44 protein-coding genes and 2 tRNA genes (1 of these 46 running past the window's edge) are annotated in these 57,671 nt (G+C 42.4%); 21 read left to right on the top strand and 25 right to left on the bottom strand.

Annotated features, from left to right (window positions below; genetic code table 11):
* The 10 genes from D0T84_RS07090 to D0T84_RS07045 all read left to right on the top strand — a co-directional run.
* Nucleotides 1–664, top strand: the 3' portion of a protein-coding gene (locus D0T84_RS07090; protein ID WP_163307183.1) for an isocitrate dehydrogenase (NADP(+)). 563 nt of this gene lie to the left of the window's left edge; 664 of the gene's 1,227 nt are visible here — the last part of the coding sequence; the start codon falls outside the window, past its left edge; it ends in the stop codon at nucleotides 662–664.
* A gap of 916 nt (nucleotides 665–1,580) precedes the next feature.
* Nucleotides 1,581–2,705, top strand: coding sequence for a DNA polymerase III subunit beta (gene dnaN / locus D0T84_RS07085; RefSeq protein ID WP_163307182.1), 1,125 nt, complete (start codon nucleotides 1,581–1,583; stop codon nucleotides 2,703–2,705).
* 94 nt (nucleotides 2,706–2,799) lie between these two features.
* Nucleotides 2,800–3,570, top strand: a complete 771-nt coding sequence (locus tag D0T84_RS07080) for a 3'-5' exonuclease (RefSeq protein ID WP_163307181.1) — start codon at nucleotides 2,800–2,802, stop codon at nucleotides 3,568–3,570.
* 67 nt (nucleotides 3,571–3,637) lie between these two features.
* Nucleotides 3,638–5,260, top strand: coding sequence for a DUF6377 domain-containing protein (locus D0T84_RS07075; protein WP_163307180.1), 1,623 nt, complete (start codon nucleotides 3,638–3,640; stop codon nucleotides 5,258–5,260).
* A gap of 286 nt (nucleotides 5,261–5,546) precedes the next feature.
* Entirely contained in the window at nucleotides 5,547–6,083 is a 537-nt protein-coding gene (locus D0T84_RS07070) for a DUF5004 domain-containing protein (RefSeq protein WP_221413124.1), read from the top strand.
* 11 nt (nucleotides 6,084–6,094) lie between these two features.
* Nucleotides 6,095–7,243 (top strand): hypothetical protein, encoded by a 1,149-nt coding sequence (locus tag D0T84_RS07065; RefSeq protein WP_163307179.1) that lies wholly within the window; start codon nucleotides 6,095–6,097, stop codon nucleotides 7,241–7,243.
* A 22-nt stretch (nucleotides 7,244–7,265) separates the two neighbouring features.
* On the top strand, nucleotides 7,266–10,232 hold the full coding sequence (locus D0T84_RS07060; RefSeq protein WP_370525459.1) for a SusC/RagA family TonB-linked outer membrane protein: 2,967 nt from the start codon (nucleotides 7,266–7,268) through the stop codon (nucleotides 10,230–10,232).
* A 31-nt stretch (nucleotides 10,233–10,263) separates the two neighbouring features.
* Complete coding sequence (locus D0T84_RS07055; RefSeq protein ID WP_163307178.1) at nucleotides 10,264–11,787, top strand: RagB/SusD family nutrient uptake outer membrane protein; 1,524 nt, start codon at nucleotides 10,264–10,266, stop codon at nucleotides 11,785–11,787.
* Between the two features lie 70 nt (nucleotides 11,788–11,857).
* Complete coding sequence (locus D0T84_RS07050; RefSeq protein WP_163307177.1) at nucleotides 11,858–13,081, top strand: glycoside hydrolase family 71/99-like protein; 1,224 nt, start codon at nucleotides 11,858–11,860, stop codon at nucleotides 13,079–13,081.
* Nucleotides 13,082–13,091: 10 nt separating this feature from the next.
* Entirely contained in the window at nucleotides 13,092–15,089 is a 1,998-nt protein-coding gene (locus D0T84_RS07045) for a glycoside hydrolase family 97 protein (protein WP_163307176.1), read from the top strand.
* A 51-nt stretch (nucleotides 15,090–15,140) separates the two neighbouring features.
* Here D0T84_RS07045 and D0T84_RS07040 read toward each other — a convergent pair whose 3' ends face one another.
* The 17 genes from D0T84_RS07040 to D0T84_RS06965 form a co-directional block, all read right to left on the bottom strand.
* A complete protein-coding gene (locus tag D0T84_RS07040; RefSeq protein ID WP_163307175.1) occupies nucleotides 15,141–16,382 on the bottom strand; it encodes a nucleoside permease in 1,242 nt (413 codons plus the stop codon).
* Between the two features lie 196 nt (nucleotides 16,383–16,578).
* Entirely contained in the window at nucleotides 16,579–17,409 is an 831-nt protein-coding gene (locus D0T84_RS07035) for a bifunctional UDP-sugar hydrolase/5'-nucleotidase (protein WP_163307174.1), read from the bottom strand.
* A 22-nt stretch (nucleotides 17,410–17,431) separates the two neighbouring features.
* On the bottom strand, nucleotides 17,432–18,100 hold the full coding sequence (locus D0T84_RS07030; RefSeq protein ID WP_221413123.1) for a 5'-nucleotidase C-terminal domain-containing protein: 669 nt from the start codon (nucleotides 18,098–18,100) through the stop codon (nucleotides 17,432–17,434).
* Between the two features lie 205 nt (nucleotides 18,101–18,305).
* Entirely contained in the window at nucleotides 18,306–20,366 is a 2,061-nt protein-coding gene (locus D0T84_RS22865) for a hypothetical protein (protein WP_255495245.1), read from the bottom strand.
* Complete coding sequence (locus tag D0T84_RS22860; protein ID WP_255495244.1) at nucleotides 20,324–21,607, bottom strand: TonB-dependent receptor; 1,284 nt, start codon at nucleotides 21,605–21,607, stop codon at nucleotides 20,324–20,326. Before D0T84_RS22860 ends, D0T84_RS22865 begins: the two co-directional genes overlap by 43 nt.
* A gap of 872 nt (nucleotides 21,608–22,479) precedes the next feature.
* Nucleotides 22,480–22,986 (bottom strand): OmpH family outer membrane protein, encoded by a 507-nt coding sequence (locus tag D0T84_RS07020; RefSeq protein ID WP_163307172.1) that lies wholly within the window; start codon nucleotides 22,984–22,986, stop codon nucleotides 22,480–22,482.
* A 54-nt stretch (nucleotides 22,987–23,040) separates the two neighbouring features.
* Nucleotides 23,041–23,556, bottom strand: coding sequence for an OmpH family outer membrane protein (locus D0T84_RS07015; protein ID WP_163307171.1), 516 nt, complete (start codon nucleotides 23,554–23,556; stop codon nucleotides 23,041–23,043).
* A gap of 86 nt (nucleotides 23,557–23,642) precedes the next feature.
* Nucleotides 23,643–26,324, bottom strand: coding sequence for an outer membrane protein assembly factor (locus D0T84_RS07010; RefSeq protein ID WP_163307170.1), 2,682 nt, complete (start codon nucleotides 26,322–26,324; stop codon nucleotides 23,643–23,645).
* A gap of 72 nt (nucleotides 26,325–26,396) precedes the next feature.
* Nucleotides 26,397–27,146 (bottom strand): isoprenyl transferase, encoded by a 750-nt coding sequence (locus D0T84_RS07005; RefSeq protein ID WP_163307169.1) that lies wholly within the window; start codon nucleotides 27,144–27,146, stop codon nucleotides 26,397–26,399.
* Between the two features lie 18 nt (nucleotides 27,147–27,164).
* Nucleotides 27,165–27,872, bottom strand: coding sequence for a DUF6089 family protein (locus D0T84_RS07000; protein ID WP_163307168.1), 708 nt, complete (start codon nucleotides 27,870–27,872; stop codon nucleotides 27,165–27,167).
* 81 nt (nucleotides 27,873–27,953) lie between these two features.
* Nucleotides 27,954–29,330 carry a DUF6242 domain-containing protein gene (locus D0T84_RS06995; protein ID WP_163307167.1) on the bottom strand — a complete coding sequence of 459 codons (1,377 nt, stop codon included), beginning with the start codon at nucleotides 29,328–29,330 and terminating at the stop codon, nucleotides 27,954–27,956.
* Between the two features lie 93 nt (nucleotides 29,331–29,423).
* Nucleotides 29,424–30,470, bottom strand: a complete 1,047-nt coding sequence (gene ribD / locus D0T84_RS06990; RefSeq protein WP_163307192.1) for a bifunctional diaminohydroxyphosphoribosylaminopyrimidine deaminase/5-amino-6-(5-phosphoribosylamino)uracil reductase RibD — start codon at nucleotides 30,468–30,470, stop codon at nucleotides 29,424–29,426.
* 305 nt (nucleotides 30,471–30,775) lie between these two features.
* Nucleotides 30,776–31,612 carry a DUF3298 and DUF4163 domain-containing protein gene (locus D0T84_RS06985; RefSeq protein WP_163307166.1) on the bottom strand — a complete coding sequence of 279 codons (837 nt, stop codon included), beginning with the start codon at nucleotides 31,610–31,612 and terminating at the stop codon, nucleotides 30,776–30,778.
* 278 nt (nucleotides 31,613–31,890) lie between these two features.
* Nucleotides 31,891–32,268, bottom strand: coding sequence for a RidA family protein (locus D0T84_RS06980; RefSeq protein WP_163307165.1), 378 nt, complete (start codon nucleotides 32,266–32,268; stop codon nucleotides 31,891–31,893).
* Nucleotides 32,269–32,280: 12 nt separating this feature from the next.
* Nucleotides 32,281–32,724, bottom strand: a complete 444-nt coding sequence (locus D0T84_RS06975) for an energy transducer TonB (protein ID WP_163307164.1) — start codon at nucleotides 32,722–32,724, stop codon at nucleotides 32,281–32,283.
* Nucleotides 32,725–33,465 (bottom strand): 23S rRNA (guanosine(2251)-2'-O)-methyltransferase RlmB, encoded by a 741-nt coding sequence (gene rlmB, locus D0T84_RS06970; protein ID WP_163307163.1) that lies wholly within the window; start codon nucleotides 33,463–33,465, stop codon nucleotides 32,725–32,727. It abuts the gene before it with no gap.
* Nucleotides 33,466–33,471: 6 nt separating this feature from the next.
* Nucleotides 33,472–35,139, bottom strand: coding sequence for an amino acid permease (locus D0T84_RS06965; RefSeq protein ID WP_163307162.1), 1,668 nt, complete (start codon nucleotides 35,137–35,139; stop codon nucleotides 33,472–33,474).
* A gap of 72 nt (nucleotides 35,140–35,211) precedes the next feature.
* Between D0T84_RS06965 and D0T84_RS22855 the strand changes: the two genes are divergently transcribed.
* Entirely contained in the window at nucleotides 35,212–35,346 is a 135-nt protein-coding gene (locus D0T84_RS22855; RefSeq protein WP_255495242.1) for a hypothetical protein, read from the top strand.
* Between the two features lie 591 nt (nucleotides 35,347–35,937).
* On the opposite strand, the gene D0T84_RS06960 is transcribed toward D0T84_RS22855, so the two are convergent.
* The 7 genes from D0T84_RS06960 to dut are packed head-to-tail and all read right to left on the bottom strand — an operon-like array spanning nucleotide 35,938 to nucleotide 42,551.
* Nucleotides 35,938–36,528, bottom strand: coding sequence for a hypothetical protein (locus D0T84_RS06960; RefSeq protein ID WP_163307161.1), 591 nt, complete (start codon nucleotides 36,526–36,528; stop codon nucleotides 35,938–35,940).
* Nucleotides 36,525–37,466, bottom strand: a complete 942-nt coding sequence (locus tag D0T84_RS06955; protein ID WP_163307160.1) for a GNAT family N-acetyltransferase — start codon at nucleotides 37,464–37,466, stop codon at nucleotides 36,525–36,527. Before D0T84_RS06955 ends, D0T84_RS06960 begins: the two co-directional genes overlap by 4 nt.
* Nucleotides 37,456–38,196 carry a WxcM-like domain-containing protein gene (locus D0T84_RS06950; protein ID WP_163307159.1) on the bottom strand — a complete coding sequence of 247 codons (741 nt, stop codon included), beginning with the start codon at nucleotides 38,194–38,196 and terminating at the stop codon, nucleotides 37,456–37,458. The genes D0T84_RS06955 and D0T84_RS06950 overlap by 11 nt, the downstream gene beginning before the upstream one ends.
* 6 nt (nucleotides 38,197–38,202) lie before the next feature.
* A complete protein-coding gene (locus tag D0T84_RS06945; protein WP_163307158.1) occupies nucleotides 38,203–39,480 on the bottom strand; it encodes a murein hydrolase activator EnvC in 1,278 nt (425 codons plus the stop codon).
* Nucleotides 39,477–40,322, bottom strand: coding sequence for a DUF4292 domain-containing protein (locus tag D0T84_RS06940; protein WP_163307157.1), 846 nt, complete (start codon nucleotides 40,320–40,322; stop codon nucleotides 39,477–39,479). Before D0T84_RS06940 ends, D0T84_RS06945 begins: the two co-directional genes overlap by 4 nt.
* Nucleotides 40,322–42,100 carry a tetratricopeptide repeat protein gene (locus D0T84_RS06935; RefSeq protein WP_163307156.1) on the bottom strand — a complete coding sequence of 593 codons (1,779 nt, stop codon included), beginning with the start codon at nucleotides 42,098–42,100 and terminating at the stop codon, nucleotides 40,322–40,324. Before D0T84_RS06935 ends, D0T84_RS06940 begins: the two co-directional genes overlap by 1 nt.
* Before the next feature lie 16 nt (nucleotides 42,101–42,116).
* Nucleotides 42,117–42,551 (bottom strand): dUTP diphosphatase, encoded by a 435-nt coding sequence (gene dut / locus D0T84_RS06930; protein ID WP_163307155.1) that lies wholly within the window; start codon nucleotides 42,549–42,551, stop codon nucleotides 42,117–42,119.
* A gap of 201 nt (nucleotides 42,552–42,752) precedes the next feature.
* On the opposite strand from dut, the gene ribH reads away from it, so the two are divergent.
* The 9 genes from ribH (at nucleotide 42,753) to D0T84_RS06890 (ending at nucleotide 53,943) form a co-directional block, all read left to right on the top strand.
* Nucleotides 42,753–43,250, top strand: coding sequence for a 6,7-dimethyl-8-ribityllumazine synthase (gene ribH, locus D0T84_RS06925; RefSeq protein WP_163307154.1), 498 nt, complete (start codon nucleotides 42,753–42,755; stop codon nucleotides 43,248–43,250).
* 37 nt (nucleotides 43,251–43,287) lie between these two features.
* Nucleotides 43,288–43,370 (top strand) — tRNA-Tyr (locus D0T84_RS06920).
* A gap of 9 nt (nucleotides 43,371–43,379) precedes the next feature.
* A tRNA-Gly gene (locus tag D0T84_RS06915) sits at nucleotides 43,380–43,452 on the top strand.
* Between the two features lie 211 nt (nucleotides 43,453–43,663).
* Nucleotides 43,664–45,331 carry a DUF6377 domain-containing protein gene (locus tag D0T84_RS06910; RefSeq protein ID WP_163307153.1) on the top strand — a complete coding sequence of 556 codons (1,668 nt, stop codon included), beginning with the start codon at nucleotides 43,664–43,666 and terminating at the stop codon, nucleotides 45,329–45,331.
* Between the two features lie 219 nt (nucleotides 45,332–45,550).
* Nucleotides 45,551–48,577 carry a TonB-dependent receptor gene (locus tag D0T84_RS06905; RefSeq protein WP_163307152.1) on the top strand — a complete coding sequence of 1,009 codons (3,027 nt, stop codon included), beginning with the start codon at nucleotides 45,551–45,553 and terminating at the stop codon, nucleotides 48,575–48,577.
* Nucleotides 48,578–48,839: 262 nt separating this feature from the next.
* Nucleotides 48,840–50,327 carry a RagB/SusD family nutrient uptake outer membrane protein gene (locus D0T84_RS06900; RefSeq protein ID WP_163307151.1) on the top strand — a complete coding sequence of 496 codons (1,488 nt, stop codon included), beginning with the start codon at nucleotides 48,840–48,842 and terminating at the stop codon, nucleotides 50,325–50,327.
* Between the two features lie 44 nt (nucleotides 50,328–50,371).
* Nucleotides 50,372–50,506 (top strand): hypothetical protein, encoded by a 135-nt coding sequence (locus D0T84_RS22850; RefSeq protein ID WP_255495167.1) that lies wholly within the window; start codon nucleotides 50,372–50,374, stop codon nucleotides 50,504–50,506.
* A 34-nt stretch (nucleotides 50,507–50,540) separates the two neighbouring features.
* Entirely contained in the window at nucleotides 50,541–51,977 is a 1,437-nt protein-coding gene (locus D0T84_RS06895; RefSeq protein WP_163307150.1) for a SusF/SusE family outer membrane protein, read from the top strand.
* 205 nt (nucleotides 51,978–52,182) lie between these two features.
* Entirely contained in the window at nucleotides 52,183–53,943 is a 1,761-nt protein-coding gene (locus D0T84_RS06890; protein ID WP_255495241.1) for a glycoside hydrolase family 66 protein, read from the top strand.
* A gap of 424 nt (nucleotides 53,944–54,367) precedes the next feature.
* On the opposite strand, the gene D0T84_RS22845 is transcribed toward D0T84_RS06890, so the two are convergent.
* On the bottom strand, nucleotides 54,368–54,496 hold the full coding sequence (locus D0T84_RS22845) for a hypothetical protein (protein WP_255495239.1): 129 nt from the start codon (nucleotides 54,494–54,496) through the stop codon (nucleotides 54,368–54,370).
* Between the two features lie 211 nt (nucleotides 54,497–54,707).
* Between D0T84_RS22845 and D0T84_RS06885 the strand changes: the two genes are divergently transcribed.
* Nucleotides 54,708–57,191, top strand: coding sequence for a glycoside hydrolase family 31 protein (locus D0T84_RS06885; RefSeq protein WP_163307149.1), 2,484 nt, complete (start codon nucleotides 54,708–54,710; stop codon nucleotides 57,189–57,191).
* Nucleotides 57,192–57,671 lie beyond the last annotated feature (480 nt).

The raw sequence follows: 57,671 nt of genomic DNA, 5'->3' as shown, positions 1-57,671 counted from the left end.
TGGATTTGCGCATTCCTGTTTCAGGCTCGCATTACAAAAGAAATACCCGCTTTATCTTTCTACAAAGAATACGATACTCAAAGCTTACGACGGACGGTTTAAGGATATCTTCGAGGAAGTGTACGAGAAAGAGTATAAGGAGGCTTATGAGAAAGCCGGACTCACTTACGAGCACCGCCTGATAGACGATATGGTGGCGGCGGCGCTGAAGTGGAGTGGGGGCTTTGTATGGGCTTGTAAGAATTACGATGGCGATGTGCAGTCCGATACGGTCGCTCAGGGATTCGGCTCGCTGGGGCTTATGACATCCGTTCTGCTTACACCTGATGGCAAGATAATGGAAGCAGAGGCTGCCCACGGGACAGTGACGCGCCACTACCGCCAGCACCAGCAGGGTAAAGAGACATCTACAAATCCTATCGCTTCCATTTTTGCATGGACACGGGGTCTTGCCCACAGGGGGAAACTGGATGAAAACTGGGCTTTGGTAAATTTCTCCCGTACATTGGAAGAAGTCTGCATAGAAACCGTGGAGAAAGATAAGATGACAAAAGACCTTGCCTTGCTTATTCATGGAGGAACAACACACCGTGGCGACTACCTGAACACCGAGGACTTCCTGGATGAAATAGCGAAAGGACTGAAAGCGAAATTGGGTGTGTAACTGTTAATAAAAAATAGTGATATATTTAGGAGAGTGTAGCAGGGCAAAAGCCTGTCATTCCGTGCCTGATACGGAATCCCTCAAGAAATCAGTCTGGATTATGAGATGATTACGGGTCAAGCCTGCCCCCTACGGATGCCATATTTATGATTAATGCAGATCAAGGGTTAAAAAATGCAGCGGTTTATTGTCCCGAAGGGACTGGAGGTGGAAAACCACGGGTGAAACCCGTGGCAGAGGCTGACTAAAAAAATATGTCTCCGTAGGAGGCAAATGGCAAAGATCAATACCATTCGCCTCCTACGGAGACGGAATCTTCCTTTCTGCTTTTCCCACGGGTTTTACCCGTGGTTACTTGTATTAGCCCTCTTCGCGGACTTTGAAAACAGCCTAAAAATGAACAAATAAAAAGATATAATAAAAAATTCGTATAAACTTTAACAGTTTCTTAACCTTATAACTACAAACCGGGCTTCGCTCGCCTGCGGTTATGAAAGTCGGGCTTTTTAAGCCATTTCCCAACCCCTCGCTATTGCATGATTACATCGTATCGAATAACGTCATCATTTTTCTAAATATTTATCTATTACAGGGAAATAAGCTGTAAACAGTGAGTAAAAAGTAACACATAAAAACAATAAAAAAAGTGTCACCTTTGTCACTTTTGTCACTTTTTAGTTAAAAAGAGCAGCTTACACGTGATCTTTAATAATTCGTTTTTCTCATCATTATAGCAATGGAAAGATTATAGACCTAATGAAAAAATAACTATATTTGCTCTATTAAGTAACGGATGGAATTTAATGTCCCGTTCTTTAGTTATAACAAGCAGTAACTGTTATACTTGGGTGGATTATAAATAGGTCTGTAACCTTAATATTATTAGAAAAATAAAACTTAAAAACATACTGAAAATATGAGATTTGTTGTTTCCAGCACAGCACTGTTGAGCCACTTGCAAGCGATAAGCAAGGTAATCAATTCAAAGAATACATTACCTATCTTGGACTGTTTCTTATTAGAACTCGAAGGCTCTAAGCTTTCCCTTACTGCTGCCGATTCTGAGACCCGTCTGGTTACCTCACTTGAGGTGAACGAAGCAGATGGCAACGGCAAATTAGCCGTCAATGCCAAGAACCTGCTCGACCCGTTGAAAGAACTTCCCGAGCAGCCGCTTACATTTGAGATAAACAGTGATAATCTCGAAACATTTATCTATTTTCACAACGGTAAGTATAACTTTATCGGGCAGAGTGGCGACGACTATCCACAGCCAAAGGACTTGAAAGATACGGCCGTTAGCCTGACTATAGAGCCTCAGGTATTGTTTTCGGGTATCAACCGCACACTGTTTGCCAGTGCCGACGATGAGCTTCGCCCTGTGATGAATGGTGTTTACTTTGATATTACGGCAGACGACCTTACGTTTGTAGCGTCCGATGGGCACAAGCTGGTTCGCTGCAAGACATTGTCAGCAAAAGGAGCCGAACGCGCTTCATTTATTTTGCCAAAGAAACCGGCCAACCTTCTTCGTGCCATATTGCCGAAAGAATCGGAAACAGTGGAAATCAAATTCGATGAGAATAACGCATATATAAAGATGTCGAGTTATACGATGACATGCCGTTTTATTGAAGGCCGTTATCCGAATTATAATTCGGTAATCCCTCAAAACAATACCAATAAAGTGATATTGGACCGCTTGTCATTCCTTAACGCGTTGAAACGTGTATCGGTATTCTCCAATCAGGCAAGCAACCTGATTCGTCTGCAACTCTCCGATAAGGATATTGTAGTTTCGGCTCAGGATATAGATTTCTCTACTGCTGCCGAAGAAACGATCACTTGCGAATATACAGGCACGCCGATGAATATAGGTTTCAAATCAAGCTTCCTTATCGATATTCTGAATAATATACCATCTTCGGATATATCTTTGGAACTATCCGACCCTTCGCGTGCAGGGCTTATTATCCCTGTGGATAATGATGAGAACGAAGATCTGTTGATGTTGCTTATGCCAATGATGCTCAACGATTAAAAAACGAATATTATAGTAGTATACAAAAAATAGAAAACAGGCTTTATCACTCTTCCGGCCGGGAGGAGTGGTAAAGTTTTTTCGTAGAACGCTTATGGAATTAAACCTGAAAAACCCGCTTATATTCTTCGACCTGGAGACAACAGGTACGGATACGGTAAAAGACCGTATTGTTGAGTTATCTTACCTGAAAGTATACCCCAATGGAAAGGAAGAAGTAAAGACCAGGCGTATCAATCCCGAAATGCCCATTCCTGCGAGTTCCACGGCTATACACGGAATATCGGATGAGGATGTAAAGGACTGCCCTACATTTAAGCAGATAGCCAGATCGCTGGCAGACCAGATGGAAGGATGCGACCTTGCAGGATTCAATTCGAGCCGTTTCGATATACCTTTGCTGGCAGAAGAGTTCCTTCGCGCGGATGTCGATATAGATTTCAGTAAGCGTAAGATGATAGATGTACAGATCATTTTCCATAAAAAAGAACAGCGCACGCTGGAAGCGGCTTACAAATTCTATTGCGACAAGGATTTAGACAATGCCCACTCTGCCGAAGCCGATACGCTGGCTACGTATGAAGTGCTGAAAGCACAGCTGGATAAGTATCCTGACCTGGAAAATGACATGGAGAAACTCGCGTCCGAGTTTTCGTTCTTCAACAATAATGTAGACTTGGCAGGGCGTATCATCAAGGATGAGAACGGCATTGAGATATTCAACTTTGGCAAACACAAAGGCAAGCCGGTAGCCGAAGTCCTGAAAAAAGAACCGAGTTTCTACGCATGGATGATGGATGCAGACTTCCCTCTGAATACAAAGCAGGTGCTGACTAAGATCAAGCTGCGCGAAATGCAAAGATAATGATATAATATACAGGCTTACCCACTCTAAGTCTGTATACGGATTTGTTATTCCTTAATTATATAGCATGAGAAAACTCCTGTTCATACTCTTCTTTATCTGTTCTTATACCATGTATTCTCAGTCGGGTAACTCTGATAATATTGCCAAAGCCCTGAAAGAACTGGATGGATATATAGAACAGAAAGACCATTATGTACAGCTCAAGGAAGGCCGGATTGCGTCACTAAATCAGAGTTTACTGTCACAAACAGACAACCGGCATAAACTGGAGATATACAGTTCCCTGTTTGACGAATATAAGTCGTATAAGTATGATTCGGCTTATGTATATGCACACAAGTGCCTCGATGTGGCGACACTTATAGCCGACCCCGATAAGATAATGGACGCCAAAGGGCTTATTGCTTTCTGCTACCTTTCATCCGGCTTGTTCAAGGAGGCGTATGATATTATGAGCTCGATAGATGTGAAGAACGCGCCCGACAAAATAAAGAAGGATTACTATGCCCAGCTGGCCAGGCTGTACTACGATATGGCCGACTATACCAATGGCGAGCCGTTTAGCAGCCAGTATGTAAGGGAGGGTATACAGTATTGCGACTCGGCAATTACCTATCTGCCTATAGAGTCGCCCATGATGTGGAGCACGGTAGGATTGAAGCGGATGCAGCAGCGGAATTATCCGGCGGCTATAGAAGCCTTCCAGACCTTGCTGCACTCGCCTAATATAGATGACCATACCTCGGCTATCGCTACATCCAGTATGGGATTTATGTACGGGTCGATGGGAGACAGGCAGCGCGGGATGTTTTACCTGATACAGGCGTCAATTTACGACATAAAGTCGGCAACGAAGGAGGCTGTGGCTATGCAGAACCTTGCCAACCTGTTGTACGAAATGGGAGATGTGACCCGTGCCAACCGCTACGTACGCATCGCGATGGAAGACGCTAACTTCTACAACGCGCGCCACCGCAAAATACAAATCAGCGCCATTCTGCCGATTATAGAAAAAGAACACCTGCAAATGGTAGAGAATCAGCGAAATAGCCTTATCGTGTTCGCTTCGGTGGTTACGCTCATGTTTATTCTCGTACTTGTATCTACCATTATTATATATAAGCAGGTCAAAAAACTGCGGAGGGCGAAGAGGACGATCCAGTCGCAAAACAAGAATCTGCAATCGGCTAATTCCAAGCTGGTGGAAGCCAATGAGATTAAGGATGAATATGTCGTTCAGTCGTTGTATGGTAAGTCGGAATATATAGACCGGCTCGAAATCCTGTACAGGACAATAAACCGCAAACTGAAAGCCCGCCAGTTCGATGATATCAATTCTTATCTGAAAGAGTCTGACCTGAAAAAAGAGCGCGAGAATATGTATTCTTCCTTCGACCAGACCTTCCTGAGGCTTTTCCCTGATTTTATCGAAGAATATAACCATCTGTTCAGGCCCGAAGATGTGGTCGCTGTAGATTTGAACAAGGGTTTGACCCCGGAACTAAGGATATTCGCACTCATCCGCCTGGGTATTCACGAGAGCGAACGTATCGCTAAGTTTCTCGACTACTCGGTAAATACGATCAATACATATAAGACGAAGGTAAAGAATAAGTCGATAGTGCCGAATGAACAGTTCGAACAGAAAATAATGGAAATAAAAACGGTAAGGACAACACCACAATAATATCGCGTTTTAACATATTTATATATGAAAAGGGTCTGTAAAGGCCCTTTTTTCGTTTATATTCAGGTTATATTTTTTGTTGTTAACGTTTTTTATAAGTTGTTGTAATCTAAGGGATTCGATAAATAAAGAACAGAAAAATGCTTATATATTCCATAGGGAATTTCTTCTTGTTGTTTACCAAAACTACATTTGCATTGATACATCCGGGAAATCATTTTTGTTATCCTAATGTTTCTAATACAATAACTAAATTACTTCATATTATTAACCAAAATTTGAACCTATGAAAGTCTTTTTAAAGCATTTTGTTGCCTTATTCTTATTGACTGTCATGTTTTCGTTTGCTGCCTGCAACGATACTGACGATGGGAGCTATGTGGCGCCTATAACAACTTATGAGAAAATCAAAGGCGACTGGAAACTAACCTCCGTTAAGCAGATTGACGAAGTAGCAAAAGCCAACTCTCAAAGCCCTAGCGAAATGGTGTTGACTTCCCAGTTCGACTTCTCTACATTTACCATCAAACTGAATGTGGATGCCAATAATGAACCTACCGATTACGCTGTCGGAGGAAATGCTCCTGCCATCTTCGCAAAAGCAGGTTACTGGAAGCTGGCTTATCCATTCCCTAGTACAGACGGGGCAGCCAGCATCATATATCTTTATTCTGATGCCGCTAAGACCGCTAAGATAGGCGAATTGGCGATTACAGCTACGCCTGGGGCTACAGATGTGCTGGAACTGAAATTGACAAGAAAAACAAAAGGAGTAGCCTTTGTTTCGTATGTGTATAGACTATCCCCTAATGTAAACGAATAACTATGAAAAAGATGAAAAATATACTATCAGCCTTTTTGGCTTTAGTGGCTATTGCTTTACCTCTAAATAGCTATGCAACAGATGAAGTGGGCGATCCGGCCAGTACATGGACCTATCCCGTAATATATGCGCTGGACGAAGAAGTAACCTGGTACTTTGATATGACCGGAACAGGATTCGACGACGGACAGGATCTGTACCTTTGGGCGTGGTCTCCATCTGAGCCTGACGCAGGCAATTTTGACAACTCTTCCGATTTTGCCAAACTGGAATATGTAGGCAATATGGTATGGAAAAAGACATTGACCCCTACCAAATACTTCAGTATGTCGGTTGCGGATATTGCTGGCTCTGCCGGATTCTGGATGCGCCTCAAAGGTAAAGGCAATGAGAAACAGAGTGGTGTGATCAATGCAAAATGGTCTGTTGCCGAACTCAACGATTTCAAGACATCGGGTAACGAAGTACAGATATTCCCCGAAAAATTCTACTTAGACGAACCTCTTTCGCTCTTGGTAAATGCTAACCTGCTTTGGGCTGGCGGAGCACAGGGGGGAGCCGATGGGGAAGAACTTCACCTGCACGCCGGATTGAATAACTTTGATAAAAACGCTATTGCCGAATATCAGGCGTGGCTACCTGAAATATCGGAGAAGACCAAACTCAAAAACATCGGGGACGGTATCTATAAGATAGATTTTACACCGCGCACCTATTTTGGTCTGGACGGTGTGCCTCCGGTTGCCGATGATTATGTAATGGAGAATATTCAATTTCTGTTCCCGGCAAAAGACTGGGCAAAAGTATTTGCCGGAAAAGATGGCGATTATGTAATCAATGCACCGGGTGCTATTATCCCTCCCGATCCTGTATTTTACTTCTTCCCTCAGAAGTTTAGCCAATATGATATACTGACCCTTGTGAGAACGAATAATGAAAAAAACAGTCAGGGACTGGAATATAAGATTACTGCGGGTTCTAAGGTTATTACAGGCGATTTCTCCGGAAATATGGCAGAGACGAGAGCTTACGTAGACTTATTGACTCAACTGCAAGGTGCGGGAGCACTCAGCAAAATCAGCCTGGAAGTGAAAGATAAAAATGGAAAAGAAATCATCAAGACAGATATTCCATTAGTACCGGATTCGGAATTAGAATAATAATATGAAAAACTATCAACGTATGAAATTGAATAATATATTACACAAATATATCATGCGCTCATTCTTCTTTGCTCTGTTCTTTGCCGGAATGAGCATACAGGTGCTTGCGCAGAATGTAACTGCTACAGGGGTAGTTACTGACGAGAACAATGACCCGTTAGCAGGGGTTACCGTAAAGGTGGAAGGCAATGCCACTACAGGTACAATGACTGATATAGATGGAAACTTTGAACTAAGCTGTCCTTCGGGAAGTGTCCTCGAATTTTCATATATCGGTTTCAATCCACTGAAAGCTGCGGCTCAGAAGGATATGAAAATTATTCTTACCGAAAATGCAATAGCACTGAAAGAAACTGTTATTGTAGGTGTCGGTTACGGAACGATGCGAAAATCCGACCTCACGGGAGCTATTGCCTCTGTAGGACAGGAAGATCTAAGGAAAGGTGTCATTACCTCTGCCGAACAGGTTTTGCAAGGTAAGGTTTCCGGATTGTCTGTCGTTCAGAGTTCGGGCGACCCGTCTCAGGGTGCATCTATACGCCTGAGAGGAGGTACATCATTGTCGGCAAGCAATTCACCTCTTGTCGTTGTAGACGGTATTCCGGGAGTGGATATGAATACAGTGCAGCCATCAGAGATAGTGTCTATAGACGTGTTGAAAGATGCTTCTTCTGCGGCAATCTATGGTTCACGGGGAGCCAATGGTGTTATTATCATTACCACATCCCGTTCCAGCAGCGAAGAACGACGCAGTATCCAGTACAATGGCTATGCAGCCATAGGCTATGTGTCTAAGCATATGGATTTGCTTTCAGCTAACCAATGGAGAGCTTATGTGAGAGAAAATGATGTGAAAGGAGCTACCGATTATGGTGGCGATACCGACTGGCAAAAGGAACTGGAGCGTACAGCTTTTACACACTCCCACAATATCTATTTCAGTAATGTAGGCAAAGAAAGCGGATACAGTGCATCCATCACGTACCTCAACAGTGAAGGAGTTATCAAAAAGAACAGCCTGAACAGGCTTGCAGGAAGCATTTCGGCTCATCAGTACGGGTTAAACAAGCGTCTGAAGCTGGAAGCCGGGATTACAGGGACTACAGATAGCTGGCACCCGATCGATAGCCGTATATACGAAAGGATGACGAACCTGAATCCTACCGTTCCGGTAAAAGACCAGAATGGCAAGTTTACATCTATTGATGGTACAAATACCGAAAACCCTGTGGAACTGAATACCAACAGGACTGCAGACGACACACGTCATCGTTTCCTTGGATATGGAAAAATAGAACTGGATGTTATAGACGGGCTGAAAGCTTCTGCCAACCTCTCTTATGAATACAACTCTCATCAAACACGTTTCTATCTGCCTACTTATGCAGTGATGGAAGGGCAGGCTGAAAAAGGCCGCGGACAAAGAGCTTTGGCTGACTATAAAAACCTGCAACTGGAAACTTACCTGACTTACGATAAGGAGTTCAACAAAATACATAAGCTGAACCTGATGGGTGGTTACTCATACCTGAAAAATATGTATGAAGGTTTTGGCGCTTTCCGTCGTGGATTCGATTCTGATATGTTCCTCTACAACAATCTTGCGGCCGGCTCCGACTACAGGCAGGGTGACGTGTATTCATACAAGGGAGAAGCTACACTGATCTCTTTCTTTGGCCGTGTAAACTATAATCTGTTGAACAAATACATGGTTACAGCCACATTGCGTAACGATGGTTCGTCGCGCTTCGGGGCGAATAATAAATGGGGTCTGTTCCCGTCAGTATCCGCTGCATGGCGTATCTCCGACGAGGCATTTATGGAAGGTACATCTTCGTGGCTGGATAATCTGAAACTGCGTGTTGGGTATGGTGTAACCGGTAACCAGGATGGTTTGGGAGAATACAAATCACTTTCAATCCTGAGCGCAAGTGGGTCGGCATATTACGATGCGGCTACAGGTACCTGGAAAAACTCATACGCACCAAACCAGAACACGAATGCTGACCTGAAATGGGAATCTACCGAACAATTTAACCTCGGACTTGATTTTACATTGTTCAACCGTGTTACAGGATCATTGGAACTGTACAGCAAAAAGACAAAAGACCTCTTATGGACATATCTGGTTCCTACTCCTCCATACTTATACAATCAGATGTTGGCAAACGTAGGATCATTATCAAACAAAGGCGTGGAATTAAGCCTGTCGTCCAATATCATTAAGACAAAAGACTTCTCCTGGGGAGTAAATCTCACAGCATCATACAACAAGCAGGAGATAACCAAACTATCTAACGCAGAATATAGCACAACCGGCTTTCCGGCTGGGTCTTTGCACGGGCTGAGAGGTTTTTCAGGAGTTTATAGCCAGTATATTACCGAAGGTTATCCACTGGGTGCTTTCTTTGGGCCAAAATGTTTAGGCCTTGACGAAGAAGGTAAATATATATTCAAGACAGACGAGCAGGGGGAAGTAGTGAGTGAATATCTTGGTAGCGCACAACCAAAGGTAAACCTGGGTATTGCTATGGATTTCTCATACAAAGATTTTGACCTCAATATAGCAGGTTATGGAATGTTCGGACAAAAGGTATTGAATGCAACTACAATGAGTATGTACGATCCTACACGTTTGGGAGGCAATCAGAATGTACCCGACAGTTATATTACAAGCGGCATTACATCTTCTCCTGCCTATTCCGATTATTGGGTAGAGAACGGATCATTCTTCCGCCTGCAATCGGTAACATTGGGATATACATTACCGGTGAACCTCAAAAAAACCGGATTTGATAAAATCAGGTTCTACGTAACAGGGGAAAACCTGTTTGTAATTACCGGATACACAGGTATTGATCCTGAAGTGGGTATAAATCTTAACAGGGACTCTAACGGAAATATTACCACTTCACCGGGTATCGACATCTATGATTCTTATCCGCGTCCTCGGACATTCTCTTTTGGTGTAAATCTTTCTTTCTAATCGTTGAAAAATAAAAATTGTGTATATGAAAATGAAAAATAAAATATTATCAATATTGGTATTATCGGCTCTGGTCGCAATGTCTTCCTGTACCGACCTGGATGAGAAACTGTACGATAAAGTGCCGATGGATGATTATGGGAAAACGGATAGCGAGATACAGACTATCGTAGGAAGTGCTTATGCGTCTTTGCGGGGTTTTAGCGACTCGGATCAAGGCGGAACAAACTGTTATCCTACATGCGAATATGTGTTTTTCCTGGATGAATGTGCTTCCGACGAGGCTTGTATCCCTACACGCGGTACCGACTGGTACGATAGCGGCCGCTATCAGGAAATACAGCGGCATAGTTGGTCTGCCGGTAATATCATGATACTGAGCTCGTGGAAATATTGTTTCCAGGGAATAGCCAGTGTAAACACTGTGATCTATCAGGTGGACAAGTCTGAATTGACGGAAGACGCTAAAGCGGTGGTAAAAGCAGAACTGAGAGGCATCCGCGCCTATTATTATCTGTTGCTGGTAGACCAGTTTGGCAATGTACCGATCGTAACCGACTTTGGTGGCGAAGGCTTACCGGCTAATTCGTCCCGTGCAGATGTATTCAAGTTTATCGAGACTGAACTGACAGAGGCATTACCCCTCTTGCCTGCAACAAAAACGTATGGACGTTTTACGCAGGCTGTGGCAAACAGTCTGCTGGCACGCCTCTACCTGAATGCCGAAGTATGGACAGGGACAGCCCGTTGGCAGGATTGCCTGGATGCTTGTGATAAAGTAACGGGTTATACGCTCGAAGGGAACTACTTCAATAGTTTCAAGACTGCAAATGAGACTTCCGGCGAAATTATCTTCTCTATTCCTTACGATCATAAAGCGGGAACAGTAGGTAACTATCTGGCTTCGATGACATATCATTACAATCAGAAGTTTGCTTTCTCTCCCAATGGAACGTATCCGTGGTGCGGTAATGGTATCAGCGCGCAACCGGGACTATACTCTTCTTTCGAAGAAGGCGACATACGCCGTGGCTCATTGCTTATCGGAGAACAGATCAACATGTCTACAGGTTCTGTAATAATGATGGATAACGGTAATCCGCTTATCTATACAGAAGAAATTACGAATTATGAGAACGCGTTACAAAACGAAGGTGCCCGCTTGCACAAATATGAAGTTCAGGCCGAAGACCAGTGGGAACGCGACAACGACTGGGTACTGATCCGTTATGCAGAAATAATAATGATGAAAGCCGAAGCGAATTATCGTTTAGGATTTACCGCCAATGCGTTATCGTTCGTAAACGAACTTCGCACCAGAGCGGGATTATCAGAATTGAAACCCGAAGCTCTTGATTTACAGGCTTTGGATAATGAATGGAAGCATGAATTTGTATTCGAAGGCTTGCGCCGTACTACAAATATACGTTTTGGTACATTCTTCGAAAAATGGTGGGAAAAACCAACGGATACACCTAAAACAAGAGGTATCTATCCAATCCCTGCCTCTATTTTGGAATTGAACAGCAAACTTTCACAAAACCCAGGTTATTAGTTTTAAGGTCTGAGTACGGTCATAGAATATCAGCTATGACTGTACTCTTTTACGCTAAAAAATAAGAGATATGAAAAAACTATTATTTATCATATTGTTTTGTTGCGGTATCGTTTTGCTATCAGGTTGTAGCAAGGACGATTTACCTATTATAAAAGAAAACCCGGTGGAAGAGTTTGACCCGGTGGCAGTTACCAAAACAAACCCGATGAAACTCTATGTGCACTATATGCCGTGGTTCGAAACTCCGGCAACAAATAACGGTGCTTGGGGACAACACTGGACAATGGCCAACAAGAATCCTGACAGCGGCGAAATAGCATCATACTATAATCCCCTGATAGGCCCTTATGCTTCCAGCGATGAGGCTGTGATAGAGTATCACCTCTTGTTGATGAAATATTCGGGGATAGATGGCATTCTTATCGATTGGTACGGAACACGCGACTTGTGGGATTATCCTGCAAACAAGAAGAATACAGAAGCTATTGTAAAAGTATTGGAGAAAGTAGGACTTAATTTCGCTATCGTTTATGAAGATCAAACGGTAAAGGAAGAGCTTGAAGGTGAAGCACAAATCACGCAGGCAAAGGCCGACATGAAATACCTTGAAGACAACTTCTTCGGCAAGAGCAATTATATCAAGATAGGGAATAAACCTCTACTGATGGTTTTCGGGCCGCAGGAAATAAAGACCCCTACCGATTGGACAAATGTATTCAGCGCAATGAAAACAAAACCATCCTTCGTTACATTATACGGACACTCCAATCTGGCAAACAATGCGGATAACAAAAATGCTTCCGGAGAATTTATCTGGGTAGATGCCACATCTATGGAAACCAAATATGCCATTAAAGATAACTTTGAGGTATTCTTTGGCGGAGCATATCCGGGCTATAAGGACTTCTACAAAGAAGGAGGATGGGGCGAATCGGCTTTGGCTGCCATCGACCACAAAGACGGCGCATTGCTGAAAGAACTGCTCCAGATGGCAAAAAGCAAGAACGTTAGCAATCTACAGCTAATCACATGGAACGACTTTGGCGAAGGTACGATGATAGAGCCTACCAAAGAGTTCGGCTATAAGTTCCTGAACGAAATACAATCTTTCTCAGGCGTTTCGTACAGTACTTCCACACTGGAAAATGTATATGATTACTATAATTTGAGAGCGGCCAACAAAGGAAAGGTAAAGGCTGAGAAAAAACTGACTCAGGCATTCTACTATTTTGTTTCATTACAGAATGAAAAGGCGAAGGCTTTATTAGATGAAGTAAAGAACGGAAATTAATACAAAAAATATGAAACAGGCTTTAAATTTATTCCTTCTCGCTCTCATTTGCTTTACGGCATGTACTCCCGGCAGTAAAGATCCGTCGGCTGTATCTCCGGATGGAAGTATCAGGATATGTGTAGGAGCAGAAGAAGGCAAGATATATTATACGGTAAATAAAGACGACAAGGTAGTCTTAAATAAATCTTTTCTGGGTTTTGTACTGAAGGACTCCGAATTCAATAAGGATCTAGAGATTACCAATGTTGAGGGTTCGTCTTTCAGTGAGACATGGACACAGCCGTGGGGAGAAGAGGCTACGGTTGATAATAAATATAACCAGTTGAAGGTAGATGTGGAAGAAGCTGCCGGGCTTAAACGTAAGTTTTCGGTCGTATTCCGTGTGTTTGACGATGGCGTCGGTTTCAGGTACGAGTTTCCTGAGCAGGAAAACCTGAAGGATTTCATCATTATGGATGAACTTACCGAGTTTGCTTTGGCGGACAACCATAAAACATGGTCGATACCGTACGATTCCAAATATTATGAAAGCCTGTATACAACGGCTCCTGTAAACGAACTGGATACGGTATGCACCCCGCTGACAATGGAAACTAAAGACGGATTATACCTGACTATACATGAAGCAAATCTGACGGATTATGCGGCAATGAATTTGACCCCTGAAAATAAGACATCTGTGCTAAGGACTTATTTAAGCCCGTGGTCTACCGGCGAAAAAGTGTTTATGAAAGCTCCGGGTGTTAGCCCTTGGAGAACAATGATCATCGCCAATAAACCTGGCGACCTGATACTTTCGCGCCTGATGCTCAACCTGAACGAGCCATGCAAAATAGAGGATACTTCATGGATCAGACCGGGTCGCTATATCGGTATCTGGTGGGGTATGCATATGGAAAAATACACATGGTGCCAGGGACCTAAACACGGGGCTACGACAGAAAATACGATGAAATATATCGACTTTGCAGCTAAACATGGATTTTCCGGTGTATTGGTAGAAGGCTGGAACGATGGCTGGCAAAACGACTGGACAAAAGAAGGCGATAAGTTCAGCTTTACCAAAGCTTATCCCGACTTCGACCTGGCAAAGATTACCAAATATGCCGCCATGAAGAATGTGAGGCTTGTTGGTCATCACGAAACAGGAGGTGCGACCCGCAATTACGAAAACCAACTGGACAGCGCTTTTGCCCTATATCAGAGATATGGTGTAAATGCCGTGAAGACGGGTTATGTAAGCCCGTTGCTCGATGGCAAGGAAATGCACAGCAGCCAGTATGGCGTCCGTCATTTCCGCAAGGTAATAGAGACTGCTGCAAAGTATCATGTAATGATAGACAATCACGAGCCTGTGATGCCTACCGGGCTACAACGCACATGGCCTAACCTGATGACGCAGGAGGGCGTGCGGGGACAAGAATACGACGCATGGTCACAGGATGGAGGTAACCCGCCCGAACATACGACTATTATCCCATTCACCCGTGGTTTGGCCGGGCCTATCGATTTCACGCCGGGTACGTTTAACTTCTCAAATCCCGTGTTTCCTAACACCCGTGTGCAGACTACTATTGCGAAACAACTGGCACTGTCGGTAGTGATATACAGCCCGTTGCAGATGGCTTCCGATATGATTGAAAATTATGAAAACAGACCTGAATTTGAATTCATCACATCATGTCCTGCCAACTGGTCGAAGACCGTTATCCCCGATGCCAAAATTGGTGAGTATATAACCATTGCCCGTAAAGACAGGGACAGCGAAAACTGGTATGTGGGAAGCATCACAAATGCCGACAGCCGCAATATGTCGCTGCCTCTTACATTCCTCGACAAAGGGGCAACATATAAAGCGAAGATATTTAAAGACGGAAAAGGCGCGGAATATAAAACCAACCCTTATCCGGTAGAAATACAAGAGTTGGATGTGACATCCGATACAGTTCTTAATCTGGAACTTGCTACAAGCGGGGGAACCGCAGTTATGTTCCTCAAACAATGATTTTTTAGGGTTAACATGAAGAAGGCTGTCCAACGGACAGCCTCTTCTCTTTTATGCCGGAACCTCTTCTTTTACATATTTGTACCTGAACAGTATGGCAAACAGTATGGCTACAACCAGAGCGTATGCCGCAAAGCATAACCAGATAGAGTACCAGTCTTTCATCCCATCTGCATCTGTGAAGAACTTACCGATCAATAATCCGCTGGTCCAGCTGCCGAGTACGGCGCCAAAGCCGTTGGTCATCATCATAAACAGCCCCTGAGCCGAAGAGCGTACTTTCGCGTTTGTAGAATTATTGACAAATAATGAGCCGGATATATTGAAGAAGTCAAATGCCATGCCATAGACAATACACGAAAGGATAATCATCCACAACCCGCCTTCGGGATTGGCGAAGGCAAACAGCCCGAAGCGCAGAACCCACGCGAACATGCTTATCAGCATAACCGTTTTTATACCGAACCGTCTCAAAAAGAAAGGTATAGCCAGAATAAACAGCGTTTCGGATATCTGCGATATGGATAATATGATGGTAGAATATCTTACAACGAAAGAGTCGGGATACTGATATTTAAAATCGTCGAGAAAAGTATCCCCATAAGCGTTTGTAAGCTGTAGCGCGGCACCCAGCAGCATACTGAATATAAAGAACAGCGCCATCTTATAGTCTTTGAACAGCTTGAAAGCATCCAGCCCCAGCAATTCTGCCAGAGTCTTGTTCTTATCGGATGTATTCTGCGGGGGCGACTGCGGCAGGGTAAAGGCATATATTCCCAGCAGGATAGCCGTGATGCCGGCGATATAGAACTGGTTTTCGGATGCTTTATTGCCTGTGAGGTTGGTGAGCCACATGGCGGCGATAAAGCCGATAGTACCCCAAACCCTGATAGGGGGGAAGTATTTGACTGTGTCCAGATTATTCTTGGTAAGCACGCTGTAGGCTGTAGAGTTGGATAAGGCGAGGGTAGGCATGTAGAATATCATCGCAAGCAGTATTACCCAAAAGAATGTAGACGGATTGTCTACCATAGGGAGCGAGATAAAGGTAAGCCCGCATAATATATGTAAAATACCGTATAACCTTTCCGAATTTACCCAACGGTCGGCGATGATACCGCATAGTGTAGGCATAAAGATGGACGCAATGCCCATTGTGGAAAAGATAATGCCGAAATCTTCACTTTGCCAGTGTTTTGTCCCGAACCAGTAGTTTGCTATTGTGATCATCCATGCACCCCAGATGAAGAACTGGAGGAAATTCATAATAATCAGACGGATTTTGATACTCATAATATTTTATTATTTCAAGATTTAAGGTTTCAAGATTATAAGTAATGAAAATCATTTAATGCAACATGCTTTTTATCATCGTGAGACACGACGTATCTCGTTCCTCAAAGACAGGGTTGATAAGAGATGCTTCCTATTGTCAGCATGACAAGAACGAAAATAATGTTGCAATAATTTCTTTTCATTACATAACTCATTACTTATTTTTTATCTTACTCAATTCCACTTCTATTTTTCCCAGATTCACTCCGTTCTTTCCGGTTTGGTATACCATAACATCTTTACCTGTAAGGTTTTTCTTAATGTCGGGCTGCTTCATAAACGTATGCGAATGTCCCCCGATTATTATATCCAGATTTGTAGATTTCTCTGCCAATACCTGATCTTGGTTATAGCCAATGTGCGACAGGCAGATGATTATGTCGCATTTTTCTTTCTTCTTCAATAATGCGGCATAGTGATTTACCGTTTCAATAGCCGGCTTGAAAACCATTCCTTCATATTTGTCTTTCTGTATAAGCCCTTCGGGATTTACTCCCACGCCTATAATCCCGATCTTTATCCCGTCTTTTTTTATAATAGTGTAAGGTTTCACCACATCTCTGAGTACTGTGTCCGAAAAGTCGTAGTTACAGCATATTACAGGGAAGTTCATCTTCCTGTATATCATCCTCAGGGTATCCAGCCCATAGTCAAATTCATGGTTGCCTATTGTGGCTGCATCATAATGCATCATATTCATCGCTTCTGCTTCAACCCGCCCTTTGAACAGGTTGTAATACGGTGTACCCTGAAAATAGTCGCCCGCGTCTATCAGCAGTACATTCTTGTGCGCCTTGCGGATGCTGTCTATTATCGCTTTCCTGTTGATGACACCTCCCTGTCCGGGATAATACTTATCGGTGAGCCGAAAAGGTTCGATGTGGCTATGCGTATCATTTGTGTGCAGTATAACTAGTTTCTTTTGAGAAAATACACAGCATGATACGAGCAGCAGTGCAAAAATGAGGATGTATTTTGGTTTCATTCCTATATTATTTTTCTTGTGGTCACCGAATGGTTATCCGCCCATCTAGTTTTGATGAGATATCCCTGCCTTCCCGCGTTTCTTTCCTGATATAGTTCAAGATATAATCGCGGAGAGTGAGGCCTATGGGAGTTGACGATTCTGCGTTCTTCAAAGCGTCCATGGCGTCATTCCCCTCGGCGAGGTAGTCCAGTGTGACAATCGTATATATCTTATTGTTATCTATCGGCTTGCCATCTATTTTGGCGTCTGCCAGCTTCTTATCCTTTATGGTGAGTTTTACGTTGCCGGATATTCCCGCTCCGCCTCTTCGCGCATAGGCATTGAATATATCCGTGAGGTAGTTCCCCCTGAGGTATACCAGTACCAATTCATTTTCGAAAGAGTAGGTGCTGAATATATCTCCCAGCGTGATATCTCCTTCGGGCAGGGGAGCCCTGTGCCCATGCACGTTCATTATGGAGAAATCGATGTGTTTACCGTTTGTATATGAGCCATCCAGCTGATACATTACATCAGATGTGAAATTTGTGAGCAGGCTTTCGGGTATGCCTATGTCCATCAGTTGGGTTGAATGTCCGATGACTTCCCCCATGCGTTCGTCGAGCAGCTTTTTGTAGCTGTTGACCATTTCAGCCATATCTTTGTCGGGGTGGGAGGTTTCCTTTACGGGGATATATTCTCCCTTCATAGATGTGACTATATACTGGTGTTTTGAGCAGGAGGCGAATATTATAATTGAAATCAGACAGATGTAATATCTTTTCATGAACATGTATTTTATCTCTTTCAAATATAAGACATTTATAACTGAAAAAGTCATAAAGGCTTTTATTAAATAATCCCCTTTATGACTTTTTTAACTGTTGAGGGTTACCTCATATTTTCATTTTCCTTTAGAAAATATAGCGTACTCCGATTTGCATCTGCCATGTGCTTGACAATGATTTATTCTTCTGGAATGTTGTTTCCGGTAGAATAGGCTCGCCATCTTTTGTAATGTGGTTCATCGTATATTTAGGGGTATTATTTTCGTCAACGCCCTTATATTCAAGAATCCTGCTCAATCCGCTGGTAGTGGTTAGCTGAGTCGTTTTCAGTGCGCCCCACTTGCTGTTGATAAGGTTTGGTAGATTTAGTATGTCGAAGCTCAATTGCACTGTGTTTTTGCGTCCTCTTACATAGAAATTGTAGCTTTCAACTATTTTCAGGTCGATACGGTGATACCAAGGATTCAGTGCGCCATAGCTTTCTGCATATTTCCCTTTGTGTTTTTTGAGGTAGCCATCCTGATTGATAAATGCCCAGAAGGCTTCTCTTTGTTGGTCTGCTGTGAACTTATACTCGTTGGTACCTACTTTCACGGTTTTGTCAACGAAGGTCAGTTCGTCTTTGGTCTTTGGTATGTAGATCAGGTCATTTGAAATACCATCCTGATTCATATCGCCAGAGTAGCCATACGAGAATGAGCCTGAGTTATAACCTGAATAGTACACCCCGAAAGTAGTCCCGTGATGTTTGTTATAATCTACATTATAGCTTACCGAAGCAACAACCTTATTTGGAGTACGGTATTGGGAATTATATAACTTCAAATCGTTAGGGCCGTTTACCGAAGGAGTATTTCCCCATGCAGATGCGGCCTGGTCGCCGGGGTTGCCCGACAGGTCTTTAGACATGGTATGCGTATATGCGGCCATTATTCTCAGGTTGTTTATTGGCTCCAGATTTGCCATAAGGCTTAATGAATAGTTATATCCTTTACTTGTATTGCTAAGCAGCATAGCTTCAGATATATCGCCGTTGATTCTTGAGGCGTTTCTTCCGGGATAGAAATAGCGGTTGTCCGGCCCATTGAATTTTTTCATACTTGCATCATCTAACGAAATAACATTCACATTCTTTTGGATGATTTGGTTTATGTCTTTTGAATATATCGCTTCGAATGTAAATGATAACGGGAATGATGTTGGAACCTGATAGTCAACAGCGATATTGCTTTTCCATGTCTGGGGCAATTTGAAGTCTTTATCAATTGCGGCGATAGAGCCCGGAGCCTTTTCGGCGGCTTGCTGAGGGAATTTATCAGGAAGAGCCTTCATCACATCCTGAGGATTGTTTGTCAACTTTATTTTGGCAAGGCTTTCGGCATCTGTTATTTCTACCATATTCTGCAACATACCGCTGTTGGTAGGCATATTGGTAAAGAATACGAATGGAAGGCGGCCGGTAAAGATACCCGTACCTCCGCGAACCACTACCGACTTGTCGCCTTTTACGTCCCACAGGAAGCCGAGGCGTGGCGATAATAATACTTTAGTCGAAGGCCATATCCCTGTATCCAGTTTTGTGCCGTTGACAAAAGTAAGCTCTGTAATGGCTTTGTTCTCTTCCAAATCGTTGACATACATCGGTAAGTCCATACGCAATCCTGCTGTGATAGTCAATCCCTGTATTGGGGTAAACTGGTCTTGCAAGTAGGCTGAGAACTGGGCGAAATCTAGTTTCGACGCAGGATCTTTCTTGCCTCCGTACCCGTATGATAATGCGTAAACCGACGGGCTGTCGTTATAGAAGTCTTCCAGGCTGTTGTATCTGTAATATCCTGTACCGTAGCGCATAAACGAGTTTGTGAATTTCTGATATTCGTAACTCAATCCGGCTGTTATACTATGTTTCCCGAGGTATAGGCTAAAGTTGTCGGTAATGGTGTATACATCGTTTTTCACCCCATTGTTATATGAGAACAATTCATAACCGGCAGCCATGTATATATTGCCATCCTGCCATATATCTATCATCGGGAAATAATCGGAATTGGAATTGCGTAAATCTCTGATTTTAGTATATGTGCCAAGTAACTGGTTCGACATGGTAGAACTAAAATTGGATTTCAACTCGGCTGTCCATGATGTTACACGGTTGTCGAACATATAGTTAGTATTCTTAAAAGCCATAGAACTAAGACCGTTAGAGCATTGTTGAGCGTTCCCATACGGTTCGACGATGCTCTTGGATTTGGCGCGCTGGAAGCGTTTACTATCTGGTCGTTCGTACTTTTCACATAGTTATAGCGGACAGTCAGTTTATGTATATCATTGATATTCCAGTCTAAACGAGCCATTAGTTTATGGTTTTTGCTGGCTCCCGGGTAGCTGTTGTATCCTCCTGTGTTATAATTGTATTTATCCATCAGGTATTTAGACACATCTTCCATATCGGATATTTTCGTTCTGGAAAGATATTTTGCAGAGCTTGCTATGCCATCTTCAGAGGCTCTCCAGTTGGTGATTTCCTGAGGAGTGTTTTCATATTCGCCGTTAACGAAGAAGAACAGTTTGTTTTTGATAATGGCGCCACCTAAGCTGGCTCCATATAGTTCTGTCGAACTTTTCATTGTGGCTATCTGTTCGCCGTCAACCCATGTACCTCTCATATTTTCGTTACGCTGATAAGTATAAGCTGTCCCTTTAAAGGTATTGGTACCACTCTTTGTAATGGCATTGATACCGGCTCCTGTAAAGTTTGCCTGGCGCACATCGTAAGGAGCGATTGTGACCTGTACTTCTTCTATGGCGTCCAGAGAAATCGGCTGTGCATCTCCACCCGGAAGGTTGTTTGAACCTAACCCGAAGTTGTTGTTAAAATTAGCACCGTCTATAGTCACATTATTCATACGTCCGTCACGGCCTCCAAATGAAAATCCTGCTCCGGAATAAGGTGATAAGCGGGTAAAATCAGTAATACTCCTCGAAATAGTGGGTAACATAGTAAGCTGGCTGTTGGAGATGTTTGTTGTAGCACCTTTCTTTTCGCCTGCAAACTTGCTGCTATTACCATATACTACTACCTCGTCGAGGTCTGTGGATACGGATTCTTTCAGGTCGGCATTGATGACAGTGGTTTCCCCCAGCTGCAATGTAACATCTTTCACTACATATTTATTAAAGCCGATGAAACTAACCTCAACGGTGTAGGGTCCTCCTGTCCTCATACCTTGTATTGTATAACGACCGTCAGCATTTGTCATGATTCCGTATCTGGTCCCCGAAGGTTCGTGAATCGCAGTTACGGTTGCACCAATCAAAGACTCACTATTAGCTTCTACACGTCCACTTAGTGTAGATGTAGTAACCTGTGCTAATAAAGAGTGAGTGAAACATAAACAGAAAAACAGGAAAAGTAACTTTTTTGCCATAGGAAAGCAATTTTAAACAGTGAATAATAAATGCGCTTTTTATATAAACCTTTTTTATAACGAATGAAAGGTTATATTTTTTAACACCATACAAATATAACACCAATTTTATTCACTTATGTTAAGAACTTGTTGAAAAGTAGTTAAAGTTTTTATAAAAAAAGAATACATGCGATAAAAGAATGCAGTGGAGATTGTAATTCTCTTTAATACAGATTTTTATGTATATGCTATTTATTGTGCCGCTATGTAGTAAAGGTAACTTTTCTTGCTTTTTAAACAAAAAACAGCCAGAATATGCCAGATTGTATCTAAATGATTTTTTAACAATTGCTATTAGGGAAAATGTGCTTTATATGTCTTTTTATTTAGCCTTTTTGATATTACTCGGTGGATACGATGGAGGTTATTTGACTAGGTTCAGGCCATTTTGAACTATTAAAAAGTGACAAAAGTGACAAAAGTGACAGTAATTTTATTGTTCTATCTGTTACTTTTTTCTCATAGCTTTTCCTGCTTTATAACGATTAATGCGGATAATACCGATATCCTGTCAGAGACAGCATATTGGTAAAAAAAGAATATGGGTTGCTGATAGCCGTCCTGTAACGGACGGAATGTGAATCTATTCAATATTGCGTGTCTGACGGCACACCGTTGGATCTCGTTATACGGATTTTCTTCCAATATTTTATAGAATTACCAATTTGGAAGTATAAAGTATAAAGACTCGATAGTATGTCAAAGAGCTTTATATAAGATAAATCTTTCTGTACCATGTTACATATTTCGAAGAAATAGTAGCCGGTTTATAACAAAAAAAATCCGGATAAGAATCCGGATTTTTCAAATATATATAGATTTATAAACTATCAATTAGTGATGCCTAATTTAGCTTTAACTTTAGGGCCAGCATCTACCGCTGATGAAGGGTTTACATAAAGTAATGCTCCGGCATTCAGAATATAAGTATAGCTGTTTTCGCTGCCTACATCATTGATTGCTTTTCTTAGTTTTTCCTGCAAAGGGGTGATCAGAGTCTGTTGCTCTTTTTCATATTCTTGCTGGCTTGTTTGCAAGAAAGTCTGGTATCTTGTCTGCAAATCTTCCAGTTGCTTTTGTCTGTCCACTACGATTGCTTCGGTCAAACTGTCGGTAGGAGTATTTTGGAAAGCTTTCACTTTGTTATTATACTCTTCCTCTATTGCTGCTGCATTTTTTCTTATAGATTCACTTTTTGTAGCTAGTTTGGATTCTACATCCTTTAGTTCCGGCATCTTAGAGAAAACCTCTTCTGCATTCACGTATGCAAACTTATCCTGTGCAAACATAGCAAGAGGCGCAACGACAAGTAGCAATAAAAATAGTTTTTTCAACATAGTTATAAGTTAATTTAATTAGTTATTCGTTATTTAGGAGACAAATATAAATAATTATTTTGAATATCCGAGTTTTGATAAAACTTCATTACTTATATCGATCCTCGGAGAAGCAAAAATAACACTTTCGGCAGATGCCCTGTCCAGTACAAGCTGATATCCTTTGGCTTCGGAGATTTCTTTTATTGCCGTATAGATGTCGTCCTGAATAGGCTTTATCAAGGCTTCTCTTTTTTTGAACAGTTCGCCTTCGGGCCCAAAATATTTACGGTTTAGTTCTTGCAGGCTTTTTTCTTTTTCTACAATCTCATTTTCCCTTTTGGTCTTTTGGTCGGCAGATAAGAAAACTAAATCCGACTGATAGGATTTGTACATGTTCTTTACTTCCTGTTGCACTTTATCTACTTCGCCCTGCCATTTTTTCGACATCACATTCAGCTGTTCCTGGGCTGTTTCGTAGGTACTGATATTCTTTAATATATAATCCATATCTATCAATGCAAACTTTTGAGCATAGCTGCCGGCCGCGATACTGATAAATAGAGCAAATAGTAAAAATATTCTTTTCATAACTGTAAATTTAAATGTGTTATAAGTATTAGACACACAGTTAACATTTTAGTTTATTAGCCTGTTCGTAAATAATGTTAAATACATTAGAACTCTTGTCCGATAATGAAGTGGAACTGGCTTCCGCTACTGTCGCGCGAACCGTTGATAGGGTCGAATCCGTAAGCCCAGTCTATACCCATAAGTCCGATCATCGGTAACATGATACGTGCTCCAAATCCGGCAGAACGTTTCAGGTCGAACGGATTGAATTTATTTATATCATTCCATGCATTACCTGCTTCTACAAATCCTAATAAATATATTGTAGACGATGGTTCGAGTATCAGCGGGTATCTTAACTCAAGGGCAAGCCGTGTATACGCGCTGGCCTGAGTACCCAACGATCCGTTTTCATATCCGCGCAGTCCGATGGTTTCGGTAGCGTAGGTGCTTGAATATCCCGACATACCGTCGCCCCCCATATAGAATGTTTCGAACGGAGACTTTTTGTTTTTGTTGAAATACCCTACAAAACCGTATTCGGCACGGGTCATCAAAACCGGGGTTTTGGTAACGGAAGCTAAAGATGTATAAGTCTTCGCTTTGAATTTCCATTTATGATATTCTATCCATTTAAACTTCTCGCTGGATTCGTAGTAATTATCAACCTTCGGCATGTTTGCATAGTCTTTGCCGTCCCACAGCGAGAATGGAGGTGTTATCTGCAAGCTCAGGGACATATCCGTACCGCGGCGGGTATATATCGGATTATCTATCGAGCGTCTGTTCAACGACAGGTTAAGGCTCAGGTTGTTTGCTACCCCGTCTTTTACGATGAAGTATGCCCAGTCTTTCATGCTATACCGTTGGTAAGACAGTTCGGCCTGTGCGAAGAAATAGTCGTCGGGCCATGACAAGCGCTTACCATACCCCACAGATACCCCAATCATCGTTATAGATTTATTCGGGTCGGAGGCAATACTGTAATCTCCGTATCCGCTGCCGTAACCGCCGTAACCACCATATCCATAGCCATATCCGTACCCGTACCCGTATCCGTAAGAGTTATTGATATAATTGCTGTTGATGTCTGTCTGGCGTGAATAGTATGCTCCTACCGATAGTGAATTAGGACGCTTACCTCCAAACCAAGGGTCTACGAATGATACGGAATATGATTGGTAATATTTTGCGTTCGTCTGGGCGCTTAAAGTCAGCGTTTGTCCTTCTCCCTGTGGTATGATACCCTTGTAAGAACCCGGATTAAACAGGTTTTTCAATGAGAAGTTCGTGAATTTTAAACTCAACTTACCGATGATACCCGTTTGTCCCCAACCGGCAGAAAATTCAACCTGGTCGTTAGCTTTAGATACCAGAGGCAAGCCTATGTCTACTGTTCCTGATTCCGGATCGGGATCAATCTTCGGATTACTCAATTGTTCGGCATCGAAGTGTCCCATCTGGGCTACTTCGCGGATCGAACGGATAATGTCGTCGCGGCTATATAGCGCACCCGGCCTTATCCTGAGTTCGCGGCGTACCACATCTTCGTATACACGGTCATTCCCCGATATGGATACCCGCCGGATTGTGGCTACAGGCCCTTCGGTAATACGTATCTCGAGATCGATAGAGTCATTTTCTATGTTTACTTCTACCGGGTCGGCATTAGAGAACAGATAACCGTGATTCTGATAGAATGTATTCATTACGGCACCATCGTCCACCAGCAAGCGCTCTGTCAGCTTCTTCTGGTTGTATACATCGCCGGGCTTCATGTTTAGCTGTGTTTGCAGCTGCCATGTCTGGTATATGGTATTACCTACCCATTTTATGTCTTTGATGTAGTATTTCTGCCCTTCATCTACTTTGATCTCTATATTTACTTTGTCAGGCTTGTTTTCGGCTTCCGCTGTATAAACGGTATCCCATACTATGGTAGCGTCACGGTATCCTAACTCATTGTATTTCGATATCAGGTTTTCTTTATCCTCTTCGTAGCTTTCCGGAACATATTTAGTCGAACGTAAGAAGTTGGCTAACCAAGACTTAAAGTTGCTTTTGTGCCTGGTCTTTTTCATTGCTTTTTCCAGAGCTCTGGCAGTAACTTCTTCGTTGCCTTCTATTGTAATCCTGTTTACTTTCGTTTTGTTTTTCTTTACAACGTCTATATTGAGTATTACATGATTTTCTTTCGATAAATCGGGGGTTTCGGATAGACTTATTTCGGCTTTGTTGAACCCTTTTTCGTCAAAATATTTTTTGATAATAGTCTTTGCCCGATCCATCTGGTAAGGGGTTATCTGTAGGTTTTTGACCATGCCTACCTTTGCCGCGATGTCTTGCTTTTCCGATTTTTTCATTCCCGTATATACAATATCGGATATACGAGGCCTTTCCTTCAGGTATATATCCAGCCATATTTTATCATCCTCTATCTTTGTGGCAGCAATCTTAATGTCGGAAAATAGTCCTTGTTTCCAGAACCGGCGTACAGCATTGGTAATCTCAGGGCCCGGTATTTCGATCACATCGCCTACCTGTAGCTGTGCGAAGCCAAACAATGTATAATCCTCATACATAGGATTCACCAGCCCGCTGATTTTCAGGTCTGCTATTTCATACCGTTTGCTGGAGTTGTATGATATTACAGGCAAATCCTGCACATTGGCTTCAAGAGCCTTGTTTACATTTTTTATTTCGGTGCTGTCTGTTTCCTGAGCCTGTACTCCGATGAAAATAGAGCAAAGGAAGATGGTAAGAAAGAATAAACCTTTATTGAACATATTTTGGTCTGGAATTATTATCGAAAAATATTTATATTAGTGTTAAAAAGGCGTTTGGGTAGTGATCGTGTCCTATGAATTGTTGGACACCTGCTCACTGGTCTTTCCAAAACGGCGTTCCCTGTTCTGAAAATCCAGAACGGCCTTGTATAATGAGTCTTCATTAAATTCAGGCCAGAGTTCGTCAGTAAAATAAAGTTCCGAATAGGCAATTTGCCAAAGCAGGAAATTACTTATCCGCAGCTCTCCTCCGGTTCTTATCAGTATATCAGGGTCTGGAATTCCCTTTGTTGATAAATATTGAGGTATTAATGACTCTTCAATATCGTCAATGTTTATCTTTCCTGATTTCACATCTGCTGCTATTTCTCTCATGGCTTCGGTTATCTCCCACTTCGAGGAGTAGCTCAGAGCCAGAATAACGGTGGTGCCGGTACAGATGGATGTTTGTTCCAGGCAAAGGTCAAGCGCCTTCTTCGTGTCATCCGGCAGACGGTCTATTTCTCCGATTACTTTGACCCGTATATTATTTTTTATAAGATCGGGGGTCTCACTAGCTACAGCTTGTATCATCAGAGCCATGAGGGCTTTTACCTCTTCTTCCGGTCTTTTCCAGTTTTCGGTAGAAAATGTGTAAAGCGTAATGTAGGATATTTGAGCCTTGGCCGCGGCCTCGATAGCCCTGCGTACCGCTACTATCCCTTCCTTGTGTCCAAAAGAACGGTCCAGATTTTGACGCTTTGCCCAACGTCCGTTACCGTCCATGATAACAGCTATATGCTGGGGTATTCTACTTTTGTCTATTTGGTCAAAATATGACATCTATTATTTGTTTTTAAATTAATCAGAATTTAAACAAGGGCATATCCTTGCCCCAAAGTCCCATGTTATGGTAAACATAGTGAGGGAGTACCAGTCATTATTTTTGAATATACTGCCTTTTATATTGTAAGGGCTATCCAGGTCGAACTGTCCGTTTTTTTCAGTTACATCAAACGAGTCACTGAACAGTTTACGGAACGAGAATTCAAATCCTATATTCAGCCGGTCTTTCATCTTATATTTCAGGCCGATACCTATAGGGATATTGGCATCTAAAAATGTTTTTTTCCCCGAACCGAATGTTAGTCCTACGCCAGTGAAAACATACGGAGTCATACGCTTTGCCCCTAAATAGCCAAACTTATCACTGTAATTGAAAAAATTAAACTCAATCTGGCTTCCCAGCTCATAAAACATCCTGCTGAAGGAGGCTTGTTGGTCGAACGGGAATTTATTCCCCGAATTTTTAGTATCTCCTGAAACATGCCCGATCACAAAATTACTTTTCACAGACCATCGCAAATCCTTGTTGTATCTGAAAACAACGCCGGCCGATAAGCCCGGATCCTGATACAGTTTTGTTTTGTTGGCATCTCCCATATAAAAAGATGTTCCTGCCATTCCGCCTATTTCGTACTTGTAGTCATCCTGTGCCCTGACAGCTATAGACGAGAAGAGAGAGATAGCAGTAAGTATAAAAGCTAATATTTGTTTCTCTTTTCTCATTATAAATCTGTTATTCAATATCTATCTAACGCAAAAGTAAGACAATAAGTATGCAAACTGTTGATTTTAAACATTCAGCAGTTAAGGGATAAGATGGTTGAGCCGGCCTCTCCAGATTTGACGCACAGGGATTGAGCCCGAACTGGACATTCCTCCGAATATCCATATATAATTTTCTTCGTCTACGATGATCGATTGCCCGTATGCTTTCGGAACATTGGAGTCCAACGCTTCTTTTGACGGGGCAACAACCCATTTCGCTCCGGCGCTGGTTGTTTTGTATAATACATTTTTTGTCAGCGCAAACAGGTAGCCATCGTAAAGGAAAGTGCTGATTCCCATATTTGCTGAAAATAGCTTGTTATTCTGATTGGATATGACTTCCAGTTTGTTTTCTCCTGCGCGTAACGACCATGTAAGGTTTGTCGAATTACCATTAAAGTCATTTCCACCTGTAATCGTCAGCATATTAGCGTTCACGTTCGTTCTGTTGTAGATAGTCACTGATGAGAACCCTGAGGCAGGGAAATCGCCTACTATTTCATTTGACAACGGATCACTGCTTATATTTTCTACTACGTTTAAGTCTTTCATATCCACCGTCGTTGCAAAGTAATACTTGCCATCTACCTTTGTCGCAACCAGAAGGGAGTCGTCGCTTGCATTTGCAGCAGGCAAGATTCCGAATATGGCATGTACGTTATCATTCAGGGCAGCCCAGCTAATTCCGTCGGTAGAGCTGTATGCTTGTTTAGTATTGCTTATAGCATAGAATGTATTGTCGAAAAGGGTTATACTTCCCAGATCGATAGATGAAGCGGTAAGCCCTGTTGCTACAGCTTGTTTTGCCCAGGTAAGGGTGTTTGATTTTGCAGCCTTATACAGATATAATTTTCCGTCGGCATCGATAGAGAATGTATGGAAGGTAGCATCTTTCAGCAGTGTTTTTTGCTTGCCCACGGTAGTTGGCTGCGATCCGATATTATTCCATATCAGGGTGTCCGGGTCTACCTTGTGTACCCTTATATTTATTGTATATTCCCGGGTGTTAATCCCATTCGCGGCGGTTACCCTGATTTTTGGATTTGTTGAAAAATCGATAGAGTCGGTACCGTTCCAGTCGGCTATAGAATCGGGATAAACTAATTGAAGCTTGTATGTGCCTGATGAGGAATATGTAATGGATGCGGCAAATTTCTTTAGTTTTGTTTTATATGGCAATGAATCAGGGTTGTAGATGAGTGTCCTGAACTGATCTATCGAGAATTTGGTCTTTGCCATTATCGGATAATTCACAGAGTCTATTGCGTTTACGGCTGTTGCCGATAACTTAAAAGCATAAATCTGGGCATCAGCGGAAGCCCCTACCGTAGTCGTTGTAGAATCATCATTACACGAGCCGAGTGTAACTATCGAGAATATTGCGAATAATAGTTGAGAAATTTGCTTCAATTTCATTAGTTTAAACAGTTTTATTCAATATCAATGTGCAAAAATAGAAAGAATTTCGGCTTACACGTCAATAAATCTAATATTTATATAATTTTATAGTTATGCTAAACGTATATGAACGTGTCTGGATGCTTCCCATTTCCACTCATTCAATATATGTCCGGCTATAATGGGCGCCCTTACTCCGTCACCGAATGTAATGTCTGAAATTTCGATGAATGCCTCGTCCCATAATCGTTTGTCGATAATGCTTTGGAGCAATTCACGGCCTCCTTCTACAAGTATGGAAATAATTTTCCGTTTCTTTAATGTTGCAAATACGTTGTACAGCAAATCCTCATCGAAGGGAACCTGTATGCAGGTCACGTTTTTAATGTCGGATAATGGTTCTTTTTCAGTGAATATGATCGTTTCAACGTTACCGTCGAAGATGGTATAGTCCTGAGGTATACGTCCCTGCCTGTCGAGGATTACCCGTACCGGGTTTTTGCCATACCAATACCGTGTTGTAAGTGACGGATTGTCTTTCACTGCGGTGTTGGTCCCTATCATAATGGCGGGAACTCTCGCCCTCTTTTTATGTACAAGCATCCGGAAGAAATCGTTGGATATAGGAGTCGGCTGGGGAGTTTCTCCTTCGGGGCGGGCTTTATCTATAAAGCCGTCTTTGGTTTGCGCCCATTTCAGGTATATATATGGCCTGTCCTTTTTTTGTGCTGTAAAGAACTCTTTATTCAGAGCCAGCGCTTCCTGTTCCAGTACGCCGATAGCTACTTCTATCCCGGCATCTTGCAGCATTTTCGCACCACGTCCCGATACGGAGGGAAAAGGATCGAGACAGGCGATGACTACACGGGGGATTTGATTGTCGATGATCAATTGTGCGCAAGGCGGGGTTTTTCCATGATGAGCACAAGGCTCCAGCGAAACATATATTGTAGATTCTTTCAGCAGGGATTTGTCTTTCACACTGGCAATGGCGTTCACTTCGGCGTGTGCTTTGCCATATTCGTGGTGGAATCCTTCGCCTATGATCTTTCCGTCATAGACTACCACTGCCCCTACCATTGGGTTAGGACTAACAAATCCTTTTCCGTTGGTGGCCAGTCGCAGGCAGCGATACATATATTTTTCGTCAACAATCATTCTTTTGGGTTTCTTCAAAAGAGAAACGCAAATTTATCAAGGTTATTTTAGAGCCTGTTTAAATTTTAGCGAAAATTTTTATTACAGGTTCAGGTCAATAGTTCTTAGCAATTTTTTTATGTTCTTTTTAGCGTATTTTCCCCTTTTTACTCTTGGTTTAGCCCGCTAATTAGCTCCGCTGACCGTTGGTTCGGCTAGCAAAAATGATAAAATCCATCTAAAAATAACTATAAAAAAGATTTGCTATAAAATTTAAACAGACTCTTAGAGCCTGTTTAAATTTCTCCAAAATATTTTATCATATTTTATTTTAGTTCCTGTCTCAGATTACGGATGACGGACAAATACGGTTTGTTGACCAGCGGGGTCACTTGATCGTATGGTATTGTGATCTCTACTATTCCCTGTGCATATGGGGTAATTTCGTAAATGTTATATACATAAACTATGCCTTCGTTGCCAAAGTAGAAGTTATCATTCGGTCCTACGTCTTGCAAATCGACCAGAAGCCCGATTTCTTCTTCGTCGTCATGCAGATTATTTCTCCTGCTTATCTCATTTTGTATTAATACCGCGAGTTTATCCTTATAACCCGGCACGAACAGCTGTTCTTCTTTTATCAGGGTTCCTGTTTTCTTGTCTATATTGTAGTAACTTACTCCATATAAACCATGTGCTCCGCCTGTATAGGTATAGTCGTATATGGAAGCGGTAACCAAAGATTCTGTTTCCATACTTATTTTGCTGGACCTGTTGTATTCATAATTGGAGAAGTGAGGGAAATCGGAGTCTTCGGTGGCGTGAATGCCGGCAAGTTCCTCGGCATCGGCAGTATAATCCGCCTGTACTTTGTTCATGGCTTCGTGTGGTGTTCCCCGAAAATCAGGTTTTCCCACAATAATACAGGCAAAGATATTTTGAATCTCTTTCAGGTTCAGGTTACCCGATACTGATACAGGGTATACAAAATTGAGGTCGATCAGCATCCCGTCTTTTGTTTCATCATTGTCGACGTACACTCTTTTCGACACGGTCAGGGAATCGAATTTCCAGGCATTGTCAGGGGTGTTTCCCATACTCTTGCCATTACTGGATATGGCAATGAAAGTTGTAGCGAGGAGTAGTATAAATAGATTTCTCATATCCGGTATGTTTTAAAGGGTTTATATTTATTAAGTACTTATTAGAGTTTATATTCAATAAGATTATATATTGTTTATTCTCTGTGATTTAATTGCCTCCTGCTTTAGCTGGAGGATAATAGTCTAATCAGATAATGGCTTTAGCCAAAATGTTTTGACTAAAGTCGTTTTCTATCTGTATTATTATCCACGACTTGAAAGTCGTGGCAACTAAAACTCCTAAAAATATGCATCTTACTCTTTTATTGAATATAAACTCTATTGTATAGTATTTTTTATTATCTGGCAGCGATGACTTCAATTTCTACAAGCGCGCCTTTCGGTAAATCCTTTACTGCAAAAGCCGAACGTGCAGGGAATGTACCTGCAAACTGTGTTGCATACACTTCATTCATTGGTGCAAAGTGCGCTATGTCGTTCAGCAGGACTGTTGTTTTCACTATATGGTCGGTTGTCAGTCCCGCTTCGGCCAATATGGCTTTTATGTTTTTGAAGCATTGCTCGGTCTGTTCTTTGGCGCCACCAGCAGGGAAATCTCCCGTAGCCGGGTCGATTGGCAATTGCCCCGAAAGGAATATCATTCCATTTACTTCCACAGCCTGGCTGTATGGTCCTATTGCCGCAGGAGCGTTGTCGGTTGAAATAATTTTTTTCATAATTTTCATGTATTAATCATTATCGTTTATTTTAACCCGTATGTTTATAGGCAATGTATAGTAAACAGCTACATTCTTTCCATTTTGTTTTCCGGGTATCCATCTAGGCATACTTTTTATCATATCAATAAAAGCTTTATGTGCCTTATCATAACAAGTTCTTAGTATTTGTATATTGGATATAGAGCCATCTGCCTCTACTACAAAACGCGCGGTTACACGGGTACATATCCCCTCTTCTCTCTGTACATCAACAGGTATTCTGAAATTTTCAGCTATATATTTATAAAGTTCAATATTGCCTCCGGGAAAAGAAGGCATCTGCTCTACAACGGCAAATGGTTTTTCTTTTTGTGTTCCCTGAGCCAGAGAATCTGCACCTATTGTATTTTGTCCCCATATAAAATGAGGAAGAAATATAACAGCAAATACAAATATCAAAACTTTATTTATCATTTATTTGATGTTTTTTTGCCGTATCACTTCATAAATCAAAACTCCGGCGGCAACTGATACATTCAGTGAGCCGATTGTCCCAAACTGAGGGATTTTTACCAGATTATCAGCTATACGGAGGTTTTCATTCGATACACCGATGTCTTCCGCACCCATCACAAAGGCTACAGGCCCCGAATAATCGACATCGGTATAGAAGTCTGCTCCCCGCTCTGTGGCTGCAACTACTTTGATACCGCTGTTTTTCAGGAACTGAATAGCATCAGTCAGGTTCTGCTCTTTACATACGGGAATTTTGAGCAATGCCCCGGCTGAAGTCTTCACGGCATCGGCATTCACGGTTACGCTACCTTTTACAGGAATAACAATGGCATCAACCCCCGCCACTTCGCAGGTACGCGCAATAGCCCCGAAGTTACGCACATCTGTAATGCCGTCCAGTACAAGGATAAAAGGGTCTTTCCCGTTTTCGTACAAGAATGGCACAATATCTTCTATCCGTTCGTATGTAATAGCCGAAAGAAAAGCGATAACTCCCTGATGGTTCTTGCGTGTAAACCTGTCGAGGCGCTCATTGGGAACGCGTTGCACAGGTATCTCATTTGCTTTGAGGGCAACAAACAGCTCTTTAGACAAGTCTCCCTGCAATTCGCGCCTTACTATTACTTTATCTATTTCTTTTCCGGCTTCTATCGCCTCCAGTACTGCACGTATGCCGAAAATCATTTCTTTTTCTTTCATCCTGTTTTATTTTATTAGCCCTGTCTGCCGGGCCAGTTTACTTTTTCTGTATCCGTAAGCAAGGTATATGATTAATCCTATCGCCAGCCATATAAGGAACATTATCCAGTTTGACCAGCCCAGCTCCGTCATCAAATACAAGTTGGTCAGTATTCCCATGATAGGGAGCAACGAGAATCTATATTTGAACGCAGCTATGGCTAATCCCAGCCATACCGCCCAGAATATGAGCAGCAGGGGTTTTCTGGTAATAACCTCAACAGCATCTGTTTTACTAATGAACAAATATACGGCAACTACGAGTAAAATAAAAATGATATACTGGCCATTTATATACGGAACCTTGAATTTCGCCTTTTTGCTCTCTCCCTTGTGGTCGAGGAACAGCACGCCCGCGCATACCAGGATGAAGGCGAAGAATGTGCCTACGCTGGTAAGGTCTACCACAAACTGCATATCGAGAAACAGGGATGGGATGCAGACCAGCACACCCGTGATGATTGTAGAAAACGAAGGGGTCTTATACTTGGGATGTATCTTTGCGAACTTAGGCCAGAGCAGTCCGTCGCGGCTCATTGTCATCCATATACGGGGCTGCCCTATCTGGAAGACGAGTATAGCGCTTGTAATGGCAATAATGGCGGTAAATGATATGACCCCTGCCACAAAGTTCATGTCTACCAGTTGGAATACATAAGCCAACGGGTCGTCTACTCCCAGTTCCTTGTAGCTGACCATACCTGTAAGTACAAGGGCTATCGCTACATAGAGGACGGTACAGATGCCCAGACAGTAGAGCATGGCGCGTGGCATGTCCCTTTGTGGATTTTTACTTTCCTCGGCTGTGGTGGATATGGAGTCGAACCCGATAAAGGCAAAGAAAACCGCGGCAACACCACCCAGTACGCCTTGTACGCCATTAGGCGCGAACGGCGACCAGTTTTCGGGTTTGACGAAAAACGCGCCGATAAGGATAACGGCAAGGATTATCCCGATCTTGAGGAAAACAAGCAGGTTGTTTACCATCTTCGATTCTTTAATTCCTAAGAAAACAAGGAACGTGAGGGCTGTAACGACCAGACCAGCCGGAAGGTTTATCAATATCTTCGTGCCGAACAGTTCGGGCGCATTACGGTATGTCTCTGCTGCCTGCAAAGTATGGGCGGGCAGGTCTGCGCCACCTTGCAGGACCGTATTATATGCCTTGTGGGCGGTAGAGTAGCCGATGGCAAGCCAGTCGGGCCAATCGACACCGAAGCCTTGTAGCAGGGTGGTGAAATATTCCGACCACGAAATGGCAATTACCATATTAGAAACCGCATATTCGAGTATCAACGCCCAACCGATAACCCACGCGAATATCTCTCCCAGAGATACATAGGTGTATGTATAGGCACTCCCGCTAACCGAAATCATAGAAGCAAACTGGGCATAACACAGTGCGGTGAACACGCAGGCTATAGCCACAAAAACAAAAAGGAGAGACACTGCCGGCCCTCCATGAAATGCTGCGCGCCCTATGGTGCTAAAGATACCTGCACCCACAATGGCCGCAATACCAAAGAGGGTAAGGTCTCTGACACCCAAAACCCGTTTCATTCCCGAACCGATAGAATCGCCTTCTCTGGAGATGCTATCGATACTTTTCTTTCGTATAAAGGAGTTTAAATTCATTCTAAAACTTATTCTGTTTTTCTAATTCACAACATGTAATTTCTGTGGATAAATAAGACGTTTCCACAGTACATGACAAAAATTATTCAAACACAATTTAGAGACGATGTAGGGGCAGTGGCTTGTCCCTGCCCGCTTGTCATCGTTTACGGGCACCCACAAGGGGATGCCCCTACAGCAGGATGTAAAATTTTGTCATGTACTTAGAGACGTTTCTTAATTTTAACAGGGTAACCCAAAATTGAGCGTCATGTTTTTGGAGGCCTGTAGGATATTCATAATGTATACCGCATAGCGGTTTCCTGTTTGTAGCCCTGTGCGCAAGCGCGGGGAAATAGATAGTTAATCAAGAAAACGCCGCATAGCGGTGTTCTGTTAGTCCTCTTGGGAATCCTTCTTTTTCATTCCTGAGCCTTTCATATAGCACCGCTATGCGGCGCCGATTTTTATTACTTCACTTTACACCCTGTGCTTCCACACAGGGCTACAAACAGACGGCCGCTATGCGGCAAAATTTTAATGACGGGTGAAAGATGTTTGGCTCGGCCGATTTTCAATTCGCCCTACAACGTCCCTACAAAGGATATACATTTTGATGCGGTTGCCCTATAATTTTATGCATAAAAGCTATTTTAGTTTAAATCATTTAGCATTAGCTCATCCTGCCGCGCTCTCCCGGGCTTGCCCTTCCTTTTGGGGCTTTGGCCAAAAGGAACACAAGCAATCTGTGATTGCGCGTAGAATAATTTTAAAGAACACTTTATTTATACATTCAGTTCGTTATAGAAGCTAATACTTTTATTCTCGTCTTTGTTCTTCCTTTGTATAAAGAAACTTATATCCATCGATATCTTTTAACTCCGTTTCTTTTTCAGCCTGCGGCATCACATATTGAGAGCCAATTTTGAGGGATGAAGCTTTTTTTATAAAGTTCGACAATTTTCGCGAGGCTTTGCTCACTTCTTTCCAGTTCCACAAATCCGGATTGCCCATATCAGGGCACGTCGGATACCAGTTGCGAGCACGTGTCTCGCTGTTGTGCATTATAGTAGAATATTCCAGCCGTGCATTCCATACCTTGCCAAAATATAGCTGTATAAGCCCCCAGCCCTCGGATGAATAGCGGAATGTATGTCCGTTACAGGCATTTGGGTTTAAATTTATTTTTTTTAAAATAACCTCTCCTCCGAAGTCGGGAGAATAGATATTGAAATGAGCCGAGCGTTTCTCCGTTTCTATTTTCTTTTCTACTTCTTCCGTTGTGGTATATTTTTCGATTTTTTCCCCATATTGGGAATACAAATCATATATCTCCCAGTTGGTTTCATTGAAAATGAAATCGAGGATGACTTTCCTATCTTCTTTTTCTGCGTAAAAGTTGAAATTCATCTTTGCAAATTAATGGTGTAAGTATTGTAAACGATGCCTCTGGCGCCAAAGCCTTCTTTTTGATGAATAAGGCTTTCATTGAGGTATTCCCCTCCGTTTTCGGTGGATACGCCGTAGTCGAAGTATTTTTTGCCGGGATAGGCAGTATTGACGATATGATCGACAAGCAGGTCGGTTGCGCCCTGTGCTTTACCTGCATCCGATGCTGCTATATACTGTATATGTGCAACCTGATGTGTTTCGAATATGAGGCAACCCGCAATTACTTTGTTTTGTGTATCCTGAACTGTAAACAGGTGAATATTATCAGGGAATTTACTGTTCAGATATGTGATCTCGTCTAATGTGTGTACCGGCTGTTTATCATATCTTTCGAGCAGGTTAGCACTCAATATCGGCCAGAATGCTTCGTAATCTTCCGACCGGCTTACAGTTAATCCATTTTTCGCGGCTTTCTTTACACCGCGTCTGCGAAGTTCCGAATATTTAATCCTTTCAGGCAGGTATATAGCAGACGAAATATTGGAGGCTGTTATCGAAGCTTTGTAGCGGAATAGCGCATACAGGTCTTCTTCTGCCGGCTGCGAATGATATATATGTGGGATTGCTTTGTATACGATTTTTTTTATCCCCTGATGGCGGAAGGTTACTGTCAGGTATTCGAAAGCGGACAGAATATCCTTCGCCTTGGTTTCAGCGTTCATAATAAGCCCTCCGTAAGTCAGCCCCCGATGGGAATAAAATACTTTATCCTCTATATGTCCGGGCATCAGCGCTACGAGCTTCCCTTTCTCATAAAACAGGAGCGAATAATCGTTGAAACGGTTTCCGTGATACTCTATAAAGTCCCTGTAGAAAAGGAAAGTGCCGTTTTTTGATTCACGGACGAAATTATCCCATTCGGTTTTGACTCCAGATGTGTATATCTTAATTTCCATCCTGACGGTATTTAATGAATTCCGGATACGAATTTATATAATTTTTCGCATCGTACTTATCCGAAGCGAATACGAGACAAACCGCATCCTGAGAATAACCTTTTTCTACAGCCCATATTCCGGGAGGCACATGAAGCCCGTACGCGGGGTTGTCCAATGTGACGGTTTTCTTGTCTGTGCCATCGTCTAATTCTACGTCAAAGCTGCCACTGACGGCTATCAGTATTTCGTGGCATATCTTATGAGCATGCATTCCCCTCTTCTCGCCGGAAGGGATGCCGTATATATAGAAGATACGTTTTATATCGAAAGGGATATTGTCAATTACAGAATGGTTTCCCCCGCCGGAGAGTTTTGCCGGTGTGCAATCTCGGATGGTGTATTTTTGTATCGGGGTGCTCCGTTTTACTGAATTTCTATTATTCCCGTCAGGGGATATGAGCAGGTAGATGGCGTCTGCCGACAGGTTTTCGATTGTCCTGTGTGCCGACGGGGGTATGTAGAGTATTTTATCTGGCTGATTTAGAAGAAAATGATTTCCGTTAACCAATATGTTCAGTTGGCCGGAAAGAGCGATGATTATTTCTTCCCTTTGCTCCAAATCTATTTTTTCGGTATTCAGGGAAACCAGCGAAACAGGGAAAGGAATGTGTCGTTCTATTTCGGCGAATGACAGACTCCCCCTGTGGTCTGTGATTTTCGGTATTTCAATCATCCGTTCTCTTTCCATACGCGTCTATCTTAGCCAGGGCTCGGGATTCGTCTTGTTCGTTCCTTGCCATAGTTGGAAATGTATCTGAGAATATCCGGTATCGGGGTCGGTATATACTTTTCCCAGAGATTGCCCTGTTTTTACCTTATCGCCTTGCTTTACATATAGAGACTGTATGTTTCCGTAGAATGTATAGTAATTGCCGTGACGCACTATTATACATGTATTGTACCCGGGTATAGCGGCTACATAAGTTACTTCGCCGTTGAATACCGCCCTGGCGTCAGCCCCGGCCTGCGACCTGATGTCGATACCACTGCTCGATGTGGTTACATTCCATTTGCTATGCTGGTGTGTACCGAAACGGGTGGTTATGGTATAGTTGCCGGAGATAGGATAGGGCAGTTTCCCCTTGTTGGCGGCAAAGCTGTTTGATAGCGTGACATTTTCAGGGGTAACGGTGGCAACGGTTTCTGAACGTGTTGTCGTTTTATTGTCGCTGGACCTTACCCTTGTTTTGTTATCCGCTGCTTCGGCTCGGGCTTTTTCTTCGGCTTTGCGCCTGGCCTCCCTTTCCTGGCGTGCTACTTCTTCGGCTATGAGTTTGGCTATCTGCCTGTCGAGGGCTTCGGCTTGCTTCTTCTTTTGGGTTAATATTTTCTGGAGGTCTTTTTGCTTATTCTGAGCCTCATTTACTTCCTGCTGATAGTTTATTTCTTCTTTTTTGAGGTTCTCTTGTTCGGTAGAGCGAAGTCCGATTAATGTTATTTTCTCTGATTTTACTTTGTTCAACGCGTCTTTCCTTTCTTTGAGTTTCGCGCTCTGTTCTTTTATTTCGGCAGCCTGATTGCTGCGCCATTCCGAGTATTCGCGCAGGTAACGCATCCTGCGGTACGATTCGGTCAGCGATTTTCCGGACAGAACGAACAAAAGCTTGTTTTCACCTTGCCTGTTGCGCTGCATAGCGTCTATGGCTTTTGCATAACTGGCTTGTTTGTCTTTCAGTTCGGTTTCCAACGCCGCTACTTCATTTTCTATTCTTATTTGTTCGGCGGAGATACCGTTTACTTCCTGTTCCAGAAGCCCCAGTACTTTTTGGCGGGAAAATATCTGGTTGGAGATCAGCTTAACCCTGTCTAAAAGGGTCGAAGTTGTTTTTTTAGTGTCACGCAATAACTGATCGGTATTTGATATTTCGCGTAGCGCGTCTTTCCTCTGCTGCTCCAGTTCTTTGATTTTAGCTGTTTGGGCAAAAGAGGGAATGCTGATCATCAGCGCGAATAAAAAAACTAGTCTCCTCATTTTAATTTGATGTAAGCTCCAATAATATCGGTAAATCCAACCTTAGTGTATCTTGAAGGAATGGAGTTGTCTACATTGAAGTCCTTGTCTATATCCAGTTTGTCGTATGATATATTTATATTAACCTGCTTTTTGGTAAAAGCTACCTTTGCTTCCATATTTGTCGGATATACATGGTTGTTATCCTTGATAAAATTAGTATATATCCACTGTATGGATATATTCTTCTTTTCGTTGCCTATCGAAGTAGATACTACTCTGTCCGACGCATCGACTGCAAAGTTATACAACAAATCACTTTTGCCTTTTGTTTGCATCAGGTATGTATCATTGAGCGTTGTCACTGTAAATTTGTCAAAGTCCTTATTCTCTACAGTCTTATTTCCGGGTACGAACATCTTATTGGTAAACAGTGCTTGCAGATTGTAATAGTTGAAGTCGAATCCGGCGACTAGTTTCGAGTCTTTATACCGTTCGGCCATATATTGCTTTTTCAGGCGGTCTATTATAATTACGCTGTCGGGCGTGAAATTGATACGCATGGCTTCTCCTCCTATAATGGGTATCCGCACCGAAGCCTGCAGGATGCTGTCCCTTACTATTTTGAATACTGCCGGAACTTTTTGTGATGAATTTCCGGCTTTAAATTCGATGCTGCCTTTTGTGGTTATCGTACGGAAGTCAAGTTCTGATTTTAGTGCGTCTGTTATAACTTCATTCTTGTTTGCTTTTTCAGTTAGTGTGCCTCCTGTAAGCAGTGTCTTTTTTGATTTACAACTGCTGATAATAAGGGGGGTAATCAAGATAAAAAGCAGTGATATATATTTATAGTATCGTTTCATTATTCAGATATATAAGTTTTTTCTTCAATTTTCTTATCCAGCGTTTTCGATTTGCTGTCGCCTTTTTCTTTTGCTTTTATCCAGTATTCGAGCGCTTTCTCTTGTTCTCCGGTTTTATATAAGACATCGCCGTAATGCTCAAGCACCTCGCCGCTTAACTCTTCTTTTTTCTCCTCACTGTACTTTATGGCATTCTCTATGTAGATCTTCGCCATAGTGTAGGCTCCCTGTTCGAACAGTACCCAGCCGTATGTATCAAGATAGGTGGGATTGGATGGCTCGGCCTTAACGGTAATACTGCTCATCTTTTCGGCCTTGTCCAGGTTTTTCTTCGTAAGCGAGAGAAAGTAGCTGTAGTTGTTGAGTACGCCCAGGTTGTTGGGGTTGTAGCGGAGTGCTTTGTCGTAAGTGATGAAAGCGCTGTCGAGCATTTCCTGATGGTAGTACAGGTCGCCTATTTGTCCGTAAAAGTCAGAAAGCAGCGGGGTATTCTCTTCATCTACGTATTCTACTCCTTGTTGTAGAGCATCGAGGGCGCTTTTGTAATTTTCTTTCATGTATTCCGATACTCCCAGATAAAAATAGAACTGGGGTTGGTCGGGGATGTACGAAATGGCATCTTTACATGTTTTGATAGACACGTCGAGGCTGTCGGGGAAAGTCGTACTCAGCATTTGTTCCCAGCCTGTGGGATTGGTGGGATTGGCATCTGCGAATACCTGATACTGGAACCGTGCGTCATCTTTTTTGTTTTGGAGCATCAGCAGATTGCCATACATCAGGTTCAGTTTAGGCTCCTGTGGATGCTGAATCATCAGCGAGTCGAATAAGGCGTTGGCAACCTGTGTGTCCTGCCTGTTTTGTTGCAGGCTTCCTACATACTGCGCCAGTATAGCCAGTTTGGTGTCAATGTCCATTTTGGGGCTAATCAATGCTGTATGCAATTCTTCTTCGGCGGCTTTTTTATTGTTCGTACGTTCGTAATATTCTGCCAGTGACGAAATCAGGTAGGGATCGTCCGGATCAATGGATTTTGCCTTGCTGTATACGATATAGGCTTCATCGTTTTTGCCGGCCTGCAAATACAGGTTTGCCAGAAGTATCTGGTATTTTATCTCGTTAGGGTATTTGTCTATATACTTCTGCATTTCGGCAAAGGCTTTGTTTTCCTGCTTTATCATTGTATATAGCTGGTATTTGTGCAGGCTTATTTTGTCGTTCAGGCCTACGATCTGTTCCAGTTTGTCGAGGGTGGATATAGCGCTTTGTATGTCTCCGTCCATCCTGTAAGCTTCGGAGAGATATACATACAGTTCGGAGTTTTCGGGACTGGCGGCAAGGAGTTTTTCGAATTGTTCTATCGCATCGCTGTATTGCTTAAATTCGAGGCACAGTCCGGCATAAGCCATGTTGTAGTAAAAGTTATTCCCATCGTAATTGGTCGCTTTGCGGTAGAAGTCCAGAGCCTTGTTTTTACTGTCTAAGGAGTTGTAATAGTTTCCCAGTTCGTAGTAAACATTCGCGTTGGTGGAGTCTATAGCCAGGCAATATTTCAGGAGGTCGAATGCGGCGTCATACTTACCGGCAGATTTGGCATTCATCGCCTCGTAGAAGTAGTAATCGAATTTTCGTTTATCGTCTGCCGGCAGATTAGCCATCGGGAGGTCTTTGCTGCCTGCCGTATTTTTGACCTCTTTGGTCTTGGCCTGAGCAAGCAGGTTAGAGTATCCCGAAGTTAAGAAAAGAGTAAGAAAAAAAAGATATATTGTTTTTTTCATATAAATGGTTCAAAATTTATTGTTTTCCTGTGTGCCCAAAGCCTCCCGCGCCGCGTTCGGTTTCGCTGATCGAATCCACTTCGATCCATTCCACCTGTGAATGCTGGGCTATAATCATCTGGCAAATCCGTTCGCCGTCGTTTATAACAAAATCATCATTGGATAAGTTGACAAGGATAACTCGTATTTCGCCACGGTAATCCGCGTCTATTGTGCCGGGCGAGTTCAATACTGTCAGTCCATGCTTTGCCGCCAATCCGCTTCGCGGGCGTATTTGCGCTTCGAAACCCTGTGGCAATTCCAGATATAGGCCTGTGGGTACCAACGCGCGTTCAAGTGGTTTCAGCGTGATCGAGGTTTCTATATTTGCCCGAAGGTCTACGCCTGCTGAATAAGGGGTGGCATACTCTGGTAGCGGATGATGCGATTTGTTGATGATTTTTACTTTCATTATATTGTTTTCTAACGTCCTATTATATAGTGTGCGAAATTAGTTAATTCTTTGCAATATGCTTTGTTAATTGATAAAAATTAAGATTTTAAATATTAGGGAGTTGGTGAAAAATAGTATAAAAGACAAATGGTTTAGAACCGGTTTTGGATATTAGTTAACAATCAATATCTTTGTAGCTAAATATAAAACAAGTACAAAATGGCTACAGCATACCACAATTTATCTTCGTATGATCCTGCTTCGGTGCCTAACGGGGAGGATATGAGAGTAGGGATCGTCGTTTCCGAATGGAACGAAAATATAACCAAGGCGATGCTAGACGGGGCATATAATACGCTCAGGAAACATGGGGTAAAAGAAGAAAATATATTGATAGACTTTGTGCCGGGTAGTTTCGAACTTATTTTCGGTGCAAAACATTTGGTGGAGAATAAGGAAATAGACGCGGTAATAACTATCGGGAGTGTAATAAGGGGAGATACCCCGCATTTCGACTATGTATGTAGCGGGGTTACGCAGGGTATTGCCGATATGAATATCCGTTATGATATCCCGTTCATCTTTGGTCTTTTAACTACTGATGATATGCAGCAGGCTGAGGAAAGGGCAGGGGGTAAGCATGGCAACAAGGGGGATGAATGTGCAATTACTGCATTAAAAATGATAGATTTTTATCGAAGAAATTTGGAGGAATAAATAAAAGTATTACCTTTGCATTCGCAAAAGAATAATAGGGCAGTTACCAGAGTGGCCAAATGGGGTTGACTGTAACTCAACTAGCTTACGCTTACGGTGGTTCGAATCCATCACTGCCCACTATACTTTGCGGAAGTAGCTCAGTTGATAGAGCATTAGCCTTCCAAGCTGAGGGTCGCGGGTTTGAGCCCCGTCTTCCGCTCTGATAATAGGACACTTACAGAAATGTGAGTGTCTTTTTTTTGTGGTTTTAGCTAGGTTTACAGGGTCAAGTGTGGGTCACGGATCCCGGATCAACCCGGAAAATCCGTTGAGCCAGATTTAGTGTGGATCAAACTTAACAATCTCAAATCAGATATATTAGCAGGTTTTGTTTTAATTTTGCTAACTTTGTTTAAAGTTCTTTGAGATCTATGAGGAAGCTGTTTTTTCTTATCTTATTATTATTTTCCATCAGTGATGTTTTTCCTAAAATATCGCAGGATACAACACTTCTATCTCTTTATAAGCTGATGGAACGTAAAGAAATCTATAAGATGGAAAAAGAAGAAAGGATATCTGAGATAAAAAAAATGCTCGGAACCCCTGATATAACACCCGAACAACGATATAATATAAACCTTAAACTATACAACGAATATAAAACCTACATATCAGACTCAGCGATTTACTTTGTCAGGGAGAACGCAGCAATAGCAGAGTCATTGAACCATCCGGTATGGACTTACGAATCTAAATTAGACCTCGTTTCGCTGTATATTATTGCCGGAATGTATATTGATGGTATAAATATGCTGAAATCGATAAATACTAAAAATTTTCCTGACTGGCTGTTAGTCAAATATTACGATTGCTATAAACAATTGTACAACTATTATTCAAATAACAATCCCTATACACTCATATACGCCGAAAAAAGCAAACTATACAGGGACTCCTTGCTCAGCGTTCTGGATAAAGAATCCAACCATTACAAAATAGTGTATGCCGAAAAACTCGATGATGAAAACAAACTGCTCGAAGCCAGACAAATATTAGAGCAACTATTAAACCGTACCGAATCCGATACGCACGAAAAAGCGGTACTAGCCTATGCTCTTGCTAACATTTACAAAAAAGAGGGGAATATCAGCCTGCAAAAACATTATTATGCTACATCCGCAATATGCGATATAAAAAATGTAATCAAAGAAAATGCCTCTATGCAGGCGCTGGCTTCCATCCTGTACGAAACGGGCGAAGTGGATAATGCCTATGCCTGTATAAAGTCGTCGATGGAGGACGCAATGTTTTGTAATGCCCGGTTGAGGACTTATGAAGTTTCACAGATATTCCCGATTATAGACTCCGCATATCAGGAGAATATAAATAGGCAAAAATCCGAACTGCAATTATTCCTCATCCTGGTCAGTATATTATCCATATTCCTGATTATAGCGGTAGTATACGTGTATAGGCAAATGAAAAGGGTAGCCCGCATACGTAAGGAACTCTATTATACCAATGTGAAACTGAATGAACTGAATACTGACCTGCAATCGACTATCAACCAGCTTAATGATGTCAACAGTGTACTCTCGGATGTCAATAGTGAGTTATCAGAAGCAAATCAAATAAAAGAAGCGTATATAGGGCATTTCCTCGATTTGTGCTCTACATACATCAACAAACTGGAGAAATATCAAAACACACTTAATAAGAAGGCAGTAGAAAAAAAGCTGGACGAACTGTATAAAATGCTTAAGTCCAAGCAAATGATTGATAACGAACTGAAAGAACTCTACGAAAATTTCGATAATATATTTTTGCATCTATACCCCAACTTTGTAGAAGAGTTTAATTCCTTATTGGTCGAAGATGAGCAATTTATATTAAAGCCCAACGAATTGCTGAACGTAGAACTGCGCATATTTGCATTAATACGCTTAGGAATAACGGATAGTTCCAGAATCGCAAATTTCCTGCATTACTCAGCAAATACAATTTATAGCTATCGCACCAGAGTACGTAACAAAGCGGCCGTTCCTCGTGAAGAATTTGAATCTATGGTAATGAAAATAGGGGCTGTCAGAAGGAATTAAAGTTATACGGCATCTATATTTTTGCATAGTCTGAAAATATCTAAGTTGTTGCAGCATAAACGATTATCCTTTTTTGTTGTCTATATTTTATCAATGTGGATTTTCTTTAGATATTAACTCCTCATATTTTTGCATATGAGAGGTTATACTCTTTTATGTTTGTTTACTAAAAGAAAAATGTTAACCATATTATGAAAATTATTATTAATCGTATAGACCATGAAAAAAAATCAGAAAAAGAAATGGACTCATTTGAGTAGAATAAGCTTACTCTTATTGGCTTTGTTCTTTAGCTTCAATCTTTCTGCGCAAAATCGAAAGAAAATAGCGGGAACTATTTTCGATGAGAAAGGGGAAAGCATCATTGGCGCTTCCGTTTCTGTAAGGGGGACAACCAATGGGACAATAACAGATATAGACGGCAGATTCTCTTTAGATGTCAATGAGAGCGATATACTGACTATCTCTTATGTAGGCTTCTTATCACAGGAAATAGCGGTAGCCGGCAAATCCGACGTCCGCATTGTGCTGAAGGAAAACGCGGAATTGCTCGATGAAATAGTGGTTGTCGGCTACGGAGTGATGAGAAAAAGAGACCTGACCGGAGCCGTCTCTTCCGTTGATTCGAAATCGATGCGGGACAAACCTGTCGCAAATATAGGAGAAGCCCTACAGGGAAGGGCTTCCGGCGTACAGATAATAAATTCGGGAGCGCCCGGCAGCAATGTATCCATTCGTATCAGGGGGATCAGCACTATCAACAACAGTGAACCTTTACTGGTTATCGATGGTGTACCGACCGACCTTTCATTAAATGCCCTTAATATGGACGATGTGCAAACGGTGGATGTACTCAAAGATGCCTCTGCAACCGCAATATACGGATCGAGGGGAGCGAATGGCGTAGTGCTCATCACAACTAAAAAAGGAAAATCCGGCGATGGTGTTGTATCATTCAGTGCAAACTGGGGGATACAGGACGCGACAAGTATGCCCGGTATGCTGGATGCAAGCCAGTTTGCCTCATACCATAATGATATGATAGCAAATTATGGCGGTTCGGAAAGTATGATGCAAAGACCCGATTTTACAGACCCTACAACATTAGGCAAGGGCACTGACTGGCTGGACGAAATGTTCAGGACAAGTTTGATCCAAAACTATTCTTTATCATACTCCGGAGGGACGGACAACAGCAACTATTACGTATCAGCCGGAATCCTCGATCAGGAAGGAATTGTTATCAACACCTCTTATAAGCGGTATACGATCCAGTTCAATGGAGAATCGAAAGTGAAGCCCTGGCTTAAATTCGGCAATAATGTTACATTAAGCCACGATGTCAAGAAACAGGGGAGTTATAGTATTCGTGACGCTATGGCGGCGCAACCTACACAATCTGTATATAATGAGGATGGGACTTATTCAGGTCCCGGCAATCCGGCTTACTGGTATGGAGATATAAAAAATCCGGTAGGGAATGCTACGGTTAACAGCCAGAGAACAAATGGATATAACATACTAGGAAATGCCTTTGCCGAAATTAACTTCTTCGATAAAGTTACATTCAAAACGCTGGGAGGTATCGATTTTAAGTTCTGGGACAGAACTAACTTTAGCCCTAAATATGACTGGAAGCCCATTGCCCAACCCGAGTCATACCGCTACGAAGAGTCTAACAAGAGCCTGACTTACTTGTGGGATAATACACTTACATATATTGACACGTTCAACGAAAAACATCATTTGAATGTGATGATAGGCTCAAGTGCCCAGAATAATGTATATAATCGAATGAACGCAAGCGTACAGGGCTTTTTAAGTGATAAGAATAATCAACTGTCAAACGGATTGAATCAACCGACTGTAGGCGGAACCAGGAACGACTGGTCGTTACTTTCATATATGGCAAGGGCAAATTATAATTATGCCGACAAATATTTACTGACATTAACAGTCCGTCACGATGGTTCGTCACGTTTCTCTAAAGACAACCGATGGGGAACATTCCCGTCTGTAGCCGCTGCATGGCGCTTGTCTGAGGAATCTTTCTTTCAAAAGAATAAGTGGGTAAACGATGTTAAAATAAGGGCAGGCTATGGAGTTACCGGAAATCAGTGGGGAATAGACAACTATGCCTATTATACGAAACTTAAAACAGGGCAATACGTATTCAACGGAACACCTGTCTCCACACTTTATCCGCTTGTGATGGCTAATCCGGACGTGAAATGGGAAACCGTAAAACAATGGAATGCCGGAATCGACCTTTCGTTGATCGGCCAGCGTATCAATCTGTCGCTGGACGCATATATCAAAAATACGACAGATATGCTTGTCCCTATGGCAGTGCCTATTACGACAGGCTATTCCGATATCTATGTGCCAAGCGTAAATGCCGGAAAGGTACGCAATAAAGGATGGGAACTAACCATATCGTCTCAAAACCTTAAAGGAGAACTGGAATGGAATACAGACCTGAATGTCTCTTTCAATAAGAATGAAGTAATCAGCATGAATGACGGCGTGCCTTTGTTTACCGGAAATGACATCAATATGACGAAAGTATTGGTAAATGCGGAAGGCAATCCTATCAATTCATTCTACGGATATGTAACCAATGGTCTCTTCCAAAACTGGAATGAAGTTAACAGCGGGGCTATACAGGTTCCGGGAGGAACATCTCCGGGCGATATCCGTTTCGCGGACTTGGATAATAACGGGGTCATAAACGACAATGACCGCACTTACATTGGCAACCCTACACCTGAATGGTCATTCTCTATGAATAACAGCCTCGCTTATAAGAATTTCGATTTACAGATATTCTTACAGGGAGTAGCAGGGAATGATATTTACAATGCCAACCGCATTTGGCAGGAAGGCATGGCCGTGCCTCAAAACCAGACCACCAAGGTACTAGACCGGTGGACGGGCGAAGGCACAAGCAATTCTATCCCTCGTGCCGTATACAGCGACCCGAATAAAAATGCGCGCCACTCGAACCGTTTTGTGGAAGACGGCTCCTATCTGAGAATCAAGAACCTGACATTAGGATATACATTGCCGGAAATTATCGCAAAAAAGGCTTGCCTGCAAACAGTACGTTTGTATATGTCTTGCCAGAATCTGTACACATTCACTAAATATTCGGGATTCGATCCTGAAGTCGGGGCGAATGGTGTAGACCTGAGTACATATCCGCTTACCCGCACCATTAGTTTAGGTGTGAATGTCAAATTCTAAGAAACTGTTTAAATTTTATTCGTTCAAATTTTTAGAGATGTTTTAGAGATGCTTTTTTTCTTCCTCGAAACGATAATAGCGGGCTATTTGAGTTGAGAGAAAGGAAAAAACAGCCGAAAACAGACTAAAAATGAACGAAGAAAAAGGNAGTTGAGAGAAAGGAAAAAACAGCCGAAAACAGACTAAAAATGAACGAAGAAAAAGATATAATAAAATATTCGTATAAAATTTAAACAGTTTCTAATATAAAACACAAAAAGTCATGAAAAAGATAATATATACAGGTTTTATAATGTTAGCGTCTTTATTGGTTTCCTGTTCCGATTTTCTGGACAAAGAACCTTATGAAGACCCCAGTGCGGAAGCTTTGAGCGATAAAGAATCGGCTATCGCTTTGGTAAACGGGGCATATCAGCCGCTCCAGCGTCCTAAACTTTATAATATGCGTATTTGGTCTCTGGATATTGTAGCCGGTAATAGTGAGGTTGGCGCCGGAGGCGGTACCGATGGGATAGAGACTGTCGATTTAGCCAACTTTGTAACCGCTACCGATAATGCAGCGGCTTTGGATATCTGGCGTGGTCCGAATCCCGGAATCTTGTATTGCAATACTGTATTGGAGAACGTTTCCTCTATGGATATAGACGAAGCGTTGAAGAACAGGTGTATAGGGGAAGCTAAATTTTTAAGGGCGCATTACTATTTCATCCTGGTGCAATTATTCGGAGATGTTCCTTTAACTACAAGCACCCCGAATCCCGGGGATGATTTGATGCCGGTTCGTACAGACAAAAATACGATTTACAATGAAGTCATCGTCCCTGACCTTAAAGAAGCTATTGAGCTTTTGCCTTCTCGCGAAGAATATTCGGGAAGCGATATAGGACGCGCATCTAAAGGCGCTGCCGCGGGTATGCTGGCAAAAGTTTACCTTACACTGGGCATGTATCAGGAAGCTCTGGATATGTGCGAGCTTGTCGAAAGCCTGGGTTATACATTGAATACTGATTACAGTGACTGTTTCGGAGGCGAAGCAAAGAATAAGAATACGGATGAATCCCTTTTTGAAGTTCAATACTATGGCCTGACTGATGCCGGTTTTTGGGATGATGAGAATCAGGCCAACTGGCTTAGTACTTACATGGGGCCTCGCAACTCAGGATGGGTAGGCGGTGCTTACGGATGGAATCAGCCTACACAGGAATTTGTTGACCAATACGAAGAAGGCGATTTACGTAAAGATAAAACTATCCTGTACGAGGGTTGTCCGTCCTTCGATGGGAATACTTATAAAGCCAATATGTCGAATACAGGCTATAATGTCCGTAAATTCTTAGTGCCCCTTTCAGTTTCTCCGGACTATAATACAAATTCTGCGAGCATTATTGTATTGCGTTATGCCGATGTGCTACTAATGAAAGCCGAAGCGTTGAACGAACTGGGACGGACTACCGAAGCCGAAGAGCCATTATATCAGGTAAGGAAAAGAGCCGGGCTGACTACCCGCAGCGATGTAGAAAAATTGACACAAGACCAGATGCGCGATAAGATCAGGCACGAACGCCGTATCGAACTGGCATTCGAAGGTCATCGCTGGTTTGATATGATACGCTGGGATAACGGGCAATATGCTCTTGACTTCCTGCACTCTATCGGCAAAATAAATGCTTCTCGGAAACATTTGTTACTTCCTATTCCTCAGAAGGAAATAGATACTAATCCTAATCTGAAACAAAATACAGGATATTAAGGTCGCAGGACTTTTTGTATTTATTGTAAATATAACCACAATACATGACAAAAATTATTCAAACACGATTTGGAGACGATGTAGGGGCAGTGGCTTGTCCCTGCCCGCTTGTCATCGTTTACGGGCACCCACAAGGGGATGCCCCTACAGCAGGATATAAAATTTTGTCATGTACTTAGAAATATAGCAATTAAGAATAAATATTAGATTATCATGAAATCATATAAATTAATAGGATTATTAACGATATTATTACTCTGTTGGTCTTGTACCGATGAAGACAATACGGAATATAACAAAGGAGACCAGCCGTTGGAAGTGAGCGCGTCTAAGGCCTCCCTGGAGTTGGACGCTTTGAATCCGGCGTCAGAAGCCATAAAATTTGAATGGACATCGGGTACCAATAATGGTACAGGGCTGGCAATAGATTATGTGTTCCAGCTAGACAGGCAGGATGGTAACTTCGAGGATGGTATTTCGGTAGAAATAGGTCGTAACATATATGAAAAATCATATAAGAATGAAGAACTGAACGACCTCCTTATCGAAAAGTTTGGTATAACACCGTCCACTGAAACGGCGTTTCAATATCGTATTATAGCAAATATAGCATCGGATAATATTGAGCCGCAGGTTTCACCTGTTCAGTCAATAAATATCAAGACCCATAAGCCGATAACCAAAACGTTATACCTGATAGGAAATGCCACGCCTAACGGATGGAGCGCTGGTGATGCTACCGAGATGAAAGCAATAACCAATACCCCGAAAGGCTTTTCATGGACAGGTTCTCTTTCCGCGGGCGAATTCAAGTTTATAACTACCTTAGGCGAATTCCTGCCGTCATACAACAAAGGTGCGGATGATACCCGGTTAGTACTTCGCGAATCTGATTCGGATGCTGACGACAAATTTGTAATTACAGAAGGCGGTACATATACCGTCAAGGTAAACCTGATATCTATGGCTATCAGCATCACGAGAGGAGAAGGCCCTGAATTTACAGAACTTTGGTTCGTGGGTAATCCTACAGGCTGGTCGTTCAAACCGATGACCGTTGATCCTGTCGATGCGTTTGTGTTCCATTACAATGATGATTTATCTGCCGGCGGCGAATTCAAAATCGGGACAGTTGATGGAAGCTGGGATGCCGTATTCCTACGTCCTGTAGCAGACCAGCAATCGGAAGGTACTGCTCTCGATGTGGGCAAATGGGCGGGAGATCCCGATTACAAATGGAATATTACAGGAGGTGTTTATAAGATTAAGTTGGATACCCGTGACATGAAGATAGATATTATTCCATTTACGCCTTATGCTATGATCTATATGGTGGGCGACGCTACTGCCAGCGGTTGGGATATAGACAACGCTGTGCCTATGACTGCCTCTTCCGATCCGTATGTACTTACTTGGACAGGAACTTTAAATACCGGAGAACTGAAATTTACCTGTGATAAACAATCGGATTGGAATGGCGATTGGTTCCTTGCCTCCGAACAGGGGAAAACCCCGGCAGGAGAGGAGGAGCAAATAATATTCCGCGCGAAGGGATCAAAAGAAGATTATAAGTGGCAGATACCCGAATCCGGAACATATACAATCGAACTAAACCAGCTAAAAGAAACAATTATAATCAAAAAACAATAATTATGTTGTAGAGGGTGTGTCATAAGTATTTTTCCATATCTTTTTGTCATGTTGAACGGAGTGAAACATCCCGTATCTGGAAGGTCGAGATTCTTCGTTGCACTCAGAAACAACGTTCGCCGAAGCGAAGGCGAGGCAATGACAAAGAGAGTAACAATTTGACAGAGATGTTTTACTTTTGACACACCCTCTTTTATAAAATATTATGATGAATAAAGTACATGTATATATAGTATTCTGTCTGGCAATCTTACTGTGGAGCTGCGAAGATTATTTCGATACGGATAATGATCCGGTAATATATGGCGAAACATATTTCAAAGCGGACTTGAATACAGATAAAGCTTGTTACAAACCGGGCGAAACAATCCTCTTTAGTTTGAGTGAGAAACCTTCCGGCAATGTAAAAGTCAGGTATTCCCATTTGGGGAACGTGATTTCGGAGGAGGCCTTATCTTCCGCCTCCTGGAGTTGGACTGCGCCTTCCGGCGACTACAAAGGATATATGGTAGATATTTATGAAACGACAGACGGCAAAGAAAAAATAACACAGAGTATTGCTGTGGATGTATCGTCGGATTGGAAAAAATTCCCGCGTTATGGCTTTCTGTCCTCGTATGGCAAATTATCAGAAAAAGAGATCGGAAATAACATTGAAACCCTTAACCGTTACCATATCAACGGTATTCAGTTTTATGACTGGATGCACGACCATCAACGCCCGTTGGCGGGAACGGCCGGAAATCCATCAGCATCATGGCTCGATTTGATAGGACGGACAAATTATTTATCTACTGTCAAAGGATATATTGATGCCGCCCATAATAAAGGGATGAAGGCTATGTTCTATAACCTTGCTTTCGGTGTTTTAAACAATGCGGCGGCAGATGGGGTAAAAGAAGAATGGTATATCTTCAAAGACCAGGATCATTCGGGAAAAGACAATCATCATCTCGATTCTCCTTTCCGCAGCAGCATTTACCTGACAAATCCGGGTAATGCCGCATGGCAGAGTTATCTTGCCGGCAGGCACAGCGATGTGTATAAAGTTTTCGATTTCGACGGCTATCATATCGATCAGTTAGGAAACAGGGGAACGGTTTATGACTATGAAGGAAATGTCGTTAAACTGGACGAAACTTATAAATCCTTTATCTCGGTAATGAAACAAGCTAATGCTGACAAAAGGTTGGTAATGAACGCGGTTTCCCAATACGGGCAGCAAAAAAGTATAGCGAAGTCAGATGTTGATTTCCTGTATACCGAGGTATGGGACGAATCCAAGACTTTTGACCAGCTGGCACAGGTTATTCTCGATAACAACATGTATAGTGAGAATACAAAGGCAACCGTTCTGGCAGCATATATGAACTATGCGAAATCGGGTAATACAGGTTATGTCAACACATCGGGCGTATTGCTGACGAATGCGGTTATATTCTCTTTTGGTGGAGCGCACCTCGAATTGGGAGAACATTACCTGTCCAATGAATATTTTCCGAATTCTAATCTGCAAATGAAATCCGATACAAAGAAATCGCTTATGCATTATTATGATTTCCTTGTGGCATACCAGAATATATTGCGTGATGGAGGTACATTTTCAGCAATAAACGTGCAGTCTGTGGATGGGAAGCTTTCATTCGAAAACTGGCCGTCATCGCAAGGTAGTGTGGCCGTAGTAAGTAAGAGATTTACAGATAAGGATGTGATTCATCTGATAAACTTCTCACAGGCTAATTCTATGGAATGGCGTGATACGAACGGTACTCAGCAAGAACCGGATCGGGTTGCCGATATACAGCTAAAAGTGACGGCATCTAAGACCGTGTCTAAGGTGTGGGTTGCTTCTCCTGACATGAATGGTGGAGTCGCCTGCAATTTGGATTTTTCTCAATCGGGCAATGAGGTTGTAATAACTCTTCCTTCGCTTAAATATTGGGATATGGTAGTATTGGAATATTAATGTCATTAGTAGTTAAAGAAATGGTTTATAATAATCGTTGGATTATCCTGCGCGCAATCGCAGATTGCTTACCTTACTTTTGGTCGTAGCTCCCTACTGCCGCGCCCTCCCGGGCTTGCCCTTCCTTTTGGCATTGCCCAAAAGGAAGCAAAAGGCTAGTGCTTCGTCCCTCGGCGACCCACCAACGGCTTGCCGGCTAAACGGGACGAAACTCGCCTTCGGCTCGGACAACATCCCGTTTCACGCCGTCTGCACNCGCCGTCTGCACCGGGTGGGTGCCCCGCCTGCGGAACAGATGCACGGAGTCGCGACGCAACGTCAAGACAGAGGATAGAGCCTGCAAATCAGGCGTCAGCCAGCGCCGTTAGCCAGCGTACGGGGTACCCATCCGGTGCAGGCGGCGTAGAATGAAGTGCGGGCGCTTTTAAGCATCGTCTGCCAATCTGTAGAATGATGAATCCTTCATCACTTCATTCAGCCGGCAAGCCGTTGGTGGGTCGTACGGCGAAGCGGGGCGCAATGCTTTTTTGCTTACTTTTGGAGCTTTGACCAAAAGTAAGGTAAGCAATCTGCGATTGCGCGCAGGATAATCCTACATTTTAAGTAGCGAGGGTAGAACTGAATTAAAAATTCATGTTAAGCCGAGTCACGACAAACAACGTTCACAGGAGCGAAGCGTATGTAAAACGACCAATGAAATAGAACGTATAGTTTAAACAATTTGAATACTGATTCATATTATTAATAAAAAAAGGAAAAAGGTGATGATAAAGAAAACTTGGTTATTTATGATAGGACTGATATTTTCTTCGGTAATGCTGTTTGCCGGAGAATGTATCTCCTATACCAAAATCGGGAATCAGGTTATTTTCAACTGCAAAGACGGCTCAAAATTGTCATTGACAATAAACAGCAGCTCTGTAGTGAAAGTCTGGTTCGACCAGTCGGGAAAATTTGCGCGAACCAATGAGTCGTTTGCAGTAGTAAATGAGAACCTTGAAGATATAGGTGAAATCAATGTAAATGATGAACCGTCGTGCTACGAGATATTTACATCTAAATTGCGTATCAGGGTAAATAAAAACCCGATGCAGTTGCAGATATTCGACAAATGGCAGAAACTGGTTTTCAGTGATTTCAAAGAGAAAGGGCATGTAGCTGACTCAAAAGCGGTAAAAGCCTATAAGGTTTTGCGCAATGATGAACAGTTTTTCGGACTGGGAGAAAAGACCGGCCCTCTGAACCGGCGTGGACGCTCTTACAAGATGTGGAACAGCGACCGTCCTTGCTACAGTGTAACCGAAGACCCTCTGGCAAAGAGCATTCCGTTCTTTATGAGTAATTACCGTTACGGAATATTTTTGGACAATACATATAAAACCGAATTTAAGTTCGGTACAGAATCGGATGAGTATTATTCATTCGAAGCGCCGGACGGGGCTTTTATCTACTATTTCATTTTTGGAAAAGATTATAAAGATATACAACAGCAATACATCGGCCTGACAGGTAAACCTATCATGCCGCCTAAATGGGCGTTAGGCTTTGCCCAGTGCCGCGGATTATACACCAAAGAGGCTCAGGCACTGGAGGTAGCGGCCGAATTCCGTAAACGTCAGATCCCTTGCGATATAATCTATCAGGATATAGGATGGACTCAATATTTGCAGGATTTTGAGTGGCGAAAAGGAAATTATTCCGACCCGAAGGGAATGCTGAAAACATTGAAGGCTCAAGGCTTTAAAATGATTGTGTCGCAAGACCCCGTAGTGTCGCAGGCGAATGAAAAACAATGGAAGGAAGCCGACCAGTCAGGATACTTTGTGAAAGACGTGCGTAACGGAAAATCCTACGATATGCCCTGGCCTTGGGGTGGAAATTGTGGTGTAGTAGATTTTACAATCGCCGAAGTCGCCGACTGGTGGGGCGCTTACCAGCAAAAGCCTATCGATGATGGTATAAACGGTTTTTGGACAGATATGGGCGAACCCGCATGGAGCAACGAAGAAGATATTGACCGCCTGAATATGAAGCATCATATCGGTATGCATGATGAGATACACAATGTATATGGTCTGACATGGGATAAGGTCGTAAAAGAACAGTTTGACAAGCGTAATCCGAATAAACGTATTTTCCAGATGACACGTTCGGCATACGCAGGTTTGCAGCGCTATACATTCGGCTGGACAAATGACAGCGGCAACGGTAACGATGTGCTTGAAGGCTGGGGACAACTCGAAAATCAGGTAGCTGTGGGCATTTCTGCCGGACTGGGTGGTATCCCGTTCTGGACAACAGATATATCGGGTTACTGCGGCGATATTACAGACTACAAAGCAATGGCCGAACTCTACACCCGCTGGATGCAGTTCGGGGTATTCTGCCCGTTGAGCCGTGCGCATCATGAAGGAGACAATGCCGTTGAGCCGTGGATGTTTGGCGATGTGGTGGAAAAGAACTCGAAAGCCGCTATCGAACTGAAATACCAGTTATTCCCATATCTGTACACATATTCGCGCATAGCCCATGACACAGGTTTACCTATTACAAGAGGTCTGTTTATGGAATATCCCAATGACGAAGAAGCAATAAAAATAGATAACCAATTCGTTTTCGGACAAGAACTATTGGTTGCTCCCGTGCTGAAAAAAGGCGAACGTGTAAAACGCGTATATCTTCCCGATGGAGAATGGATCGATTTTAATGATAAGAAAACAGTTTATCTGGGAGGGCAGGCCATTGCTTACCGTGCGCCACTTAGTACGATTCCCGTTTTCGTGAAAAAGGGCTCAATCGTTCCGATGATGCCTGTCATGCAGTATATACACGAGAAGAAAGATTACCCGTTGTTTATACATATTTTCCCGAATTATGAGGATGAAAGTACATCTTTTGAATTGTATGAAGATGAAGGAGAGAATCTTGATTATCTGAAAGACATCTATTCGAAGACTAATTTTACATGTACTACCCTGAATGACGGATATACAACCGATATAACTCCTGCCGACAAAGGCTTTACTCAATCGGGCAAACGCAATTTTGTACTGGTATATCATCTTGAAGAAAAACCGGGTACTGTAACTGTAGACGGCAAACCGGCTAAAAACGTGGAGGATAATATACTGTCGTCCATTGTCGAAAAAGATTTCTCCACAGTAGAATGGTCTTGGAACGAAAATGCTAAAGAGTGCCGCGTAAAAGTAGCGGACAGAAGAAAAGCAGTGAATATTATTCTGAAATAATTATCTTATTATAAAGAAGCTTTGCGTTATAACACCCCACCCCACCTCCCAAAAAGGGAGGAGCAGGCAAGCCCTGTTAAGAGGAGTTATAAATTGCGACTTCGCGACTTTGCGGGAATAAAAAAGTAACACGGAAAAAGTATTAAATAACTGTCACTTTTGTCACTTTTTTGAAAGTCGTGAGTTATGAATTATTACACTACTGAGGGTGTGTCAAAAGTATTTTTTCATATCTTTTTGTCATGTTGAGTGCTCATTATTTACCAATAAACCAAACGATAATGACGATAAAAATCTTTTCTTTGAAAAAAACTCATGGCAGTGTAGCACCAGTTCAACTAATGTTAATATACTTGCTGTTGAGTCTTGCTTCAAAGAAAGGTAGACCAAATATTGGTGATTCTCTTGATAAAAAGAATAATTCCCGGATGGTAGCATACTTGCATTTTATGCCTGTTTACTTCTTTGAGCCATGAGTTT

This window comes from Dysgonomonas sp. 521, assembly GCF_010501055.1.
In the GTDB taxonomy this organism is placed as follows: domain Bacteria; phylum Bacteroidota; class Bacteroidia; order Bacteroidales; family Dysgonomonadaceae; genus Dysgonomonas.
Note: the sequence above shows the minus strand (reverse complement) of the source record. Positions and strands in the feature narration are given on the sequence as shown.

Coding starts and splice junctions, on each gene's coding strand:
- D0T84_RS07080 (WP_163307181.1), top strand. CDS start 2,800: ATGGAATTAAACCTGAAAAACCCGCTTATATTCTTCGACCTGGAGACA.
- D0T84_RS06980 (WP_163307165.1), bottom strand. CDS start 32,268: ATGAAAAAAATTATTTCAACCGACAACGCTCCTGCGGCAATAGGACCA.
- D0T84_RS07055 (WP_163307178.1), top strand. CDS start 10,264: ATGAAAAATAAAATATTATCAATATTGGTATTATCGGCTCTGGTCGCA.
- D0T84_RS06910 (WP_163307153.1), top strand. CDS start 43,664: ATGAGGAAGCTGTTTTTTCTTATCTTATTATTATTTTCCATCAGTGAT.
- D0T84_RS22850 (WP_255495167.1), top strand. CDS start 50,372: ATGACAAAAATTATTCAAACACGATTTGGAGACGATGTAGGGGCAGTG.
- rlmB (WP_163307163.1), bottom strand. CDS start 33,465: ATGAAAGAAAAAGAAATGATTTTCGGCATACGTGCAGTACTGGAGGCG.
- D0T84_RS07015 (WP_163307171.1), bottom strand. CDS start 23,556: ATGAAAAGAATATTTTTACTATTTGCTCTATTTATCAGTATCGCGGCC.
- D0T84_RS22855 (WP_255495242.1), top strand. CDS start 35,212: ATGACAAAAATTATTCAAACACAATTTAGAGACGATGTAGGGGCAGTG.
- D0T84_RS07060 (WP_370525459.1), top strand. CDS start 7,266: ATGAAATTGAATAATATATTACACAAATATATCATGCGCTCATTCTTC.
- D0T84_RS06885 (WP_163307149.1), top strand. CDS start 54,708: ATGATAAAGAAAACTTGGTTATTTATGATAGGACTGATATTTTCTTCG.
- D0T84_RS07030 (WP_221413123.1), bottom strand. CDS start 18,100: ATGAAGGGAGAATATATCCCCGTAAAGGAAACCTCCCACCCCGACAAA.
- D0T84_RS07040 (WP_163307175.1), bottom strand. CDS start 16,382: ATGAGTATCAAAATCCGTCTGATTATTATGAATTTCCTCCAGTTCTTC.
- D0T84_RS07070 (WP_221413124.1), top strand. CDS start 5,547: ATGAAAGTCTTTTTAAAGCATTTTGTTGCCTTATTCTTATTGACTGTC.
- D0T84_RS07065 (WP_163307179.1), top strand. CDS start 6,095: ATGAAAAATATACTATCAGCCTTTTTGGCTTTAGTGGCTATTGCTTTA.
- D0T84_RS06900 (WP_163307151.1), top strand. CDS start 48,840: ATGAAAAAGATAATATATACAGGTTTTATAATGTTAGCGTCTTTATTG.
- D0T84_RS06955 (WP_163307160.1), bottom strand. CDS start 37,466: ATGGAAATTAAGATATACACATCTGGAGTCAAAACCGAATGGGATAAT.
- D0T84_RS07010 (WP_163307170.1), bottom strand. CDS start 26,324: ATGTTCAATAAAGGTTTATTCTTTCTTACCATCTTCCTTTGCTCTATT.
- D0T84_RS06995 (WP_163307167.1), bottom strand. CDS start 29,330: ATGAAATTGAAGCAAATTTCTCAACTATTATTCGCAATATTCTCGATA.
- D0T84_RS07045 (WP_163307176.1), top strand. CDS start 13,092: ATGAAACAGGCTTTAAATTTATTCCTTCTCGCTCTCATTTGCTTTACG.
- dut (WP_163307155.1), bottom strand. CDS start 42,551: ATGAAAGTAAAAATCATCAACAAATCGCATCATCCGCTACCAGAGTAT.
- D0T84_RS07075 (WP_163307180.1), top strand. CDS start 3,638: ATGAGAAAACTCCTGTTCATACTCTTCTTTATCTGTTCTTATACCATG.
- D0T84_RS07035 (WP_163307174.1), bottom strand. CDS start 17,409: ATGAAACCAAAATACATCCTCATTTTTGCACTGCTGCTCGTATCATGC.
- D0T84_RS22865 (WP_255495245.1), bottom strand. CDS start 20,366: ATGGCTTTTAAGAATACTAACTATATGTTCGACAACCGTGTAACATCA.
- D0T84_RS06890 (WP_255495241.1), top strand. CDS start 52,183: ATGATGAATAAAGTACATGTATATATAGTATTCTGTCTGGCAATCTTA.
- D0T84_RS06905 (WP_163307152.1), top strand. CDS start 45,551: ATGAAAAAAAATCAGAAAAAGAAATGGACTCATTTGAGTAGAATAAGC.
- D0T84_RS06960 (WP_163307161.1), bottom strand. CDS start 36,528: ATGAATTTCAACTTTTACGCAGAAAAAGAAGATAGGAAAGTCATCCTC.
- dnaN (WP_163307182.1), top strand. CDS start 1,581: ATGAGATTTGTTGTTTCCAGCACAGCACTGTTGAGCCACTTGCAAGCG.
- D0T84_RS06895 (WP_163307150.1), top strand. CDS start 50,541: ATGAAATCATATAAATTAATAGGATTATTAACGATATTATTACTCTGT.
- D0T84_RS06950 (WP_163307159.1), bottom strand. CDS start 38,196: ATGGAAAGAGAACGGATGATTGAAATACCGAAAATCACAGACCACAGG.
- D0T84_RS06945 (WP_163307158.1), bottom strand. CDS start 39,480: ATGAGGAGACTAGTTTTTTTATTCGCGCTGATGATCAGCATTCCCTCT.
- D0T84_RS07020 (WP_163307172.1), bottom strand. CDS start 22,986: ATGTTGAAAAAACTATTTTTATTGCTACTTGTCGTTGCGCCTCTTGCT.
- D0T84_RS06965 (WP_163307162.1), bottom strand. CDS start 35,139: ATGAATTTAAACTCCTTTATACGAAAGAAAAGTATCGATAGCATCTCC.
- D0T84_RS07050 (WP_163307177.1), top strand. CDS start 11,858: ATGAAAAAACTATTATTTATCATATTGTTTTGTTGCGGTATCGTTTTG.
- D0T84_RS07000 (WP_163307168.1), bottom strand. CDS start 27,872: ATGAGAAAAGAGAAACAAATATTAGCTTTTATACTTACTGCTATCTCT.
- D0T84_RS06940 (WP_163307157.1), bottom strand. CDS start 40,322: ATGAAACGATACTATAAATATATATCACTGCTTTTTATCTTGATTACC.
- ribD (WP_163307192.1), bottom strand. CDS start 30,470: ATGATTGTTGACGAAAAATATATGTATCGCTGCCTGCGACTGGCCACC.
- D0T84_RS06975 (WP_163307164.1), bottom strand. CDS start 32,724: ATGATAAATAAAGTTTTGATATTTGTATTTGCTGTTATATTTCTTCCT.
- ribH (WP_163307154.1), top strand. CDS start 42,753: ATGGCTACAGCATACCACAATTTATCTTCGTATGATCCTGCTTCGGTG.
- D0T84_RS06935 (WP_163307156.1), bottom strand. CDS start 42,100: ATGAAAAAAACAATATATCTTTTTTTTCTTACTCTTTTCTTAACTTCG.
- D0T84_RS06985 (WP_163307166.1), bottom strand. CDS start 31,612: ATGAGAAATCTATTTATACTACTCCTCGCTACAACTTTCATTGCCATA.
- D0T84_RS22860 (WP_255495244.1), bottom strand. CDS start 21,607: ATGGCAAAAAAGTTACTTTTCCTGTTTTTCTGTTTATGTTTCACTCAC.
- D0T84_RS07005 (WP_163307169.1), bottom strand. CDS start 27,146: ATGTCATATTTTGACCAAATAGACAAAAGTAGAATACCCCAGCATATA.